Origin of the sequence: Kitasatospora sp. NPDC058115 (assembly GCF_042884635.1) — a bacterium.
Lineage (GTDB): Bacteria > Actinomycetota > Actinomycetes > Streptomycetales > Streptomycetaceae > Kitasatospora.
Map to the genome: position 1 here is coordinate 111458 of NZ_JBHVTL010000015.1, position 57240 is coordinate 168697.

A 57240-nucleotide genomic window follows, 5' to 3' on the forward strand; every position below is an offset into this window, starting at 1 on the left:
ATCCTCGCCGTCGGCCTGACCGGTCTGGTCATGGCCCTGGCCGTGCCCGGGGCGTACGGCAGCCGGGGCGTGCTGCTGGGCGCCGGGTACTGGGCGGCCCGGGTGGTGCTGCTGCTCCTGCTGGTCCGCGTCCCCGGCGTCTGGCGCGGCCCGTACGGGGTGGGCGTACTGGTCAGCGGGCCGCTGCTGGTGGTGGGCGGACTGCTGCCGGAGGGGCCGCGGGTCTGGCTCTGGGCGCTGGCGGCGCTCTGCGACCTGTCCGCGCCGCTGGTGTTCCGCCGCCGGCTGGCCGACGTCTCCTACCACCCCGCGCACATGCCGGAACGGTTCGCCCTGTTCCTGCTGGTCGCGCTCGGCGAGTCGATCGTCGGGATCGGCGCCACCGCGGCGGCGGCCCGCCTGGACGCGGCCGAACTGCTCGCGGTCACCGCGGCGTTCACCATCTCGGCCGGGCTCTGGTGGCAGTACTTCGTCTACGCGGCCGATGCCATGCACCACGCCGTGGTCGTCGCGGACTCGCGCCGGGACGTCGTGCGCCGGGTCTTCCAGTACGGGCACCTGGCGCTGGTCGCCGGCGTGATCGCGGTGGCGGTCGGCTTCGGCGAGACGGTGGCCGATCCGCGCCGGGCGCTCGGCGCGGGCTCGGTGGCGCTGCTCTACGGGGGCTGCGGGCTGTACCTGCTGACCTTCGGCTACACGCGCTGGATGATGTTCCGGTCGGTCGCGACGACCCGGCTCGGGGCGGCCGCGGTGGTGCTGGCGCTCGCGCCGGTGATGGTGCGCTGGCCGGCGATCACCGCGCTGCTGGCACTCGCGGTGGTGCTGGTGGCGCTGAACGTCGTCGAGCACCTGCGGGTGGCGCGGGCGGCGCGGGTGGAGGCCGGCGGGGCGGGCCGCGGGACGGCGGGTGAGGCGGTCGGTGGGACGGTCGGTGGGACAGCCGGTGGGGCGGTCGGGGACCCGGTTGTCGGTGGGCCTGTGTAGCGTTCGGGGTGAAAGAGGGCGCACGGCGCGAGGGGCGCGATGTGCCCGCAGGTCGGGGCGGTGCCGCGGTGAGCGGCCGTCCGGTGGGAGGTTGAGGTCGTCGTGACGGACACGGTCGAGGCGGGGACGGTCGAGGCGAACGTGGGCGGGGCGGAAGCGGGTGCCGGCCTGGAACTGCCGGAGTCCTGGCGCGAGGTGCTGGGCGCCGAGACGGAGAAGCCGTACTTCGCGGAGCTGGCGGCCTTCGTGGCGGCCCAGCGCGCGGAGCACCAGGTCTTCCCGCCGAGCGGGCAGGAGTTCTCCGCGCTGGAGGCCACGCCGTACGAGAAGGTCCGGGTGCTCGTCCTCGGCCAGGACCCGTACCACGACGACGGCCAGGCGCACGGCATGAGCTTCTCGGTGCTGCCGGGCACCAAGACGCCGCCGTCGCTGCGCAACATCTTCAAGGAGCTGGACGCCGACCTCGGTATCCCGGCGCCGGACAACGGCTACCTGATGCACTGGGCCGAGCAGGGCGTGCTGCTGCTCAACGCGGTGCTCACGGTGCGCGCGCACGAGGCCAACTCGCACAAGGCGAAGGGCTGGGAGAAGTTCACCGACGCGGTGATCAAGGCGGTGAGCGCGCGCGAGGAGCCGGTGGTCTTCGTGCTCTGGGGCAACTACGCCAAGAAGAAGCTCCCGCTGATCGACACCGACCGGCACGTGGTGGTCCAGGGCGCCCACCCGTCGCCGCTGTCCGCCAAGCTGTTCTTCGGCAGCCGGCCGTTCTCGCAGATCAACACCGCGCTGGACGGCTTCGGCGTCGACCCGATCGACTGGCGGATCCCGGACCTCAAGCAGGCCTGAGCCGCCACGCCCCCTCGCTCCGCCTGACGGGGCGTCTCGCGGCCCACCGGCGCCCGCCGTTCACCCGATCGTGAGCGGCGGGCGCGGTCCGGTGTGCGAAGCTTGGGGCCCGCCGGGTCGCCCGGACCGGGCAGGGGGAGGGGCGGCACGTGCGCCGAGTGGGGCGAGGGGCGGGGTTCCGGCCGGCCGTGGGGGCGGCGCTGCTGGGACTGCTGACGGCTGTCGCGGGGTGCGCGGGGGAGGGCTCCGGGAGGAGCGCCGACGCTCCGGGCGGGACCGCAGGCGCCGGGGGTCCGACGGCTGTGCCCTCCGCTCCGGCGGCGTCGTCCGGGGCGGAGGCCGGGGCCGGCTCCGGCACGCTGCCGCAGCTGCCCGGTCAGACCTTCTACGTCTCCGACCAGACCCCCGTGGCCCGTCAGTCGGCCGTCCTGCGCGGCCAGGGCCGGACCGCCGAGGCCGACAGCCTGCTGCGGATCGCCGCCCAGCCGTCCTCGCACTGGCTCGGCGACCAGGCGGCCCGGGACATCGCCGACCAGGTGAGCCGCAGTGCCGCCCGGGCCGACCGCACGCCGGTCTTCGTCGTCTACAACATCCCGCACCGGGACTGCGGCCTCTACTCGGCCGGCGGCGCGTCCGACGCCGCCGCGTACCGGTCCTGGATCACCGGGCTGGCGGAGGCGCTCGGCGACCGCCGGGCCTGGGTGGTGCTGGAGCCTGACGCGATCGCGCACACCCTGGACAACTGCGGGGTCAAGGGTGATGCCGCCGCCGAGCGGTACGGTCTGCTGGCCTTCGCCGTCCAGGAGTTGAAGAAGCGCCCGCAGGTGCGGGTCTACCTGGACGCGGGCAACCCCGGGTGGACGCAGGACCTTCCCGCGCTGGCCGGGGCGCTGCGCAGGTCGGGGATCGCGGCGGCCGACGGCTTCGCGGTGAACGTCTCCAACTTCTTCACCACCGACCGCAACGCGGCGTACGGCGCGCAGCTGTCCGCCCTGCTGGACGGCAAGCACTTCGTCGTCGACACCAGCCGCAACGGCAACGGCCCGCTGGACGCCGAGGCGTGGTGCAACCCGCCCGGCCGTGCGCTCGGCGCGCCGCCCACGACCGAGACCGGGCGGCCCGGCGTCGACGCCTACCTCTGGATCAAGAACCCGGGGGAGTCGGACGGCGAGTGCGGCCGCGGGGAGCCGCCGGCCGGCGAGTTCTGGCTCCCGTACGCGCTGGGACTGACGGGGGCCGTCGCCGGTACGGCGCGGTAGCGGCCCGGCTGCGTGGGCGGCTCTACGGCGTCACGGCTCTTCGGCTCTACGGTTCGGCGGTTTGTCAGCTTGTCGGCTCGGGGTCTTCCTCGGCCCAGGGCGTGACCTGTCAGGGCGTGACCTGGATCCAGCGGGCCTGCGACGGGGTTCCGGCGGCGTCCGTGACGAACAGCATGTACCAGCCGGGCGGCAGCAGGTTCGGGTTGGCGGGCAGGGACAGCGTCACACCGTCCGCCGTGCGCGCCGTGACGTCCAGGGCCACCGAGCGCTGCTCGACGTCGGTGGCGTGGGTGACCGAACTCGGCCGGACCAGCTTGGCGGTGACGACGCCCTCCGGCGCCGGGGTGGTCACCCGGATGCTGCCGCCGAGCACGGCGGCGGCCGGGGCGCCGGTCAGCCGGGGCCGCTCGCCGTGGAACAGGTAGGGCGGGCTGTAGATCTCGATCCGCTGCTCGAAGGTGCCCGGTTCGGTGCCCGCCTTGTCGTTGAAGAGCGGGTCGGAGCCGAGCACCGCCACCCGGCCGTCGGGCAGCAGCAGGGCCTCGGCGTGGTAGTTGCGGCCGATGGCGGGCTCGGCGGCGGTGCTGAAGGTGTTGGTGTCCGGGTGGTAGGTCTGCGCCTTGAGCAGGTCGCTGCGGTGCTTGCCCCGGTAGTCGCTCGATCCGCCGGTGGTGAAGACGGTGTCGTCGGGCAGGATCACGCTGTTGAGGTACCGGGTGCCGCCGGCCGGCAGGTCGGGGCCCGGGGTGAACGCGGGCCGGGCGGCGGCGAGGTCGGCGATGTCCGTGCGGGCGGTGGACAGCGGGGACTCGCCGACGCCCCCGCCGCCGAGCACCATCACCTTCTGCGCCTGCGCGGGCGGCAGCAGGACGGAGGAGGACGTCTCGGTGAGCTGTGGGTCGCGCAGGCCGGGGACGGGGTGGAAGCTGTTGTCGGCGAGGTCCCAGAGGCCGGGCTCGCGGCCCTTGTCGGCGGGCCCGTAGCCGGCGTTCGAACCGGAGTAGAAGAGCTTGCCGGACGCGGTGAGGAAGATCGACGGGTACGTCGGGAAGTAGCGGTCGGGCGCCTTGGACCAGGTCCGGCTCGCCGGGTCGTAGATCTCGTTGTCGTTGCCGCTGAGGATCTGGCCGGTGTCGTCCAGCCCGGAGACGGTGACCACCCGGCCGTCGCCCAGCCCGGTCAGCGTCGGGTACCAGCGGGCGTAGGCCATGTCGGTGACCTGCTCGTACATCTCGGTGTCCGGGTTGAACTCGAAGGCGGCGCGGATGCCCTGGTAGTCCTGCTTCTCCAGGGTCATCCGGTCGGCCGTGCCGTAGAGGTTCCGGGCGTCGGCGCCGGTCAGGCCCTTGATCGTGTACTGGGCCGGGGAGTCCAGCACCGAGTCCCGGCCGGGTGCCACCGCCTCGGCGAACACCTTGACCTCGGAGGCCTTGACGACGGTCGCGGCGCCGGCGCCGGTCTTGGTCGCGGCGGGGACGGTGAGGTCGGCGGTGGAGACGTACTCGCGGCCGTTCGGCGCGCGGAAGACGGTGCCCCGGGGGAGGCTGCGGGCGGCGTCCGGGTCCTCGTTGCGGACCCGCATGGTGCCGGCCGCCTTCTTGACCGCGCTGTCCAGCGCCTCGTAGCGGCGGGTGCCGCCGGCGACCAGCATCCTGCCGTCGGGCAGCGCGGTGTGGCCGCCGCAGAACATGTCGGCGGGGGTCGGGACCGCCTTGTAGGTGTTGGCGGCCGGGTCCCAGAGCAGGCTCTTGAAGGTGCCGGCGTCGAAGTCCTTCTGGTTGTTGCCGGACCCGGCGATGATCAGGACCTTGCCGGTGCGCAGCAGGGCGGCGTGGATGGCGTTGATCCGGAACTCGGCGGGGAGCACCAGGGTCTGCCAGTGGCCGTACTCCGCCTTGTAGGCGGGGCGGTTGACGACGTAGTGGTGGTACTGGCCGGTGGCGAAGCCGAGCACGGCGGGTGCGTTCATCCCGGCCACGGTCAGGGCGACGGTGCTGCCGAGGGCGAAGCGCCGGGTGCGGCCGGTGTGGCGGATCTTCACGGTGGTTCGTCATCCCCTCGTGGCGGGTGCGGGCTCTGCGGTGTCCGTGTCCGTGTCCGTGGCTGGTGCTGGTGCTGTGGCGGTTGCTGGTGCGTGGGCGGGGCCGGCGGCTGCTCCGGCCGGGGTGAGGGCGAGGGTGGAGACGGGCCGGGCCCGGCGGCGGCGCACGGCGTCCGCGGCGAGCAGCAGCACCGGCAGTACGCTGAGGAGGAGGGCCAGGCAGGCCCAGGCCCGCATGGCGACGTGGTCGTGGCCGGTCCGGAAGGAGGCCGCGACGGCGCCGCCGAACACCACGGCCCAGAACAGGTGGAGGCGGAAGGTGGCCGGCCGGTCGGGGCTGGTCGAGGTGCCCTTCGGCGTCACCACGAACCGGCTGCGGATCCGCAACAGGGTCTGCAGGAGCGAGGCCGCGTAGACCGGGCCGCACAGGGCCGACATCACCATGCCCGCCACCCCCGACGAACCCGCCGGCTCGTGCGGGCTCACGTTGTGCTTGCGGTTCCAGGTGTAGAGCAGCATCTGCAGGGCGGCCGCGTCGCTGTAGAGCGCCATCCAGACCTCGGAGGACACGTGGACGCCCGAGGCGCCGAAGCCCAGGTAGAGCACGCTGGAGACCCCGCCGAGCAGCCAGGTCAGCGCGGCCATCGGGTAGAAGGAGACCAGCAGCGTGTAGTTCAGCAGCCGGCCCGGCGACAGCCCCCACGCCGCCCGCCAGTACTGGGTCAGCAGCGTCTCGTACGTCCCCCGGCTCCAGCGCAGTTGCTGGGAGAAGAAGTCCGTCCAGGAGGACGGTCCCTCGCCGATCGCCAGCACGTCCGGCGTGTAGACCGACTTCCAGCGCGCGCCGGTGGCCGGGTTGCGCCGCCGGTGGAACTCCAGGCCGGTGGCCATGTCCTCGGTGACCGAGTCGTAGAGCCCGCCGATCGAGCGCAGCGCCTCCAGCCGCACGGCGTTGTTGGTGCCGACGAACATCGGTGCGCCGTAACGGTTCCCGGCCCGCTGGACCAGGGCGTGGAACAGGTACTGCTGGCTCTCCGAGAACTTGGTGACCAGCGAACCCGAGCTGCGGTAGTTCCCGTAGACCTGCGGGCCGACGACGAACGCGACGTCGGGGTCGCGGAAGTAGCCGAGCATGCGCTCGCAGAACTCGGGCAGCGGCACGTGGTCGGTGTCCACCGAGATCCAGAAGTCGTAGTCGGCGCCGTACGCCTGGAGCCAGCTGTTGTAGTTGCCGTGCTTGGTCCTGGCGCGGAACCGGCCCTTGGGCGTGTTCCACTGCGGGATTTCGTCCCGGCTGAAGTGGCGCACGCCCAGCTGCTCGCAGAGCTCGCGCATGGCGGGATCGTTCCCCTCGTCCAACAGCCAGACCTGGTAGGGCCCGTCGTGCCGGACGGCCAGGGCGGCGGTGAGCGTGGCGCGCACCATCTCGGGCGGTTCCTTGCCCGGGACGAAGGTGGTGAGGAACGCCACCCGGGTGCCGCGTTCGGGCGTCACCGGGACCGGATCGCGGGCGGCCAGCGTCGCATGGGCGTTGGAGACGACGTTGACCAGCCGGAACGCCTCGACCACCGCGATGATCCCGATCATCACCTTGTCGCCGACCAGCAGCCAGGTGTCGGTCTCGCCGGGCCGGACCGGCCAGTTGCCCGGCTGGAGCAGCCAGACCAGCAGCACGGTCTCGACCAGGGGCGCGGCCAGCAGGAGCAGCGCGGCCCGGATGCGGTGCGGCTCGCGGCTCAGCAGGCTGCGGTACCGCACCCGGTACGGCTCCCCGGCCGCGCCGGCCTCGGTGGCGCCGGCCTCGGCCGGGGTGACGTCGGTGGCGGTGATGTCGGTGGCGGGGCCGGCGAGGTGGCTGAAGTAGGCGTAGTCGTACGGGGCTTCGGGCACGGCGACCGGCTCCGGCGGGGCGGGCGGAGCGGACGGGCCCGCGTCCTGCACCCGACGCGAGAACGGCCCGGCCATGTGCGCTCCCCCTCGTGGCCGGCCGTGCGGACCTGCCTCTGGTGCGTACTCCGACCGGGGGTGTGCGACCCGGTGCGCCGCGCGGTCGCACGGCGGCGGACGACCGGTTCCCCCGGAGCCCCGCGCCGATGCCGGGCCGGCGTCCGGCGAACCGCTCCGCTTCCGGGATTCCTGCGGTTCCGGCGGCCCCGGACTCCCTTCCGGGGATGCCGGGATCCCCGGGCTTCCTCAACTGTCGCGGAGGGGCCGCCCGATTGCAACCGGTCCGGGGAATGATCGATGTGCGGGCATGTGGACATGGCGATTCCCGGCCAATCGCAGGTGGGCCCGTGCTAGGCGGGGGCCGAACCACCCGGTGGCAGCAGGGCGGCCCCGGTGGCCGCCCGCACCTCGTCGAAGGTCACCCCGGGTGCCGTCTCGACCAGCCGCAGGCCCTGGGGCGTCACGTCGATCACCGCGAGGTCGGTGACGATCCGGTCCACAACCCCGAGGCCGGTGACGGGAAGTGACAGTCGTTCGACGATCTTCGGCGAGCCGTCCCGCGCCGTGTGCTCCATCACGACGATCAGCCGCCGGGCGCCGTGCACCAGGTCCATCGCGCCGCCCATGCCCTTGACCGTGCTGCCGGGGATCATCCAGTTGGCGAGGTCCCCGGCGGCCGAGACCTGCATCGCGCCGAGCACGGACACGTCGATCCGGCCCGACCGGACCATGCCGAAGGAGGACGCGGAGTCGAAGGACGAGGCCCCGGCGGCGAGCGTCACGGTCTCCTTCCCCGCGTTGATCAGATCCGGGTGCTCGTCGCCCTCCACCGGGTACCCGCCGACGCCCAGGACGCCGTTCTCGGAGTGCACCACCACGTCTACGCCGGGCGGGAGGTGACCGGGGATCAGCGTCGGCAGCCCGATGCCCAGGTTGACGTACTGGCCGTCGCGCAGCTCGCGCGCCGCCCGGGCGGCGAGCGCGTTCCGGGCGTCGGCGGCGGTCGGTGCGGTGGTGGTCGGCGTGGTGGTGGCCGGTGCGGTGGCGGCATGCGTGCTGCCGGCGGCGCGGACGGTGCGCCGCTCGATCCGGCGGTCCTCCGGGTCGGCCGCGACCACCCGGTCGACGTACACCCCCGGCAGGTGGACGGCGTCCGGGTCCAGCTCGCCCGGCTCGACGATCCGGTCCGCCTCGACCACGGTGATCCGCCCGGCCATGGCGCAGAGCGGGTTGAAGTTCCGGGCGGCGGCGTGGAAGACGCAGTTGCCGTGCCGGTCGGCGACCTCGGCCCGGACCAGCGCGAAGTCCGCCGTGATGGCCTCCTCCAGCAGGTGGCGGCGGCCGCCGAACTCCCGGACCTCCTTCGGCGGTGAGGCCACCGCGACCGACCCGTCCGCCGCGTAGCGCCACGGCAGCCCGCCCTCCTCGACCTGGGTGCCGGCCCCGGCGGGGGTGAAGAACGCGGGGATCCCCGCGCCGCCGGCCCGCAACCGCTCGGCGAGCGTGCCCTGGGGTGTCAGCTCGACCTCCAGTTCGCCGGAGAGGTACTGCCGCGCGAACTCCTTGTTCTCCCCGACGTAGGAGGACGTCATCCGGGCGATCCGCCCGGCCCGCAGCAGCAGCCCCAGCCCCCAGTCGTCCACCCCGCAGTTGTTCGACACCACCCGCAGCCCGGTGGTGTCCGTGGCCGCGAGCGCGCCGATCAGGGTGCTGGGGATGCCGCAGAGGCCGAAGCCGCCGACGGCGAGCACCGCGCCGTCGGGGATGTCGCCGACCGCATCGGCGGCGGAGTCCAGGACCTTGTCCAAGGTGTCACCTCGTGGAGGGGGAGTGGGAGTGAAGGGGGAGCGGTGTGCGGTGGGTCCGGGACGAGCCCGCGTCGGGCCTGAGCCGGGCCGGGTTCCGCCGCCACGCCAACCGTCACCTCGGCCGGCCCGGTACGGCCATGTCGGCCGCCGCCACGCCTCGCCGGTGGCTCATGGCGGGCCGTCACACCGGAGCGCCGCCGGGCCGTCGTCCGGCGGGCGGTATGGAGCCGGCCGCCATAGCGGAGCGGGCCGATCCGTAGGCCGGGCACATGTCGCCGCCCGCACACCCCACCTACGGTTCCGGCAACCACCCCCACGCCACCCTCAGGAGCCGGTCACCATGCGCAGCTCGACAGCCCCCACCCGGACCCGCTCCGGCGCCCGCCCCGCGCGCGGGCTCGCCGCCGTCGCGGCCTGCGTCCTCCTCGCGGCCGGCTGCGCCAAGGCCGGCACCGCGGGCACCACCGCGGCGGACGGCGCCGGATCCAGGAGCCCGGTCAAGGTCGGCCTGGTGTACTCGAAGACCGGCCCGCTCGCCGCGTACGGCAAGCAGTACCTGGAGGGCTTCAAGGCGGGGCTGAACTACGCGACCAAGGGCACCGGCGCGGTCGACGGGCACCGGATCGAGGTCGAGGAGCAGGACGACGCGGGCGACCCGGCCAAGGCGGTGTCGGCAGCCAAGGACCTCATCGGCAAGGGCCACAAGATCCTGGCGGGCTCCACCGCCTCCGGCGTCGCCCTCCAGGTCGGCCCGATCGCGGCCCAGAACAAGGTGCTCTTCATCAGCGGCCCGGCCGCCGCCGACAAGGTCACCGGACTCAACACCTACACCTTCCGTTCCGGCCGCCAGTCCTACCAGGACATCCGGACGGCGGCCTCGTTCATCGGGGACGCCAAGGGGCGGAAGGTCACCGTGCTCGCCCAGGACAACGCCTTCGGGCAGGCCAACGTGGCCGCCGTCAAGGGCGTGCTGGGCGCCCAGGGCGCCACGGTCGACGCGGTCCTCGCCCCGCCGAGCGCGACCGACCTGACCCCGTTCGCCACCCAGGCCAGGAGCGCCAAGCCCGACCTGCTGTTCGTGGCCTGGGCCGGTGACACCTCGGCGGCCCTCTGGACGGCGCTCAACCAGCAGGACGTCTTCGCCGACACCAAGGTCGTCACCGGGCTGGACCTCGCCGCCTCCTACCCGCTGTTCGGCCCGGCGGGCGAGAAGATCTCCTTCCTGAACCACTACTTCGGCGGGGCCGCCGGCACCCCGGTGGAGAAGGCCATGGACGAAGCCGTGACCGCCGCCGGCGGCAAGTCCGACATCTTCACCCCGGACGGCTTCACCGCCGCCCAGATGATCGTGCACGCCGTGGAGGCCAACCAGGGCTCGGCCGACGACACCGCCGCGCTGGTGAAGGCCCTCGAAGGCTGGAGCTTCGACGGGGTCAAGGGCCGCACCACGGTGCGCGCCGAGGACCACGCCCTCCTCCAGCCGATGTTCCAGGTCCGGCTCACGGGCTCCGGTGCGGCCGCCAAGCCCTCGGTGGAGAAGACACTGAGCGCCGACGAGGCAGCGCCCCCGGTCAGCCCGATGGCGGGCTGATCATGTCCCGACCTTCCTCCTCCGCTCCGTCCTCCTCTGCTCCTCCCTCCTCCGCGCGGGCCCCTCAGGGCGGTTCTCCGGCCACCGCGGCGGCCCCGGCCGCCCCGGTTCTGCGGGCGACCGGCCTGGGCTGGTCCGTCAGGGGTGTGCCGATCGTCGAGGACGTCTCCTTCACCGTCCCGGAGGGCGAGTTCATCGCCTTCATCGGACCCAACGGCGCAGGAAAGACCTCCCTGTTCAACCTGATCTCCGGCCTCTACCCGGCGAGCCACGGCCGGCTCGAACTCGACGGCACCGACATCACCGCCGAGCCCGTCCACGCCCGTGCCCGCCGAGGCCTCGGCCGGACCTTCCAGACCTCCTCCCTGTGGCCCGGGATGACGGTGGCGGACCACGTCCGCCTCGCCGCGCAGGCCGCCGCCGGCCCCCGGGTCTCGTACCGGCTCTGGCGCCGCGCCGGCCGCTACCCGGAGCAGGTGGCCGAGACCCTGGAGCGCACCGAACTCGCCCACCGCGCCGACACCCTGGCGAGCGCGCTCTCCCACGGTGAGAAGCGCAAGCTCGAACTCGCCGTCCTGCTGGTCTCCGATCCCCGGCTCATCCTGTTGGACGAACCGATGGCCGGGGTCAGCGCGGAGGAGGTGCCGGCCCTCACCGCCCTCATCCGCTCCGTCCACCGCGATCTCGGCCGCACCGTGCTGATGGTGGAACACCACATGGACGTCCTGCTTGGCCTGGCCGACCGGCTCGCCGTGATGCACCACGGCACGCTGCTCGCCCTGGATGCGCCGGACGCCGTGATGGCGGACGCCACCGTCCAGCAGGCCTACCTCGGGGAGGCGTTGTGACCGACGGCCACGACTCCACCGCCCCCGACCGCTCCCTCCTCTCCGTCCGCGATCTGCGCGTGGTCATCGACGGCCTGCACATCCTGCACGGCGTCGACTTCGACGTCGCGCCGACCGGCGTGACGGCCCTGCTGGGCCGCAACGGCGCCGGCAAGACCACCACGGTCAAGGCCGTGATGGGCCTGGTGCCGCGGACCGGCAGCATGCGCTTCGCCGGTGCCGAACTCTCCTCCCTTCCGACGCATCTGGTGGCCCGCCAGGGCATCGGCTATGCCCCGGAGGACCGCGGGATCTTCGCGGGCCTGACGGTCGCCGAGAACCTCCGCCTCGCCGAGCGGGGCGGGGGCTCCGAGCCCGACTACCGGCTGGTCCACGAGCTGTTCCCCGAACTCGAACAGCGGGCCGGTCAGTTGGCCGGGACGCTCTCCGGCGGGCAGCAGCAGATGGTGGCCATCGGCCGGACCCTGCTCAACCGGAACCGGCTGATCATCGCCGACGAGCCCACCAAGGGCCTGGCGCCGAAGATCGTCGCCGAGGTGGCGGACGTCCTGGCCCGGGCGGCGCAGGCCGTCCCGGTCCTGCTCGTCGAGCAGAACCTCGCCCTGGTCCGCCGGCTGGCCGGGACCTGCGCCGTCCTGGCCGACGGCCGCACCGCCCACCGGGGCGACACCGCCGCGCTGTTGGCCGACGAGGACGCCGCCCGCCGACTGCTCGGTGTCGGCGGCCGCCGCCCCGGCGGCGCCACCGCCCGCGTCACTACGGAGGTGAACCCCTGATGGACACCGTCGTCCTCCTTTCCTGTACCGGTCTGGGTCTGGGTGCGCTGTACTTCCTGGTCGCCTCCGGACTGTCGCTGATCTTCGGTCTGATGGACGTGCTCAACTTCGCGCACGGCGCCCTGCTCTCGGTCGGCGCCTACGCCACCTGGTGGGCCGGTGCCGAGGCCGGACTCTCCTTCTGGCTCGCCGTGCCCTTCGGCACGCTGGTCGGAACGGCCGCCGCCGTCCTGCTGGAACTCGCCCTGATCCGCCCGCTCTACAGCCGCCCGCGCGACCAGATCCTCGCCACCGTCGGCGTCGGGCTGGCCGTGCCCGCGCTGCTGATGGGGATCTGGGGCGCCGACGCCCGCCCCTTCCCCCAGCCGGCACTGCTCTCCGGCACCTGGCACGTGCTCGGTGCGACCGTCCCGGTGAACCGCTTCGTGCTGGTGGCAGCCGCCGTGCTGCTCCTGCTCGCTCTGAAGGTGTTCCTCGCCCGTACCCGCTACGGGCTGATCGTCCGGGCCGGCGTCGAGGACCGGGCGATGGTCACCGCGCTCGGCATCGACGTCCGCAAGGCGTTCACGCTCGTCTTCGCCATCGGGGGCGCCGCCGCCTCGCTCGGTGGCGCCCTCGGCGGCCTCTACTTCGGTTCGGTCAATCCCGGCCAGGGCAACGGCCTGCTCGTCTTCGCCTTCGTCGTCGTCGTGATGGGCGGCATGGGCTCCGTCACCGGAGCCGCCGTCGCCTCGGTGTGCGTGGGCCTGGTGCAGCAGTTCGCCAACTACTACACCGCCGCCGGCCTCGGCGACCTCTCGGTCGTCGTCCTGCTGGCCGTCCTGCTCCTGGTACGGCCCCGCGGACTCACCGGGAGGCTCGCGTGAGTGCGAAGACCCCCGCCGCGAGCACCGGTGGCACCGCCGCCGACCGCACTGCCGTGACCGTACGACCCGGCACCGACAACAACGCCGCCGAAAGCCGTCCAGGAGGCCCCGAACGGGCCGGAATCACTCGAACAGGTGAATCGATCACAAATCGCTCGACAATTCTGCGCCGAGGGCTACGATCGTGGCCGATCGCTCTGCTGATCCTGCTCCTTGTCGCCCCATACAGTGCGCTTCCCGTTCCGGGTCTGCTCGACGGTCCGCTCGGCAGCCCCGGGAGTCTCCAACTCATCGCCCTGTGCCTGCTCTACGGGGCCCTCGCCTCCGGCTACGACCTCCTGCTCGGCCGTACCGGACTGCTCTCCTTTGGCCACGCGCTCTACTTCGCGACCGGCCTCTACACCACCGACCTCGCCATGCTGGAGCTCCGGCTGCCGTTCGCGGCGGCGGCCGTCTTCGGCATCGGCTGCACCGTCGCGCTGGCCCTGCTGCTCGGCTCGGTCAGCCTCCGCGTCACCGGCATCGGCTTCTCCATGGTCACCCTGGCCTTCGCCCAGGCCGGTTCGATCCTCGTCCAGCGCAACCCCGGCGGGCTGACCGGCGGGGAGGAGGGCCGGTCGGCGCCGGCCGACCGACTGCCCGCCGCCCTCCTGGGCATCGAGAACACCGCCAACCTCTACTGGATCGCCCTCGCCTACCTCGTGCTGACCCTCGCCGTCGTCCACTGGGCCGTCGGCTCCCCGGCGGGCCGGGTCTGGGAGGGCATCCGGGAGAACGAGCGCCGGGTCGAGGTGCTCGGACTGCGGCCCTACGGCTACAAGTTGATCGCCTTCGTGCTCGCCGGAGGACTCGCCGGGGCGGGCGGGGTGGTCTACCTGCTGCTCACCGGCGGCGCCACTCCGCAGGCCGCCACGTCGGACGCGACCCTCTCGCTGCTGGTGATGGTCGTGCTCGGCGGGTCCGGTACGCGCTGGGGCCCGCTGCTCGGCGGGGTCATCTACACCTGGGCCGGTCACCGGCTCGGTGACCTCGCCAACTCCGCTGCCGTCGCCGACCTGCCGTCGGTCCTGCGCGTCCCGCTCTCCCAGCCGCTCTTCCTGCTGGGCGGTCTCTTCGTCGCCGTGGTCTACGTCCTGCCGGGCGGCCTGGCCAAGTTGCCCGCCCGGATCCGTGCCGCCAAGTCCCAGTCCACCGGAGGTGGTCCAGCATGAGCCAGTTCGAGAACCCGCCGATACACCCCACGGCCGACCCGTCGGCCGACCCGTCGCCCGGGCCGGCAGCACCGGAAGAGCTGCGCGTCCCGGTCGCCGACGGGGAGCTGTCGGTGCTCCGGTGGTCGGCCACCGCGCCCGACGCCCCGACCGTCGTGGCGGTGCACGGCATCACCGCCAACGGCCTCGCCTGGTTCGAGGTCGCCCGCCGGCTCGACGGCCGGGCCACCCTGATCGCGCCGGACCTGCGCGGGCGCGGTCGCAGCCGCGACCTCGACGGGCCGTACGGACTGACCCGCCACGCCGACGACGTGGCGGCCCTGATCACCGGGCTGGACCTGGGGCCTACCGTCGTGATCGGCCACTCCATGGGCGCGTGGGTGACGGCCCTGACCGCCGTCCGACACCCGGAACTGGTCAGCCGGGTGGTGCTGGTCGACGGTGCCGTCACCTTCCCGCTGCCCGAGGGCGTGGGCGAGGACGACGCCCTGGCCGCCGTGCTCGGGCCGGCGCTGGCCCGGCTGTCGATGACCTTCCCCGACCGGCAGGCGTACCGCGAGTTCTGGCAGCGGCACCCGGCCTTCACCGCCGACTGGTCCGACGGGATCGACGCCTACGTCCAGCGCGATCTCGTCGGCGACGAACCCGAGCTGCGCTCCTCCTGCGTGCTGGCGGCGATCGAGACCGACGGGACGCAGGTCCTCCTGGACCGGGAGGCGGCGGCCGCGGTGCACCGGCTGCCCTGCCCGGGCGAGCTGATCCGGGCGGAACGCGGCCTGTTCGACGAGCCGCAGGGCCTCTACGACGAGAAGCGGCTCGACGACGCCGGGCTGGACGGCGCCCACCCGGTCCGGACGTCCTGGGTGCCGGACACCAACCACTACTCGATCGTCTGGAACCGCGCCGGCGCCGAGGCGGTGGTCCGTGCCGCGCTCGGCCCGGCCGCCGCCGTCCCGGCCACCGCGTAGCCGTCGCGACGGGTCAGCCGGCCGCGCCCAGGAAGGACTCCCAGCCGCCGGCCGGCGCCTGTCCGACGTTGAGGGTGCGCAGCTTGCGCAGGGTGGACTGGTCCTGGACCTCCAGCCACTCGACGAGCTGCTTGAAGGAGACCAGCCGGACATCGGGCTTGGCGGCGACGGTCTTGAGCGTCTCCTCGACGGCGTCCATGTAGATGCCGCCGTTCCACTGCTCGAAGTGGTTGCCGATGAAGAACGGCGCGCGGTTGCCGTTGTAGGCGCGGTCGAACCCGGCCAGGTAGGCGTCCCGGGCCTGGGTGCGCCAGTCGTTGTACTTGGCCGGGTCCCCCTTGGTGCTGCCGGAGGACTGGTTGGCCAGGATGTTGTAGTCCATGGAGAGCACCTGGTAGGCGTGGCCCGGGAAGGGGATGCTCTGCAGCTGGAGGTCCCAGATCTTGCCGTCCTGCACCTTCTGCGGCCAGATCTGCTGCCCGCCCGAGGAGCTGGCGTCGTACTTCCACCCCAGGTTGGCGATGGTCGGCAGCAGGGCCTTCTGCCCCTCCAGGCAGGGGGTGCGCCCGCCGACCAGTTCCTTCTTGTAGTCGAAGGGGAGCGGCTCGACGTCGGTGAAGCCGGTGTTGGTCCGCCACTGGGTCACGAAGCCGACGGCCTGGTCTATCTCGCTCTGCCAGTCCTCGGGGGTCCACTTGTTGACGCCGTTGCCGTCCGAGCGGGTCGAGCAGAAGTGGCCGTTGAAGTGGGTGCCTATCTCATGGCCGGCCAGCCAGGCCTGGCTGATGAGCTTGAGGGTGTTCTTCACCGCACCGTCCGACAGGTAGGGGATGTCGGAGGCGCCGACCGCGTGCTTCGGCGGGTGGTACAGGTCGGCCCTGCCCTTCGGCAGGGCGTAGATGCCGGAGAGGAAGAAGGTCATCGAGGCCTTGTGCTCCTCAGCGAGCTTGAGGAACCGGGGGAACTGCCCGTCCTCGGTGGCGCCGGCGCCGTCCCAGGAGAAGACCACGAACTGCGGCGGGCGCTCGCCCGGCTTGAGCTTCTCCGGCTTGGGCTGGTTCGGCTGTGCTCCGGTGTCGGAGGTCGATCCGTCCCCGATCGGCGTGCCCTTGGCCGGGGTCCCGGTGGGGGTGCCGGTCGGTGCGGTGCTTCCGGTGCCGGTCGTGGGGGCGGGGGCGGAGCCCGAGGCGGATCCGGTGGGATCGGCCGAGCCCGAGCCGCCCCCGGAACAGGCCGCCACCGCTCCGAGGGCCGCAGTCGCGGCGGTGGCTGTGAGCACGGTCCTGCGCGAGATGCTGGCCATCGTCTCCCCTGGGTGTCCGGGCCGGGTGGCGGCCAGACCGAGGCCGCTCCGGTCATATCGGACAATTGATTGATTATCCGTCGTTAGCATGTCACGCGAACGCAGGGGGCACCAAAGGCCCGAGGTTCGTCGGCACTGAACACGCGTGGCACGCCTGTGCGGGATGCGAAGGAATGTCTTCTGTTGCCGTCCTGTGACGCTTCGCCCGTTTCGCGGAAGGGGAGCCCCGCGGGCGCTGCCGCCGCGGCGTCAGTCGAGGGAGAGCCGGCGGTTGCGGCGCACGACGCGCGCGATGGCGGTGCTCACCACGGTGGCCGCCGTGCAGGAGACCGCGAGGCTCAGCCAGGCGGTTTCGAACCAGTGGCTGTTGAGCCAGCCCAGGGTCACGATGTAGGCCGCCCAGACCATCGCGGCCAGCGCCGACCACCGCAGGAAACGGTGGGGATGGGCGGGGGAGTGGCCGATGGCCAGGTCGAGGACGGTCCGCCCGGCCGGCACGAAGCGGGCGATCACCACCATGGCGGCCGCCGCCCGGGTGGTGCGTTCGTCCAGGGCCTGCTGGACCCGCGCCACGCTGGCCGCCAGCTTCGGGCGGTGCTCCAGACGCCGGCTGACCACCGGGGCGCCGCGACGGGCCAGCCGGAGCAGCAGCAGATCACCGAGGAAGGAGGCCGCGGCCACCCCGAGCCCGAGCATCACGGGGGCGCCGTCTATCTGCGCCGTCTTGAGCACCGCGAGGATGACGAGGGTCCCGCTGGGAATGAAGGGGAGGAAGGCGTCACCGAGGACGGCGCAGAGCGCCAGCGCGCAGATCCACGAGGATCCGACCAGCGTCGCGATGTCCATGTCCCTACTTCCTCCAGGCTGCCCGGGGGAGCAGTGGTTGCAAGGGACAACGCTAGCGCCTCGACTTTTCATGCCATGAAGCACCCCGGCTGTGCGATGGGCCACAGCCCGTGGGTTCCGGTGCCGCTCATGGCACGAGCCCCCGGGGCGGGGTGCCGCTCCGGGGGCTCGCGGGGATCGGTCGGCGCTGGTCCAGCCCGACGATCTTGCTGGTGAGTGCGGATCCGGTTGGGTGATCCGCCTGAGCCCTAGCCTGCCGGAAGCCGGCCGCCGACCGCGAGCCCCCAGGCTGGCGACTTCCCGCGCTGGCGTGAAGTCGCCACGGGTGTTCGTCCGCTGGCTCTGTGTCAGCCCCGGTCGGGCGCGGGCCGGGGAACAAGCGGGCCCGGGAGCGGGGTTGACCAGTGTCGGCACCGGCAGCGGCACCGACCGTCACCGGTGCACGGCGCCGGTGGACCGCACCGGCGGACGGGACCGAACACGGCCAGGAGGACGGACGGCATGACGACCGAGGACAGGCAGGAGAACCGGCGGGGGAACGGCACCGGGCCGCAGGCCGCGGACGCGATCCGGGGCACCGCCCGGGGATCGGCGCCCGCCCCGCTGTCGATCCTCGACCTGGCCACCGTCGGGGTCGGCCACACGCCCGCGGAGGCGCTCGCCGCGACCACCACGCTCGCCCGCAGCGCCGAGCAGTGGGGCTACCACCGCTTCTGGGTGGCCGAGCACCACGGCATGCCGGGCGTCGCCAGCTCCACGCCCGCCGTCCTGCTGGCCCACCTCGGGGCCCACACCACCACCCTGCGCCTCGGCTCCGGCGGCGTGATGCTGCCCAACCACGCCCCGCTGGCCATCGCCGAGCAGTTCGGCCTGCTGGAGGCGCTCCACCCCGGCCGGATCGACCTCGGGCTCGGCCGGGCCCCCGGCACCGACCAGGCCACCGCCCGGGCCCTGCGCCGGGGCCTCGGCGAGGGCGCCGACGACTTCCCCCGCCAGCTCTCCGAGCTGACCCACTTCCTCGACGGCAGCTTCCCCGCCGGGCACCCGTACGAGCGGCTCACCGCCGTTCCGAAGGGGGAGGGGCGGCCGCCCGTCTGGCTGCTCGGCTCCTCCGGCTTCAGCGCCCAGCTGGCCGGCCGGCTCGGCCTGCCGTTCGCCTTCGCGCACCACTTCAGCAGCGCGAACACCCTGCCCGCGCTCGATCTCTACCGCTCGGAGTTCCGCCCCTCGGCGGTCCTCGACGAGCCGTACGCGCTGATCGGGGTGAGCGCGGTCGCGGCCGACGACGAGGCCTCCGCCCGCCGCCTCGCCCGCTCCGCGGCGCTCGGCATGCTGCGGTTGCGCCGGGGCAACCCCGGCCCGATCCCCACCCCCGAGGAGGCCGAGTCCTACCCGTACAGCCCGGTGGAGGCGGACTTCATCGACGACTGGCTGGGCAACGTCGTCCTGGGCGCGCCGGGCGAGGTGGCCGACGGTCTGGAGGCGCTGCGCAAGCGGACCGGGGTGGACGAGCTGATGGTCACCTCGCACATCCACGGCCACGAGGCGCGGCTGCGGTCCTACGGCCTGATCGCCGAGGCCTACGGGCTGTCCGGTCCCCGGGCCGCGACCGCCTGAGCGGACCGGCGCGGGCCCCGGCTAGCGCCCGCCCGGGGCGTCGCGCTCCGCCCGCTCCGCTCTCTCCGCCCGCTCCTCCTGGCCGTCCCGGCCGTCGCGGAGTATCGCCGCGACCAGCTCGGCCTCGCCGGGGCGGGCGAAGTACCAGCCCTGGGCGGTGTCGCAGCCGGTGAGGCGCAGCCGCTCGGCCTGGGCGGCGCTCTCGATGCCCTCGGCGGTCACGGTCAGGCCGAGGGTGTGGGCCAGCTGCACCATCGCGCCGACGATCTGCTCGTCGGCGTCGCTCCGCCGCGAGCCGAGCTCGGGGAGCTCCGGCCGCCCGCCGGCCGGAGCCGGGGCCGGGTCGCGGAACCCCTCGATGAAGGTGCCGTCCAGCTTCAGCACGTGCACCGGCAGCCGGGAGAGGTAGGCGAGGTTCGAGTAGCCCGTCCCGAAGTCGTCGATCGCGATCCGCACGCCCATGTCGGCGAGCGCCTGGAGCGCCTGGAGCGGCCGTCCGCCGGGGCCGAGCAGCGCGCTCTCGGTGATCTCCAGCTGCAGCAGCCGGGCCGGCAGGCCGGTGCGGTCGAGGGCCTGGGCGACGTCGGCGACCACGTCGGAGTCCCAGATCTGGCGGGCGGCCAGGTTGACGCTCACGAAGGTCTCGGTCTCGGGGAACTCGGTCAGCCAGCGCCGCGCCTGGCGGCAGGACTCCTCCAGCACCCACTTGCCGAGCGGCACGATCGCCCCGGACTCCTCGGCGAGCGGGATGAAGCGGTCCGGCGAGAGCGTCCCGTAGCGGGGGTGGCGCCACCGGACCAGGGCCTCGGCGCCGTGCACCGCGCCGTCGGCCAGGCCGACCAGCGGCTGGTACTCGATCGTGAACTCGCCGCGTTCCAGCGCCGGGCGCAGCGCGGTGGCGAGCAGCTGGCGGGTCAGCTGGTGGGCACCGCGGTCGGGGTCGTAGAGGGTCCAGCGGGCCCGTCCGTCGGCCTTGGACCAGTAGAGGGTGGCGTCGGCGTCCTTCACCAGGTCGGTCGGGGTGGTCTCGTGCACGGAGCGTTCGACGACGCCGACGCTGGCGGTGACCACCAGCCGGTGGCCGGCCACGTCGAAGGGGCGTTCCAGGGCGTCGAGGATCCGGGCGGCCAGGTCGGTGAGCTGGTCGCTGCCCCGGCTGCCGGTCACCAGGACGGCGAACTCGTCGCCGCCCATCCGCGCGACCAGGTGGGCGCCGTGCGCGGAGAAGCCGCGCCGCAGCCGGGTCGCGACGGCGATCAGCAGTTGGTCGCCGATGTGGTGGCCGAGGGCCTCGTTGATCGCGGCGAACCCGTCGAGGTCGAGGTAGCAGACGCCGACCCGGGGCCCGTCCGCCGTCCTCCCGTCGGTCGTGCTCCACGCGGCCGTCCCGTCGGCCCCGGGGCCTTCGAGGGACCCCGCCCCGGCCCCCTGCCCCGGGCCCGCCGACCGGTCGGGGGTGAGGCAGGCGGCGTCGAGGCGTTCGAAGAAGTACGTCCGGTTGGGCAGCCGGGTCAGCGGGTCGTGCAGGGCCTGGTACTCCAGGCGGTCGCCGAGCCGGCGCTGCTCGGTGATGTCCTCGACCAGGGCGAGCGTGTACAGCGGGCTGCCCTCGGTGTCCCGGATCAGCGAGACGGTCACCTTGGTCCAGACCGTCCGCCCCGCGCGGTGCTTGAGCTGTTTCTCGACCCGAATCCGGTCGTGCTCGCCGTGGGAGAGCGCGCGGAACAGCCGGCGCGGCATGCCCTCGGGGTCGGTGATCTCGTGGATGTGGGTCCGCACCAGCTCGTCGACGGTGCGGCCGGTCAGCGCGGCGAAGGCGGGGTTGACCTCGATGATCCGGTCCTCGGGATCGATCAGGGCCATGCCGATGCCGGCGTCGCAGAAGGCGGCCCGCAGCCGGGACTCGCTGGCCCGCAGCGCGGCGAGCTGGGGGTCGTCGCCCCCGGCCACCGGCCGGCCGTGCGCATCGCCGTGACCCGTATGGTCGTCCGCACCGCTGCTGGCCGTACCCTCGCTGTCCGCTCCCTCGCCCTCCGCACCCTCGCCGTCCGGCGCCCGGTGCACGCCGTCGGTGAGCGGCGCGGAGCAGGCGGGGCAGCGGAGGGCGCCGTCGTCGGCCGGGGCCTGCCGGGGGTCGGCGAGGACGGCCCGGGCCGTGCCGTTGGCCGGGGCGGCGTGGAGGGCGGGCGGCAGGAGGCGGCGTGGCCGCGGGTCCTCGTGCCGCACGCCTGGGTGGTGTGCGTCGGCCCCCTCGTTCTGGCCCGGCACGGCATGCTCCCGTCCGCTGCTGACGCTTGACGCTGGTCCGGCCGGTCACCCGACTTCGGCGGCCGGCCCGCACTCTGCCGCACTCGCGGAGGTGGGACTCCGGTGCGGGACGCTCGGGACGGAGCGGCCGGGTGGGAACCCGCCTGAGGAACCGTGAGGAACAGGGCGCTGCGGCCGATCATAGGACGCGATGGCAACGCGCGGTGACCGCCGCCAGGGTGATTCGTCTGGTTTGGGGGCAAGTGTGGTGATACATGCGGACGCCCCCGGTGCACATCACATGATGTGCACCGGGGGCGTGTGCTCCGGGAGTGCGCCCTCGGGCTCCGGTTCGGCGCCGGACGTGCGCCCGGCCGGGTCCGGGGGCGGGACGCCCGGGAGGTCAGCCGGCCAGGTTGGCCGTGAGGGTGATGGTGGTGCCGGTCAGGGCCTGGCTCACCGGGCAGTTGGCCTTGGCGTCCTCGGCGGCCTTCACGAAACCGGCCTCGTCCAGCCCGGGCACCTGGCCGGTGACCGTCAGGTGGATGCCGGTGATGCCGGTGCCCGGCTGGAAGGTGACGTCGGCCTGGGTGTCGAGCTTGGTGGGCGGGGTGCCCGCGCCGGTCAGGCCGTGCGAGAGGGCCATCGAGAAGCAGGCGGAGTGCGCGGCCGCGATGAGCTCCTCCGGGCTGGTCTTGCCGTTCGGGGCCTCGGCGCGGGCCGGCCAGGAGACCGGGTACTCGCCGATGCCGGACGACGCGAACGTCACCTGGCCCTTGCCGTCGACCAGGTTGCCTTCCCAAGCGGTGCGGGCGGTGCGGGTGGTTGCCACGATCGGTACCTCCGGTAGTTACTGAGGAACTGCTGACTCGTCACGTCCGGTCATGCCGCGCCCAGCCTACGGGCAGGCCTGGGGCGCGCCACAAGTAGCGCACCGGACCGCCGCGTCCGAAAACACCCCGTCCGTCACGGCGGGCCGGAACGGTCCGACGGGCCGTCCGCATCGTGGACGTCGGGCCCGGACGGTGCGGGCCCGCCCCGGGCGCCCTGTTAGATTGGCCCGGGCCCGGGCCCGGCCGCCGCACGGTCGGGCGCACCACCGAGAGAGCCGCGGAGCCGCCCCGATGACGGACCACCCCACGACCCCCGACGCCGGACTGCCCGAGGGGGTCGACGATGCCGTGCGGGCCGAGCTGACCAGCCTGCGCGAGAGCATCGACAACATCGACGCCGCGGTGGTCCACATGCTGGCCGAGCGCTTCAAGGCGACCCAGCGGGTCGGCCGGCTCAAGGCCGAGCACAAGCTCCCGCCGGCCGATCCGGCCCGCGAGCGCACCCAGATCAAGCGCCTGCGCGAGCTGGCCGCCGGCGCGCACCTGGACCCGGTGTTCGCGGAGAAGTTCCTCAACTTCATCATCGCCGAGGTCATCCGCCACCACGAGGCCATCGCGAGCGACGCCGTGACCGGCGGCAACGCCTCCGCCTGACGGCGAGCCCGGCCCGGCGGGATGTCCGGCCCGGCGGGATGTCTGGCGCGGGTAAACGTCCGATTTCGCCTGGATCCCCGGTTGGCGTAGCGTGCAGGTTCCCCCGCAGCCGGAGAGTGGAGCAGCGACGATGGCGGTGAACCTGCCCGATACGCACGGCGGCGACGCCGGGGCCGGGCCCGCCGCCCCGGTCGGGGGCCGGGCCGAGGCGCGGCGGGCCCGTCGCGCCGCCGAGGGCCGTCGGAGCAGGCCGCCGAAGGGCCGCCGGTCCGGCCGCCGGCCGCGGCCGTGGTGGATCGAGATCCCGGCGATGGCGGCGGTCGGCCTGGTGGTCGCGCTGCTGATCAAGACCTGCCTCTTCCAGGTCTTCACCATCCCCTCCGGTTCGATGGAGAACACCCTGCGGGTCGGCGACCGGGTCGGCGTGAACAAGCTCGCCCCGCTGACCGGCTGGGAGCCCGAGCGGGGCCAGCCGGTGGTCTTCAAGGACCCCGGGGACTGGCTGCCGCCGCAGCCGACCGGCGGCAACCCCGTCACCAACGCCCTGGGCTCGGTGCTCTCCTTCGTCGGTCTGGTGCCGCCGAAGGACGACAACTACCTGGTCAAGCGGGTCATCGCGACCGGCGGGCAGACCGTGCAGTGCTCGGGCAGCACGCTGACCGTCGACGGAGCCACGGTCGACGAGCCGTACCTCCACCCCGGGGACGACTCCTGCGCCGGGCTGGACTTCGGCCCGGTGACGGTGCCGCAGGGCTACGTCTGGGTCGAGGGCGACCACCGCAGCGACTCCGCGGACTCGCGCTACCACCAGCGCGGCCCCGGTGGCGGGGCCGTGCCGGTGGACAACGTGGTCGGCCCGGTGTCGGCCGTCGTGTGGCCGCTCGACCACTTCGACTGGTTCGGCTGGGTCGGCCGCTGAACCGGGCCGGGCGGCGGCGCTAGCGCCGTTCCCGCCCCTGCTCCCGAGTCCGGGGGGTCTGCGCCTCGGCGGCCCGGGCGAGCCGTTCGCCGAGGGCGGTCGCCCCGGCCGGTACCGTGTCCGCCCCCGCGGCCCCCGCCGGTGGCGGTGCGGCCGCCGGGAGGTCCTTCCCGGCAGGCGCGGCGGGCTTGCTCGCCTGGGCGGCGAACGCCCCGGCCAGCACCAGCAGGCCGCCGGCCATCTGCGGCAGACCGAGGTGCTCGCCCAGCAGGACCCAGGCCAGCATCGTGGCCACGACGGCCTCCAGGTTGGCCACCACCCCGGCGACCGGCGGCGACAGGTGCTGGACGGCGACCACACCGGTCAGATAGGCGAGCACGGTCGCGACCAGGACCATCCAGGCGGCCGGGATCAGGGCGGGCAGGCTGTGCCCGTTCATCACCACGTCCCCGCCGAGCCTGCCCCAGTCCGCCTCCCAGGGGCGGGTCAGGGCGGTGAGCACGATCGAGCCGATCAGCAGGCCGTACGCGCTGACGGCGATCGGGTCGACCGGGCGCTCGCCCCGGCTGCCGGCGTCGGCGAGCACGAAGTAGCCGACCTGGCAGCAGGCCGCTCCCAGGGCGAACAGGACGCCGAGCGCGTCGAAGCTCAGGCCGTTCCAGACCTCGACGACGCAGGCGAGCCCGGCGACCGCGACGCCCGCGCCGATCGCCGCGCCCCGGCTGATCGGCCGGCGCTGGACGAACCGCACGTAGCCGATGAGCAGCGGTGGGCCGAGGTACTCGATCAGCAGGGCGACGCCGACCGGTATCCGGGAGATCGCCGCGAAGTAGCAGGCCTGGACTCCGGCCACGGCGAGCAGGCCGAAGCCGATCAGCAGGCCGGGCCGGCGCCGGACGGCGTCGCGGTGGCGGTAGGCCAGCGGCAGCAGGACGACGGCGGCGCCGGTGACCCGGAGCCAGACCACGTGGAGGGGGGAGAGCCCGGCCTCGATCAGCGGTTTGGCCGCGGTGCCGGAGCCGCCGAAGGCGAACGCGGAGACGAGGGCGAGGGTGAGACCGAGGGTCCGGCCGGGGGAACGGCCGAGCAGGGGGTCGGAGCTGTGCACCGACGAATTGTGACAGCCGCACCGGCCATCCGGTAAGGGGTCATTCCGTCATTCGGTCCTGCACGGCACCGTCCGCGAGCGCTCGTCACCCACCGGACGCGGCGCCGGCGCCGGCCAGGGCCCCCGCCCCGGCACCCGCGTCCGTCCCCGTGCCGCCGCCGGACCCCGAGCCCGAGCCCGTGCCCGACCCCGTGCCCGACCCCGAACCTGTGCCCGAACCGGAACCCGAGCCCGTGCCCGACCCCGAGCCGCCCGTCCCCCCGGTCGGCTCCGTCGGCTTGGTCGGCTTGCTGCTCGGCTGCGGCGTCGTCGGCTGGGTCGGCGCGGTGCCCGACCCACCGGAACCGGAACCGGACCCGGACCCGGCGCCCGATCCCGACCCCGAACCAGAACCCGAACCGGAACCCGACCCCGAGCCGCCGGCGCCGCCCGAGGGCTGCGGGGCGGTGGTCGGGCCGGTCGACGGCGCGGTGGACGGCGTCGAGCCCGAGTCGCCCGAGGAGCCGGAACCGCCCTGGCCGGACTGCGAGGACGACCCGCCGGACGGCGTCGCCGCCCCGCTCGGGGTGTTCGACGGCGTGCTCGAAGGACCGGACGAGGAGCCCGACCCGGAGCCCGGCCCGGAGGAGCCCGAGCCGCTGCGCGAGGAGTAGTCCGCACCCGAGGGAGCGGGGAAGTCGCTGACCGGCTGCCCCTTCAGGGCGGCCTTCATGTAGGTGGTCCAGATCTTCGCGGGGTACTGGCCGCCCGCCGCGCCGTCGATCCCCCCGGTGCCGCTCAGGCTGACCTGCGCGCCGGTGCCCGGGTCCTGCCCGAACAGCGCGACCGAGGTGACCAGCTCCGGGGTGTACCCGACGAACCAGACCGACTTCTGGTCGTCCGTCGTCCCGGTCTTGCCCGCCGCCGGACGGCTCAGGTCCTTGGCGCGCCAGCCGGTGCCGCCCTGGTCGCTCACCACGCCCTGGAGCATCGAGGTGACCTCGCGCGCGGTCTGCTCGCTGATCGCCTGGGTGGCCTTGTGCGCGGGCAGCTCGATCGGCTCGCCCTCGTGGTCCACCGTCTGCACCAGCCACGGGGTGATCTGCTTGCCGCCGTTGTCCAGCGTGGCGTACACGCCCGCCAGGTCGAGCACGCTCGGCGTGGCGGTGCCCAGCGGGATCGAGGGCACCGGGTCCAGCCCGGGGGTGTTGCTGGGCAGGCCGAGCGCGATCGCGGTGTCCCGCACCTTCGACAGCCCGGTGTCCTGGGCGAGCTGGGCGAAGGCCGAGTTCACCGACCAGTTGGTGGCCTGCTGCAGGGTGATCTGGCCGTAGCTCTTGTCGCCCTCGTTCGGCGGCGCGTACGGGGTGCCCTTCCCGCCGCGGACCTTGCGGCCGCTGGTGCCGTCGTAGACGGTGCGCGGGGTGATGGTCTGGCCGGACTGGGTCTTGGCGTCGTTCTCCAGCGCCGCGGCCAGCGCGATCGCCTTGAAGGTCGAGCCCGCCTGGTAGTCCCGCCGGGTCGCGTTGTCGACGTAGTGCTTCGTGTAGTCGACGCCGCCGTACAGCGCGACCACCGCACCGGTCTTCGGGTCCACCGAGGCGGCGCCGGGCTGGGCGGCGGCGTCCTTCTTCCGCTTCTCCGGGTTCAGGGTGTCGTGCAGCTGGGCCTGCACGGCGCTCTCCAGGGCCTGCTGGCGGTTCGGGTCGATGGTGAGCTTGATCGTGTAGCCGCCCTTGGCCAGCTCCGACTCGCTGATGATCTGGTTGGTGGTGAGGTACTCGGTCGCCGCGTTGACCAGGTAACCGGCCTGACCGGACAGCCCGAGCTGCGCCTGCGGGTCCCTGACCTCGGGGAACGTGGTGGCGGCCCGCTCCTCGGCGGAGAGCCAGCCCTCCTTCACCATGCCGTCGAGCACGTAGTTCCAGCGGTTGACGGCGTTCTGCTTGCCGGCCGGGGTGGCGGTGGCCACGTCGTAGGCGCTCGGGGCGTTCAGCAGCGCGGCCAGGTAGGCGCCCTGGGCGGCGTTGAGCTCGGAGGCGTCGACGCCGAAGTACTGCTGCGCGGCGGCCTGGATGCCGTAGGCGCCGCGTCCGTAGTACGAGGTGTTGAGGTAGCTGGAGAGGATCTCGTCCTTGCTCTCGGTGGCGTCCACCTTGATCGCGATGAAGAGTTCCTTCACCTTGCGGGTGATCGACTGCTTCTGGCTCAGGTACGTGTTCTTCACGTACTGCTGGGTGATCGTGGAGCCGCCCTGGGTGCCCTCGCCCTTGGCGGTGTTGAGGGCGGCCCGGACCAGGCCGGGCACGTTGACGGCGCCCTCGTGGTAGAAGTTGCGGTCCTCGGCGGCCAGCGTGGCGTGCTGCGCGGCGGGGGAGACCTTGTCCAGCCCGACGTTCTGCCGGTTGGTCTCGCCGGTCCGGGCGATCACCGAGCCGTCCTGGTAGAGCCAGGTGTTGCTCTGCGCGGTGGCGGCGGCGTGCGCGTCCGGCACCTTGACCAGCGCGATGCCGAGCGCGAACAGGCCGACCCCGAGCAGCAGCGCGGTCGCGAAGCCGATCAGGCTCATCCGCCAGGTGGGTATCAGTCTGCGCCAGCCCGTGCGCCGGGGCCGGCGCGGCCGGCGGGCCTTCGGCTTGCGGGTGCGGATGCGCGGCGCGCCGCTGGGGGCGGTACGGGACAAAGCGGCGGCCTTTCCTGCGGGCGGGCGGCTGGGCGGGCGGCAGGACGCTGGGGGAGCGTGCCGGCCCGCGCGGCCGGGATCGTCGGCGGTCGGGGACCTTTGCCCCTTTTCCGGTTTACAGCCCAGAACGCGCCGAAGGTACCGGTTGGCTCCACGGCGACCGGAAGCGAGACCGACATCACACACAAATCGGACGTCAATGGGCAGCGAAAAGCCGGAGAGCCCCTCGTTGTGAACGAGAGGCTCCCCGGTGTCGGTGCGCCGCCAGGGACTCGAACCCCGGACCCGCTGATTAAGAGTCAGCTGCTCTAACCAACTGAGCTAGCGGCGCCTGCTGACGGGGAAAACAATACACGCTTCCGGAGGGTGCCTCGAACCACCGGCGGCGTCACCGGGGCCGGCCTGCCCGTTTCCTCCCGGTTGGGGCGGTGTTTACCGCCGGTTAGGGTGGAAACGTGCCCAGCTCCCACCCCGGTCGCCGGAGCGCTCGGCTCAGCTCCGCCCACGCCCGAAGCGGCGCCCGCGCCCGTACCCGCACCCGAACCGGCGCCGTCGCCGCCCTGCTGCTGCTCAGCGCGGTCGCGTACACCGCGTGGGTCCTGGAAGTGGTGCTCAGCACCGGGCTCGACCCGGTGCAGGCGTACCTCAGCGAGCTGGCTGCCGAGGACCAGCCGCTGGGCGGCCTCTTCCGGGCCACCGACCTGGTCGCCGGGCTCGCGGTGCTGGCGGCCGCCGCACTCGCCCTGCCCGGCGGCCGGCGGCCCTGGGCGGTGACCGGGTGGGCGGCGCTCGCCCTGTTCGGCGCGGCCACCGCCGCCGACTCCCGGCTGCCCCTGAGCTGCGCGCCCACCAGTGACGAGATGTGCGCCGCCCGCGAGACGGCCGGCCTCGTCCCCGCCACCCACACCGCCCACGCCGTGACCAGCAGCCTGGCCGTGCTCGGCGCGCTCGGCGGTCTGACCGCGCTCACCGTCGCTGCCCGGCGGTACGGCTGGTGGCCGCCGGTGCGCCGGTACGGACCGTGGCTGCTCGGCGCCGAACTGCTTGCCACCGGGTGGAGCCTCGGCGCGATCGCGGCCTTCGAAGCGGGTCGCGGCACCTGGGCACTGGGCGCCGGCCAACGTCTCCAGGTCCTGCTGGTCGCCCTGTGGCTGGCCCTGCTCGCGGCCGCCCTCCGCCCCGGCGCCGGGGCGGAGGGCGTCGCCGAGGCCCGTGCCGGGGAGCCGGGCGCCGGCGGACTCGGCACCGTCCCCGCGGCCGCCCCCGCCGCCCGCCCCCGGACCGGCCGTCGGCGGGAGCCGGCATGACCGGCGCGCACCCCTCCCGCACACGCCCCTCCGGCGGGCCCGGCGCCGACGCGCTCGTCCTGCGGATCGACGGCATACCCCTGCACGTCCGGGCCGAGGGGCGCGGCCCCGCCTGCCTGCTCACCGGAGGGCTCGGCAGCAGCTGGTTCGACTGGGACCTCGTCGTCCCCTTCCTCACCCCGTACCGCACCGTGGTCCGTTTCGACCGGCCCGGCTACGGCCTCAGCGCGCCCGAGCCGGCCGACCGCCCGCTGCCGACCGCCGCCGGTGAGGCGCACCGGATCCGGGCCGTCCTGGACGCCCTCGCGCTGACCGGGCCGTGCACGGTGGCCGGGCACTCGCTCGCCGCGTTCCACGTCGAGGCCTTCGCCCGGCTGTACCCGGCGCGGACGGCCGGGCTGGTCCTGCTGGACGGCAGCGTCGAGCCCGATCCGCACCCGCGCCCGGCCCCCGGCCTGCGCGATCTCGCGGCGCGCGCCACCGCCCGGGCCGCCACCGCCGCCGCCGTGCCGTACCTGCTCGGGCCCGCCGTGCGCCGGCTGACGGCCCGGGCCACCACCGTGCGGCGCGAGGACCTCGCGCCCGCGCCGCTGGTCCGGCGCTGCTACCGCACCGGGCGCGCCCTGCGGGCGCTGCTCCGGGAGAACACCCGCTACCTGGACGCGGCGGCCGAACTGGCCGCGCTGCGCCGGACGGCCCCGCTGCCGGCGGACCTGCCGGTCACCGTGCTCGCCGCCGACGACGGTCTGCGCGGGCGCCGGACCGGGGAGTGGCTGGCCGCCCAGCGGGAACTGGCCGCACTGCTCGGCGCCGAGTACCGCAGCACCGCCCCGGCCGGGCACCTGCTGATGTTCGACCGCCCGGACGCGGTGGCCTCGGCGGTCCTGGACACCACCCGCTGAAGGGGACGCGGCCCGCCCCGTCCCCGCCGGGTCCGGGTTCCACCGGGCCGGGACGCCGGTGCCCGGGAACGCCGAAGGGCCCCCTCGCTGCTGCGAGAGGACCCTTCGACCGTCTGTGCGCCGCCAGGGACTCGAACCCCGGACCCGCTGATTAAGAGTCAGCTGCTCTAACCAACTGAGCTAGCGGCGCCTGCTGACCTGGACGACATTACACGGCGTCGGGCCGATCCGCCGAATCCACACCATCCGGTGACCCGGAGTGACCGGAGGGCGGGCCGGACGCCGGCCTCAGCGGCTGGCCGGCAGCCGGTTCAGGAACACCTGGAACGCGTCGGGCTGGACGGCGTTCACACCGTCGAAGGGGTAGTTCATCTCCTTGATCACGATCAGCACCACGCAGATCATCGCGGTCATGGTGAGCACCATGGCGAGGTGCAGCCGGATGCTGGAGATGCCGAACACGAAGGCGAAGCCGACGGTCAGCACCGCGCCGGCGATCAGCGGCACCCAGAGCAGCGGCGGCACCGCGTCCTGGACCTGGGTGAGCCGGGCGCGGCGCTCGCTGGCCAGGCCCTCCACGTGCTTGAGGGCGTTGTCGAAGTGCGCCTGCTGGCGGGCGTCGACGGGCTGCAGCGCGTTGGTGGTGTCGCGGATCCGGTACACCAGCTCGGTGGTGTGCGGGTCGGTGCGGTGGTCGGCCATCAGCTGCCACTCCTCGCCGATGACGTTGTGGGCGTACTGGAGGGTGAGGTTGGTCAGCTCGATGCCCGCCGGGCTGTCGAACTGACGGGACGTCCAGTAGAGGCCGGCCAGCTGGTCGGCCTCGCGGAAGGTGGTGGCCCGGGCGTCGTCGGCGGCCTCCCACACCACGATCACCACGAAGGCGAGCAGGACGGCGTAGAGCACGCCGACCATGGCGAAGATGGCCGCCGTCACGTCGTTGTGCGGTTTCCGGGCCTCGGCGGAGACGAAGCGGGGCAGCAGCAGGAGCACCACGGTCGCGAGGGCCAGCGAGCCGACCAGGATCGTCAGGTTGGGCCAGGTCATAGCAGCAGTTGTCGCACGGCCGCCGGGCACCCGCCAGACGGGGTGTCCGCCGTTCGGAGGTGTCCGGCGGACGCTCCCGTCACCCCTGCGGGAAGTGGCAGGCGGCCCGGTGGCCGCCGTCGGCCGGGCGGTCCGCCGGCCCTTCGAACGACCCGCCCCCCGATCCGCTCCCCGATCCGCCCCCGGATCCGTCACCCGGACCGTCGGCCGCCGTGAGCGGCGGAGCCTCGTTCGCGCAGCGCTCGCGCTGCGCCGCGCCGAGCCCCGGATGGACGGGGCAGCGGGCCCGGAACGGGCAGCCGGTGTGCCGGACGGTGGGGGAGGGCGGATCGCCGGCCAGCAGGACCCGGCTGCGGGCGCGTTCGGCGGCCGGGTCCGGCAGCGGGACGGCGGAGAGCAGGGCACGGGTGTAGGGGTGCCGGGGCCGGTCGAAGACCTCGGACACCGCGCCCTGCTCGACCGTCCGCCCGAGGTACATCACGCTGACCCGGTCGGCGAGGTGCCGGATCACCGAGAGGTCGTGCGAGACGAAGAGGTAGGAGAGGCCGAGCTCCGCCTTGAGGGACTGGAGCAGGTTGAGCACCCCGGCCTGGATCGAGACGTCCAGCGCGGAGACCGGCTCGTCGAGCACCAGCAGCCGGGGCCGGACGGCCAGCGCGCGGGCGATCGAGATCCGCTGCCGCTGCCCGCCGGAGAACTGGTGCGGGTAGCGGAGGGCGTGCGCCGGGTCGAGGCCCACCTGGCGCAGCAGTTCGGGCACCCGGTGGGCGATCTCGTCCTTCCCGGCCCGCTGGGCGCGCAGCGGTTCGGCCACGATGTCGCCGACCGGCATCCGGGGATCCAGACTGGCCATGGGGTCCTGGAAGACGATCTGCAGCCGGGACCGCATCCGGTGCGCCTCGGCGCGGGACAGTCCGGCGGTGTCCCGGCCGAGCAGCTCGATCCGGCCCGACTCGGGGGCGGCGAGGCGCAGCAGTTCGAACAGGGTGGTGGACTTGCCGGAGCCGGACTCGCCGACCAGGCCGAGCGTCTCGCCCTCGCGGATCGACAGCTCGACGCCGTCCACCGCGTACACCGAGCCGACCCGGCGCTTGAAGACGGTGCCCTTGACCAGCGGGAAGGTCCTGGTGAGCCCGCGGACCTCCAGGACCGGCGGGCGCCGCTCCCGGGGGACCTCCGCGCCGGCGGGCGCCGGGAGCGGCGGCACGGGGTACACCTCGGTGGGCGCGGGCCGCCGTTCGGCGAGGTCGGCGGCCCGGACGCAGGCGGCCAGATGACCGTCCGCGCCGGTCAGCGGCGGTTCCGCGGTGCGGCAGCGGTCCTCGGCCAGCGGGCAGCGGTCGGCGAACGGGCAGCCGTCCGGCAGGCCGGCCATCGGCGCGGGCGTGCCGGGGATCGGGACCAGCGGTCCGCGCCGCCCGTCCAGCCGGGGGACGGCGCCGATCAGGCCGAGCGTGTACGGGTGGCGCGGTGCGGCGAACAGCTCGTCGACCCCGGCCGTCTCGACGATCCGCCCCGCGTACATCACGGCGACCCGGTCGGCCATCCCGGCGATCACCCCGAGGTCGTGGCTGACCAGGACGAGCGCGGCGCCGGTCTCCCGGCGGGCGGTGCGCAGCACGTCGAGCACCTGGGCCTGGATGGTGACGTCGAGGGCGGTGGTGGGTTCGTCGGCGAGCAGCACGTCGGGGTCGTTGGCGACGGCCATGGCGATCATGGCGCGCTGGCGCATGCCGCCGGAGAACTCGTGCGGGAAGCTGTCCAGGGCGCGGCCGGGGGCCGGGATGCCCACGAGGTCGAGCAGTTCGGCGGCCCGTTTGCGGGCCGCGGGCCGGTCGAGGCCGGGCCGGTGGATGCGCAGGGCCTCGATCAGCTGCTCGCCGATCCGGTAGACGGGGGTGAAGGCGGAGAGCGGGTCCTGGAAGACCATGGCGATCCGCCGGCCCCGGACGGCGGCCAGTTCGCGCCCGGGCAGGCCGAGCAGTTCGCGGCCGTCCAGCCGGACCGAGCCGCGGACCCGGGCGGTGCCGGGCAGCAGGCCGAGGACGGCCAGCGCGGTGACGGACTTGCCGGAGCCGGACTCGCCGACGATGCCGAGGGTCTCGCCGCGGCGCAGGGTGAGGTCGACTCCGCGCACGGCGGGGACGGCGGCGGTGCCGCGCGGGCCGCCGAAGTCGACCCGAAGGTCGCGCACGTGCAGCAGCGGGGTGTCGGCGGTGGTGGCCGGGGTGGCGGGCGTGGCGGTGCCGGTCACGTGCGGTTCCTCTTCCTGGTGGCGCGGTCGTGCCCGCGATCGACGTGGTCGCCGTGGTCGCCGTGGTCCGGGCCGCGCCCGGGCCCGGGCGAGCGCGAGCGGCGGGAGCGCCGGGGCCGGCGGGCGGCCTCGGCGGTGGGGTCGAGGGCGTCGCGCAGCCCGTCGCCGATCAGGTTGACCGCCAGGACGAAGAGCACCAGCAGCCCGGCGGCGAAGTAGAACAGCCAGGGGAAGACCGGGGCCTCGCTGGTGCCCGCCGCGAGCAGGGTGCCGAGCGAGACGTCCGGCGCCTTGACGCCGAAGCCGAAGTAGGAGAGCGCGGTCTCGCTCATCACCGCGCCGCCGACCGCGACGGTGGCGTCGATGATCAGGAAGGAGGCGACGTTCGGCAGCACGTGCCGGGTGATGATCCGCAGCGGGTGGACGCCCATGAACCGCGCGGCGAGGACGAACTCCCGCTCGCGCAGCGAGAGCGTCATCGAGCGGACCACCCGGGCGGTGATCATCCAGTTGAACAGGGCGAGCAGCAGGACGAAGGCGAGCCAGCCGGCGCCCTTCAGCCGGGGCGAGACGATCGTGATGACCAGGAAGCTCGGGAAGACCAGCATCAGGTCGACCAGGAACATCAGCAGCCGGTCGGTCCAGCCGCCGAAGTAGCCGGCGCAGGCGCCCACCAGGGAGGCCAGCACGGTCGAGAACAGTGCCACCAGCAGACCGATGACCAGCGACTTCTGCAGGCCGCGCAGGGTCTGGGCGAAGACGTCCTGGCCGATCCCGTTGGTGCCGAACCAGTGCGCGGCGGACGGCGGTCGGCGCAGCGCGCCGTAGTCGGGGGTGGCGTAGTCCCAGGGCGTCAGATGGGGGCCGACGAAGGCCAGCAGGAACAGCAGCAGGACGACGACGGCGCCGGCCACCGCCCCGCGGGCGGCGAGCAGACGGGCGAGGACGATCCGCCCCCGGCCGGCCGTCCCGGGCACGGACCCGGCGGGGGAGCCGGGCTCGACAGGCTCGGCGGGGGACGTGGGCCCGGCGGGCTCGACGGGTTCGGCGGGTCCGGTGATCGCGGCGGTCACGGCGCTCCTCCTCGGGTCAGGCCCGCACGCGCGGGTCGAGCGCGGCGTGCAGCGTGTCGGCGAGGAGCCCGGAGGCGAGCACCACGACCGCCGCGAACAGATTGACCGCGACGACCGCGTTGACGTCCTGCTCGTTGACGGACTGGATGAACCACTCGCCCATGCCGTGCCAGCCGAAGATGGTCTCGGTGAAGGCGGCGCCGGTGAAGATGCCGAGGAAGCTGTAGGCGAACATCGTCGACATCGGGACGACCGCCGTCCGCAGTCCGTGCCTGATCAGCGCCCGGCCCCGGGTGAGCCCCTTGGCCTCGGCGGTGCGCAGGTAGTCGGAGCCGAGCACGTCGAGCATGGTGCCGCGCTGGTAGCGGCTGTAGGTGGCGAGGCCGCCGAGCGCCAGCGAGAGGGTGGGCAGCAGCAGGTGCAGCGCCCAGTCGGCGAGGTGTGCGCCGAGGCCGCCGGTGAGGCCGGGCGTCTCGTACCCGGTGAAGGGGACGACCTCGTGGCCGACGGCGTCCTTGGCGGCGATGGCGCCGTTCTTGAGGAAGAGCGCGACCAGGAAGACCGGGGTGGAGAGCAGGACGAAGGACAGGACGGTCAGCAGCCGGTCGGAGATCCGGTACTGGCGCACCGCGCTCCACGCCCCCGCGGCGACGCCGAGCACCATGCCGAGCAGGCTGCCGACCAGCAGCAGCCGCAGCGAGACCCAGACCCGGCGGCGGAAGTCGTCTAGCACGGGGGTGTCGTGGATGGTGCGGCCGAGGTCGCCGTGCAGCAGCAGACCGCCGGCCCAGTGGCCGAACCGCTGGACGACCGGGGTGCGGTCGTTCAGGTTGAGGTCGGTGAGCTGGCGCTCGACCGAGGCGGCGGCCGGGCGCGGCACCTTGGCCTCGAAGTAGGCGCGCGGCTGCAGGGCGGCGCCGGCCAGCGCGTACGCCAGGAAGACGGCGGCGACCAGCAGGACGGCGTAGTAGGCGAGCCGCTTGGTCAGGTAGCGGAGCATCAGCGGCCGTCCGGGGTGGGAGCGGGGCCGACGCGTCTGGTGGGCATCGGAGGGTGGCCTTCGGGTCGGGGGCGAGGGTGTGAGGGTGGGGGTGCGAGGGTGCGGAGCTGCGGGTGCCGGGGTGCGGGCGTGAGGGGGGAGCAGGGCCGCCCCGGGGAGCCGCCGGCGGGGGCGGTCGGCCGTGGTTCCCGACCGTGCCCGGGAAAGCGCAGCTCAGAGTGTGGCACCGGCCGGCGGCCGCGGTGTTGCGGTCGTGTTGCGCCCCGTTTCGTTCGGATCAGGTGTCAACCCCGCCCCCTGGTACTCGTTCTGATCGGCTGTTACGTTCGGTCCCCGGCACCGACTTGGCTGCCCACGATCAAGCCTCGCCACACCTCGCGACGCCCACCTCTCACCACGTGCCCGACATCACCGGGGGGACCCTCATGGACGCTTCCGCCACGCCCGCGCGCCGGCTCGGCCGCGCCGCCACTCTCGCCCTCGCCGTCACCCTGGCGGCCACCGCGTGCAGTTCGGACGGCGGCGGTTCGGCGGACACCGCGGTCAGGAGCGAGGCGCCGGGGCAGGCGTCGATCGACATCAACGCCAAGCCGCTGGACCAGGTCCGCGACGGCGGTGAGGTGCGCTTCCCGCTCTACCAGTGGATCACCCAGTGGAACCCGTTCCAGGTGGACGGCCGCTACGGCGACGCGGTCGACATCATGCGCACGCTGGAGCCGAGCCTGTTCAGCACCGACGAGACCGGCACCTTCAAGCCGGTCGCGGACTACCTGGTGGGCGCCGAGGTCACCTCCGCCTCGCCGCAGGTCATCACCTACAAGCTGAACCCGAAGGCCAAGTGGTCGGACGGCAAGCCGCTGAGCTACCTCGACTTCAAGGCCGACTGGGAGGCCACCAACGGGAAGAAGGACGGCTACAACATCGCCGACTCGGCCGGCTACGAGCTGATCTCCGCCGTCGAGCAGGGCGCCGACCCGGCCGAGGTCAAGGTGACCTTCTCCGAGCCCTACGCCGACTGGCAGAACCTCTTCCGCCCGTTGATCCCGGCCGCCGGGATCGCCACCGCCGACGACTTCAACAAGGGCTGGGTGGAGCGGATCCCGATCACCGCCGGCCCGCTGAAGGCCGGTACCTTCGACAAGACCGCGCAGACCCTCACGCTCGTCCCGGACCCGAACTGGTGGGGCGCCAAGCCCAAGACGGAGAAGATCACCTTCCGGGTGATGGCGCAGTCGGCGACCACCCAGGCCTTCCTCAACAACGAGATCGACTTCGCCGCGGCCGGTACCGCCACCGCGTACGGGCAGCTCAAGGACGCCAAGGACGCGGTGATCCGGTCCGCCAGCCCGTGGGACGAGGTGCACATCTCCTTCGGCGGCGGCGGTCCGCTGGCGGACGTGAAGGTCCGCCGGGCGCTCGGCCGGGCGCTGGACCGGAACGCGCTCGTCAAGATCGCCAACAACGGCGTGCCGGTGGAGTTCAAGCCGCTCGGCAACCACATCTTCATGCCCAACCAGAACGGCTACCAGGACAACTCCGGCGACTGGGCGAAGTTCGACCCGGCCGCGGCGAAGAAGCTGCTGGACGAGGCCGGCTGGCAGGACGCCGGCAGTGGCCGGCCCCGGACCAGGGACGGCCAGGCGCTGACCCTGCACTGGGTGCTCAACGAGTCCACCCCGCAGGCCCAGGTCGACCTCGCCACCGCCGCCCAGGCGATGTGGCTGGCGGTCGGCGTCAAGGTGGAGATCGACAAGGTCGCGGCCAACGACTTCTTCACCAAGTACGTCAACCCGGGGAAGTGGGACATCGCCAGCTGGCGCAACACCGACTCGTTCCCGCTCTCCAGCAGCCTGATCAACTTCCGCCTGCCGCAGGGCGACAACGTCTTCGGCAACTACTCCAAGCTGGGCAGCGAGGAGATCGACGCGCTGCTGAAGAAGGCGGCCGGCACGATCGACCCGGTGGAGGCCGCGAAGCTCTACAACCAGGCGGACGCCAGGATCTGGGAGCTCGGCCACACCTACGAGCTGTACCAGCGGCCGACCGTGGTGGCGGCCCGCAAGGGGCTGGCCAACTACGGGGCGTTCGGGCTGGCCAGCTCGGACTACAGCAAGGTCGGCTGGGAGAAGTGACCGGAGCCGGTGCCGGTGTCGGAGTAAGGGCCGGTGCCGGTGTCGGAGTAAGGGCCGGAGCCGGAGTCGGAGTAGGGGCCGGTGCCGGGGCCCGGACCGGTGGAACGGCGCCCGGCGGTCGGGCGGGCGTACGGCGGGCACTGGCGAGCAGCGCGGTGATCACGAGGCCGGTGGCGCGGACACGGGGGGACCGGCGTCGCCGCCCCCGCTCTCCTGCCACCCGCCTTGACCTTCCGCGATGCCCGCAGGCCGCCCGTGCCGCGGGGCCGTCCCCGGGCCGCGCTTCGAACCGGGGACGAATCTAGCGGGCGGTCCGGACCGTCACGTCGTACCGCGCGGGCGCGTCCGGAAACCCGTCGCGCTGTCACCCGGTTCGCGCACCGGGACGTCAACTCTCGCTGACGACACGACATATCGGGACATAATCGGTCAGTTGTGGTGCTCGCCGACACCTTGTGCACTCCCGGACAACAACCGGTGCTCCCCAGTGCCCTCGGGTGCGTGCGCGGGGTGCGGCGCGCTGTCAGGATGCGGCGGGTACCGTCCGCCCGTCCGGAGTCCGGAGCCCCGTTCATGAGCAGTGATTCCTCCGCCGTCCCCCTCCCGCACCCCGTCGATCCGCGCCCGGTGCGCCGGATGGTCCCGCGCAGCCGGGACGAGCCGCACCGGGTCGCCACCCCGCTGGAGCTCTTCTTCGACCTCTGCTTCGTGGTCGCGGTCGGCCAGGCCGGCCGGGAGCTCGCCCACGACCTCGCGGGCGGTCATTGGGGCGACGGCCTGGCCGGCTACCTCTTCGCCTTCTTCGCCATCTGGTGGGCGTGGATGAACTTCACCTGGTTCGCCTCCGCCTACGACTGCGACGACGTGCCGTACCGGATCACCACCCTGGTCCAGATCGCCGGCGTGCTGGTCCTCGCGGCCGGCGTGCCGCGGCTCTTCGCCGACCAGGACATCGTGCTGGTGGTGCTCGGGTACGTGGTGATGCGGCTGGCCATGGTCACCCAGTGGCTGCGCGCGGCGGCCGCCGAGGAGGGGCTGGCCCGTACGGTGGCGCTGCGCTACGCCGCCGGGATCACGCTCTGCCAGATCGGCTGGGGCGTGGTGATGCTGCTGCCGCACGACGTGCGGACGGTGGTGATCCCGATCGGGATCCTGGCCGAGCTGGCGGTGCCGGCGATCGCCGAACTGCGGCTGCAGACGCCCTGGCACCCGCACCACATCGCCGAGCGGTACGGCCTGTTCACGCTGATCGTGCTCGGCGAGACGGTGGCGGCGGCGACCGTGGCGGTGCAGTCCGCGGTGGACGAGCACGAGGGACTGGGCCGGCTGCTGCCGGTTGCGGCCGGCGGTCTGCTGATCTGCTTCTCGGCCTGGTGGATCTACTTCGCCCGGCCGGTCCACGAGCACCTGCGGTCCAGTCGGCAGGCCTTCCTCTGGGGGTACGGCCACTACCTGGTGTTCGGCGCGGCGGCGGCGATCGGCGCCGGTCTGGAGGTGGCGGTCGAATCGGCCGTGCACAAGGCGCACATCTCCGAGACGGCCGCCACCGCGACGGTGACCGTGCCGACCGCGCTCTACCTGTTCACCGTCTGGGCGCTGCACGCCCGGCACGCCAAGACCGGCGCGGTTCAGCTGGCGCTGCTCCCGGTGGCGTCGGTGGCGGTGCTCGCCTGTACGGCGGCGGGCGGCTCCGGCGTCCTCGCGGCGGGCCTGGTGACGGCGGTCACGGTCGCGGCCGGGGTGGCGCTGCACACGAGGGAGCGCTGAACGTGGACCGGACCGCGGCGCTGCGGTGAGCCCTCCCGCGGCTGCCCGTCGCGGGGGTGCTCCCCGGCCCGGCCGGTCGCGCCGTCCGGCGGGCCCGCGCCGTTCAGCACCACGGGGCCGCCCGCCCGGAGCGGGTCCGGCGGCGGCCCCGGCAGGGCGCGCAGCACCTCGTCGTGCCCGGAGAGCCAGGTCCGGTACGCCGGGCTGGCCTGGGCGAGGTCGCAGTAGGCCGCCCGCAGTTCCTCGTACAGCGCGTCGCGGGCGGGCGGGCCGAGCGCGCGCGGCCGCCAGACCAGCAGCAGCCGCACGGCCAGCGGGTCGCCGTGCAGCCGGCGCACGACGCTGCCCGGCCCGGGCAGGGAGGTCGGCTGGCAGGGGCGGACCGCCTCCCCGGAGGCGACCAGTTCGGCGGCGGTGGCGTTGTCCCGCACCTGGACCACCCGGGGGTTGAGCCCGGCGGCGCGGAACACCCGGCGCATCGCGGCGTACTCGTGGTCGGCGGTGGGGTCCACCATCCAGGTGTCCTCGGCGAGTTCGGCCAGCCGCACCACCGGACGGGCGGCCGCCGGGTGGCCGGCCGCGAGCGCGACGAACTGCGGCTCGCGGGCGAGCAGCACCCGGTGCTCGGCGTCCGGGGGCAGCCGCAGCGGGAAGCCCTCGCTCTCGTGCACGAAGGCGACGTCCAGCTGGTCGGCGGCGATCATCCGGAGCAGGGCGTTGGCCGAGATGTCGATCTGGATGGTGGTGTCGGTCTCCGGCAGCCGCTCGTGCAGCCGGCGCAGCCAGGCGGCCACCGCCCGGCTGCCGACGCTGCCGATCCGCAGCCGCCGGGCCCGCTCGCCGCCGGCCGCCTCCCGGGCCTCCTGGCGGGCGGCGGCCACCAGTGCCGCCATCTCGGCGATCACCGGCCTGGCCCGGGACAGCACGGAATGGCCGAGCGCGGTGGGCCGGCTGCCGGTCTGCTCCCGGGTGAACAGCGTGCCGCCGACGGCCCGTTCGATGCGGTGCAGCTGGGTGGTGAGCGACGGCTGGGTCATGCCGAGCTGCAGCGCGGCCTTGCGGAGGCTTCCGGTGTCGGCGATCGCGCACAGCACCCGCAGGTGTCTCACGTCGAGCTCCACACCGGGGAGCGTAACGGCCGAAACGGTCTTGCGCCAGGGACATGACAGGCTGTCCGGCCGGCCAGGCACCGACGGCGGCCCCGCCGCGGCGGCCGCCGGACCGATCCCCGCGCGGATCCCCGGACGGGGCGTCGGACGGGGCGTCGGGCGGGGCGGACGGGGCGGCGGGCGGATCGTCGGGCGGTGCGGTGATTGGCCCGGGCTATCGCCGGTTGACATCATCCGCCGGGCCGCCGGCCTGGCCGAAGCTCTGGGGGCAGCAAAGCATCCATCCGTTGCCCGCGGCCCGGCCCCCACCGGCCGCGGCGCACTCGCGAAGCGGAGCCCCCATGAACCGTGTGCCGCGCACGCTCTCCGTCGCGCTCGGACTGGTCCTGGCCGCGGGAACGGCGGCCGTCCTGCCGACCGCCGCCGGCGCCGCGCCGGCGGCCGCCCCCGGAACCGTCCGGCACTACGCCCCGGGCGCGCCCGCCGGGGGCGCGGGCAGGGCGGACGACCGGGCGTTCTTCGAGGCCGTCATGAAGTCCGCGCGGGCCAAGCAGGCCGCCAACCCGTTCCTCCTGGCCGTCACCGTGACCTACGACGCGAGCAACGCGCCGTCCTTCGCCGCGCAGATAGCCCAGAGCGCGCAGATCTGGAACGGCTCGGTGAGCAACGTCCGGCTCCAGGAGGGGGGCAACGCCGACTTCGCCTACTACGAGGGCGACGACCCGGACAACGGCTCCTACGCCAGCACCGACGGCCACGGCAACGGCTACATCTTCCTCGACTACACCCAGAACCAGCAGTACGCCTCGCTGCGCGTCACCGCGCACGAGACCGGGCACGTGCTGGGGCTGCCGGACCACTACTCCGGCCCGTGCAGCGAGCTGATGTCCGGCGGCGGCCCCGGCCCCTCGTGCACCAACCCGTACCCCAACAGCACGGAGCGCAGTCGCGTCAACTCCCTGTGGCGGTACGGCCTGGCCGGCTGATCCGGCCCCTTCGACGGCCGCCCGCCAGGCGGCCCCCCGGCGTGCGCCGACCGGACGACCCCCTCCGGCCGGTCGGGAGCGTGCCCATGCGCACCACCGCCCCACCGCACCACCTTTCACCCCCACCCCTCGACCCGTGAACGGGAGCCCCCACATGAACCGTGTCTCGCGCACGTTCTCCGCCGCCCTCGGCCTGGCGCTCGCCGCCGGCCTGGCCGCCCTGCCGACCAGCGCCGCCGCCGCGCCGACCCAGGGCTACACGGCGTCCGGCACCGCCTACGCCGGTTCGGCCGCCGAGGACGCCAACAACCAGGCGTTCTTCGAGGCCGTCATGAAGTCCGCGCGGGCCAAGCAGGCCGCCAACCCGTTCCTGCTGGCCGTCACCGTGACCTACGACGCCAGCAGCGCGCCCACGTTCCGCAGCCAGATCACCCAGAGCGCGCAGATCTGGAACAGCTCGGTCACCAACGTGCAGCTCCGCGCCGGCACGGCGGCCGACTTCCGCTACTACGAGGGCAACGACTCGCGCGGCTCCTACGCCAGCACCGACGGCCACGGCCGCGGCTACATCTTCCTCGACTACGCGCAGAACCGGCAGTACAACTCGGTGCGCGTCACCGCCCACGAGACCGGCCACGTGCTCGGCCTGCCGGACCACTACTCGGGCCCGTGCAGCGAGCTGATGTCCGGCGGCGGCCCCGGCACCTCCTGCACCAACCCGTACCCGAACACCACCGAGCGCTCCCGGGTGAACTCCCTCTGGCGGTAACCCCCAGGGCCTCGCCCGCGCACCGCAGTGACGGCCCGGTCGCCGCAACCCCGGCGACCGGGCCGCCCCGCGTGCGTTCCCGCCCCCGTGGCGTACCCGAGCAGGGCCGGCGGTGCGCGCCCCACCGTGTCACCGCCGCGCCCGCTCGCGCCGGACGGCCGCCGCGCCCGTCGGCCCCGGACTGTCGGTGCCCCGTGCGAGCATGCGGACCAGGACCACGACCCGTCCGCCGCCGACCGCGAGGTGCCTCCGTCATGCCCCAGCACGTCCCCGACCGCCTGGAAGACCTGCCCTACGCCGGCCACCTGACCCCGCACACCGGCCCGCTGCGCAGCGACGGGCGCTACGACACCGTGCACTTCGACGGCGGCGAGTACACCGGGCAGGCGGCGGGCGGCGCGACCTTCCTGGAGTGCGCCCTCACCGGCGTCGCGCTGAGCGGCGTCAGGCTCCGCCAGGCCCGGTTCAACGAGGTCTGGGTGCAGGCCGGCCGCTGGGTGGCCTGCGACCTCGCCGACAGCGAGTGGCAGGACAGCGCGGTCACCGGCGGCGTGCTGGCCGGCATCGCCGCCCACGGCTCGGCGCTGCGCCGGGTGGTGTTCCGCGGCTGCAAGCTGGAGGCGGTCAACCTGCGCGCGGCCGTGCTGCGCGACGTGGTCTTCGAGGACTGCCTGCTGCGCGACGTCGACTTCGGCGACGCGAAGCTCACCGACGTCACCTTTCCCGGCTCCACCCTGGAGGAGGTCCGGCTGCGCGGTGCCGCCCTGAGCAAGGTCGACCTGCGCGGCGCCGTCTCCCTCGGCCTGCCCGACGGCCACCAGGGCCTGCGCGGCGCCCTGATCAGCCCCACCCAGCTCTTCGAACTGGCCCCCCAGTTCGCCCAGGCCCTGGGGATCACGGTGCAGGCCTGAGGGCGCCCCGCAGGTCGTCGACGCCGTCCGCCGCCGGTAAGGGGCATGTCCGGCTCCGTTCAGCCGCGCGTCGTTCGGCGACCCCGGGGGGAACAGTGCGCCAACCCTGACGCCCGCCCCTGGTGGGGCGGTTCGGGCGGGTGGAGGATGCTGCGCGGTCGAGTGGGCCCCGACTTGTGTGCACAACCTCCAGTGAAGGGACGGGCTGGGCTGATGGCCGAGCTGAGTCGTAGGAAGTTCGTGACCCTGTCCGGTGCCGCCGCCGCGGGGCTCGCCGTGGCCGGTGCCGGAACCACCGGTGCCGGGGCGGCCCCGGCCGCCGACGCACCGGCGGGCACGCCGGCCGCCGCGCCGGCCGCCGCGCCGTCGGCGGCGCTGTCGCAGACCGGCACCCTCGCCGACGCGCGGCACATCGTGATTCTGATGCAGGAGAACCGCAGCTTCGACCACTACTTCGGCATGCTGCGCGGCGTGCGCGGCTTCGCCGACCGCTCCGCCGTCCAGATCGCCGGCGGCTACTCCGTCTTCAACCAGCCCAACGGCCTGCTGGCCCGCCAGTACCCGTGGCAGTTCAGCCTCACCAAGCCGGCCGGCGGCGCCGACCCGGAGCGCCTGGCCCAGTGCAACGGGGATCTCAGCCACGGCTGGAGCGATCAGCACCGCGCCTGGAACGGCGGGAAGCTGGACTCCTGGGTGGCGGCCAAGGGCAACGTCCGCACCCTGGGCTTCCTCACCCGCCAGGACATCCCGTTCCACTACGCGCTGGCCGAGAACTGGACCATCGCCGACGCCTACTTCTGCTCGGTGCTGAGCGCCACCGGCCCCAACCGCACGTACCACTGGTCCGGCCAGATCGACCCGTCCGGCGCGGCGGGCGGCCCGGCCTACGACGGCGGCGACGAGAAGGGCCTGCGCTGGCAGACCTACGCCGAGGCGCTGGAGAACGCCGGCGTCAGCTGGAAGGTCTACCAGAACGCCGCCGACAACTACGGCGACAACGCCCTGGCCTACTTCACCCAGTTCGCCGGCGCGCCCGCCGGCAGCCCGCTCGCGGTCAAGGGCATGGGCTCCGTGCCCAAGGTCACCGGCCGGACCCCGGACGACATCGTCGCCGCGATCAAGGCCGACGTGCTGGCCGGCAGCCTCCCGCAGGTCTCCTGGATCGTCCCCAACCAGGAGGTCTCCGAGCACCCGTACGCCACCCCGGCCGACGGCGCGCACTTCGTCCACAACGTGATCGACGCGCTCAACGCGGACCCGGACGTCTTCAACTCCACCGTGCTGCTCCTCAACTACGACGAGAACGACGGCTTCTTCGACCACGTCCCGCCGCCCGCCGCGCCGGCCGGCACCCCGGGCGAGTTCTACAACGGCACCGCCATCGGCCTCGGCTTCCGCGTCCCGCTGATCGCCGTCTCGCCGTGGACCCGCGGCGGCTGGGTCTCCTCCGAGGTCTTCGACCACACCTCGGTGCTGCGCTTCCTGGAGAAGTGGACCGCGGCCATCGGCAAGCCCGCCACCTGCGTCAACATCAGCGACTGGCGCCGGCGGGTCTGCGGCGACCTCACCGGCCTGTTCGACTTCGCCAACCCGGTGTACGGCCTGCCCGCGCTGCCCGCCACGGCCGGCGCGGTGGTCGGCATGGCCAACTGCGGGCCGCTGCCCAACCCGGCCCCGGTCGACAACAAGCTGCCCGCCCAGGAGATCGGGACCCGCCCGGCCCGCGCCCTGCCCCACCAGCCGAACGCCGTCCTGGACCACCTGGAGTTCGGCTCCGGCGGCGTGATCAAGGTCTGGCTGACGATGGCCAACCAGGGCGCGGTGGCGACGAAGTCCGCCCACTTCGCCGCGTACGCCAACGCCTACCGCAGCGGCGGTCCCTGGCAGTACACCGTCGACCCGGGCGGCAGCCAGAGCGACTTCTTCAACTGCGGCACCGGCTACGGCAGCGGCCAGTACGACCTGAGCGTGATCGGGCCCAACCGCTTCCTGCGCCGCTTCAGGGGCGACGCCACCAAGGCCGGCAGGAACGCGGCCGTCACCTGCTGGTACGCCGTCGAACCGGGCACCGGCAGGCCGGCGGTGTACTTCGGGCTCGCCAACACCGGCACCACCGCGCTGACCTTCACCATCACGTCCACCAACTACCGCACCGACGGCCCCTGGACGTACCAGGTGCCGGCCGGCGGCAGCGTGAGCGACTTCTTCAACGCCGTCGCCCTGACCAACGGCTGGTACGACTTCACCGTCACGGTGAACGCCGACAGCACCTGGTCGCAGCGGTTCACCGGTCACCTGGAGACCGGCGCCGCCAGCGTCAGCGGCTGAGGCCCGGCGGGCACGTCACCGCCTCACAGGCCCCGGGGGAACCACGGGTCGTGGACCTCCCGGGGCCCGTAGGGCGTGAGCAGGGTCAGGGACAGCGGCGACGCCGCGTACTCGGCCAGCAGCACCGCGCCGTGCCGGGTCTCCAGCTCGGCCTGGACCGGCACCCGCAGCCGGCTGAGCGCCCGCCGCAGCTGCAGCGCGTCGCGCCGGCTCACCGGCTGCGGCGCGCGCAGCACCAGCCGCAGCGGGCTCAGCGGGCCGGCCACCGGTTCGCCGGTGGCCAGCTCGTAGCCGATCGCGCCGATCGGCCCCCAGGCCAGCCGGTGGTCGGCGATCAGCTGTCCGGCGAGCGGCAGCACGGTCAGCGCGGGAACCGCCGCCACCCGTTCGGGCGACAGCAGGGAGAGCCGCCCCGGCAGCTGTTCGGGGCGCAGCGTGCGGGCCACCGCGGCCCGGGGCGCCAGCGCGTCCAGCCGCTGCCCGCGGTGGGGGCCGCGCACGGTCACCGGCAGCCAGGTCTCCGGCGCGGCCGAGACGTCCCGGGTGCAGCGCACGGGGTGCGGGGTGTCGGCGGGGGTGCCCGCCACGGCCGGCGCCCGCCCGACGGTCACCCAGGGGTGCGCCCGCAGCACCTGCCGCGCCCAGTCCGGCAGGGGTCCGCCGCCGAGCGGCCGCAGCGAGCTGGGGCACTGCATCAGCAGCAGGTCGTGGACGCCCGCCTGCCGTCCGTCGAGCGCGGCCAGTGAGCCGACCAGCCGGCGCGGTCCGCCGTGCGGCTCCTCACTCGGGCGGGGGACGCGGGGGCGGGCGGCGACGGTCACGGCGGGCTCCAGGGGTGGGATCGGGACCGGCTGACGGCTCCACCCTCCCCCCGGCCCCGCCGGGAGGGCTACGGCCTTTCGGCGCCCGCGACCAGGGACCAACGGCTCAACGGCCGCCGGCTCCGGTCCGGCCGCCGGGCCCCGGGCAGCGGGTGCGGTCGGCGGGTCCGGGCAGCGGGTGCGGGCCGGGCGCGGCGGTGTGAGAGTGGGGGCAGTCCGGAATTCGCCCGGAGGAGGAGTCATGGGAATCTTCGACAGGTTCCGCCACAAGGCCCCGCAGACCGCCGAGGAGAGCAGGTCCTCGCTCGCGGCGGGCGCCGAGCGGGACACCACCGCGACGACCGACGCCGCGCAGCGCGCCGCGCTGGCCCACGACGAGGCCGTCGACGCCTTCAGCGCCGAGACGGAGAAGGCCCGCGAGGCGCAGGAGGCCTCCGCGGCCGGGGAGCGGGAGGCCGAGGAGCGTGCCCGCCAGGACATGACCTCCGAGGGCGACCCCTGGGGCTGACCGCCCGCCGCGCCCGCTCCACCGCTCCCCGCCGCACCGCTCCCCGCTTCACCGCCGCCCGCCGCTGCCGCCCCCGGGGTCACCGTTCCCGGGGCGGCAGCGGCGGGCGCCGCAGGTCGGGGCGCGGCGTGTCCGCCGGCGGCGGGACGGCGGCCGGCGCGTCGTCCAGCAGCTCCAGCGCCAGCCGCACCGCCGTGACCAGCTCCGGGTACCGCCCCGCGGCCCAGTCCCGGGGGGCCCGCAGCACGTGTACGTCCGGCTCGACCCCCCGGTTCTCCACCGACCAGCCGAGCCCGCCGGTGAACCACGAGGCGTTCTTCGGCACCGAGATCTGCGTCCCGTCGCCGAGCAGGTGCCGCCCCGTCATGCCGACCACCCCGCCCCAGGTCCGGGTGCCGACCACCGGGCCGAGTCCGAGCAGCCGGATGGCGGCGATGATGACGTCGCCGTCCGAGCTGGTGGCCTCGTCGGCGAGCGCCACCACCGGCCCGCGCGGCGCGTCGCGCGGCCAGCGCACCGGTTCCCGGCCGCGGCTGAAGTCCCAGGCCAGGACCCGGCGGGTGAGCTTCTCCAGGACCAGTTCGGAGACGTTGCCGCCGGCGTTGCCGCGCACGTCCAGGACCAGCGCGGGCTTGTCCAGCTCCCGCCGCACGTCCCGGTTGAACTGCGCCCAGCCCGAGCCGCCGAGGTCCGGGATGTGCAGGTAGCCGCACCGGCTGTCGCTGAACTCCCGGACCAGGGCGCGCCGTTTGGCCACCCAGTCCTGGTAGCGGACGGCCCGCTCGTCGGTGAGCGGGGTGACGGTGATCCGGCGCACGGCGCCGTCGGGGCCGCCCCGGCGCAGGGTGAGCTCGACGCTGGTGCCGCCGGTGCCGGCGAGCAGCGGCAGCGGGCCGCGCACCGGGTCGACGGGCCGCCCGGCGACGGCGAGCAGTTCGTCGCCGGCCCGCACGCCGTGGGTGGCGAGCGGGGCGCGGGCGCGCGGGTCGGAGGACTCGCCGGGCAGGATCCGGTCGACCAGCCAGCGCCCGTCGGAGGAGCGGTGGGCGTTGGCGCCGAGCAGGCCGAGCGGCTGCTGGGCGAGCGCGGGGCCCTCGCCGCGCCGGGACGGCGTGACGTAGGCGTGCGAGGTGCCGAGTTCGCCGAGCAGCTCGCGCAGCAGGTCGGCGAAGTCGTCGGGGCCGGCGATCCGTTCCAGCAGGGGTTCGTACTGGGCGGTCAGGGCGGGCCAGTCCAGCCCGCACATGCCCGCGTCCCAGAACTGGTCGCGCACGATCCGGGCGGCCTCCGCGTAGGCCTGGCGCCACTCGGCCGCCGGGTGCACGGTGTGGGTGATCCGCCGCAGGTCGACGGTGGTGCCGGCGGACGGCGCGGCGACCGGGACGATCCGCAGGGTGCCGGCCGAGTAGACGGCCACCGAGCCGCCGTCGCCGGAGACCGCGTAGCCGTCGAGCCGGTCGGCGAGCGTGGAGCGCGAGCCGCGGGCCAGGTCGAAGTACTCCAGGGAGGGGCGGCCGGAGGTGTCGTCGGGGTTGGTGAAGGTCTGCCCGAGGACGCCGGAGATCGGCCAGCGCAGCCAGACCAGCCCGCCCCGGACGGCGTCGGTGGCGGAGTACTTGCCGGCGAGCACCGGGAACGGGATCAGCCGCTCGCCGATGCCCTCGGCGTCCACCTCCACGGTGCCGTCGCCGCCGCCGTCGCCGTGCGGGGCGCCGTCCTCGGGCGGGGCGGCGAACGGTGAGGGCGTCCCGGTGGTGAGCGGCACGACGTAGGGGCGGCAGCCGAGCGGGAAGGAGAGGTCGCCGGTGTGCACGTCGTGCACGGGGTCGAAGCCGCGCCAGGAGAGGAAGACCAAGTAGCGGCCGTCCCGGGTGAAGACCGGCTGCTCGTCCTCGAAGCGGCCGTCGGTGACGTCGGTGACCGGGGCCGGGGCGTCGGCGCGGGTGAGCCGGATGCGGCGCAGCGAGCGGCCGGCGGCCGGCTGGGACCAGGCGATCCAGTGCGAGTCGGGGGAGAAGCGGGCGCTGGTGACCGGGCCGTGGCCGGAGGCGGCGAGTTCGCGCACCCCGCCGTCGGCGGCGGTGACCAGCAGCAGCCGGCCGTCGGAGGTGGTGGCCGCGAGGCGGGCGCCGTCGGGGGCGGCGGTGAGTTCCAGGACGCGGCCGATCCGACCGGCGGCGAGCACCCGGCGGCCGTGCTGCGCGGGGGCGTGCTCGTGGCCGGGCAGCGGCACGATCTCGACCGCGTCCTCGCCCTCGGCGTCGGTGATCCAGGCGGCCTCGCCGGTGCGGCCGAGCACCACCGGCAGCCGGGTGCGCACGCCGGGGGTGTCGGCGAGCGCCCGGGCCGGGCCGTCGCGGTGGGTCAGCCAGTACTGGCTGCCGCGCACGGTGATCACTCCGGCCCGCCCGGTGGCGTCGCAGGCGAGGTCCTTGACGTGCGAGGCGGCGCTCACCTGGTACGGGCGCCGGCCGGCCCGGGCGCCGCCGAGCGGGACGCGCAGCCGGCGCGGTGCGGGCGCGTCCAGGCCGTCGAGCAGCCAGAGGTCGCCGGCGTGCTGGTAGACGATCCGCACGCCGTCGGTGGCGGCCTCGCGGGCGTAGTAGGAGGCGTGGTCGGTGTGCCGGCGCAGGTCGGTGCCGTCGGGGCGGCAGGAGTAGAGGTTGCCGACGCCCTCGTGGTCGCAGAGGAAGGCGATCCGGTCGCCGTCGGCGGCGGTGACCGGCATGGGGGAGGCGAGGTGCCCGGGCAGGTCGGGGAGGATCTGCTCGCCGTCCACCCAGAGCCGGCCGGTGGCGCCGCCCCGGTAGCGCTTCCAGGCGGCGGGCTCGTGCGGGGCGGCGCCGGTGAGCAGCACGGTGTGGGCCCGGCCGACCTGGGCGTCGCCGACCGGTCCCCAGGGCATCCGGCGCGGCGGGCGGCCGTCGGGGGGCAGGGCGTGCGCCCAGGTGTAGTGGCCGAAGGGCTCGTGGTACGAGGTGACGGCGAGCAGTTCGCCGTCCGGCAGCCAGCCGCGCAGCCGGGTGTCCTGGCTGCCCCAGTGGCTGAGCCGCAGGGCCTCGCCGCCGTCGGCGGGGGCGGCCCAGATCTCGGGGGCGAGGCTCTGCCAGGCGGTCCAGGCGAGGGTGCGGCCGTCGGGGGACAGCCGGGGGTGGCTGACCCGGGTGCGGTCGCAGCTGACCCGCCAGGCCCGGCCGGTGGCGGCGGCGCCGGGGTCGAGCGGGGCGATCCAGACGTCGTCCTCGGCGGTGAACGCCAGCAGGCCCCCGCGCAGGTGGGGGTAGCGGAGGTAGCCGGGCGACGTCACCCCTCCATGCTTCGACGGGGTGTCACGCGCGGCAACCGGAAGGGCCCCGGCGCCCGCGCGACCGGGGCCGGAACCGGTCTGGACCATTGACACCGTACGGCCGGATCCACTTCAGTGGTCTAGTCCAACTCGTCTGCCCGGCCGCGCCGTTCCCCCACCACCGGTGCGCGCCCAGGCATGCCCGGACACCCCCACGCCCGCGCCCTCCGCAAGGAGTCCCCCACATGCGCAGAACCCCCGTCACCCCCGCCCCGGCCCCCCGCCGCCGCACCCGCACCGCGCTCGCCGCCGGCACCGCCTCGGCCGTCGCCGCGGCCACCATGATCGGCCTCACCCTGGGCCTCGCGCCCAGCGCCTCGGCCGGCGAGTTCCTGGTCAACGGCGGCTTCGAGAGCGGCTCCCTCGGCCCGTGGAGCTGCGCCGCCGGCGCCGGCAGCGTCGTCACCGGCCAGGCCCACGGCGGCAGCTACGCGCTGGCCGCCGCCGCCACGGCGGGCGACACCGCCCGCTGCGCGCAGACCGTCACGGTCGCGCCCAACACCACCTACACGCTCAGCGCCTACCTCAAGGGCTCGTACGTCTACCTCGGCGTGGACGGCGGCACCTCGACCTGGACGCCCGGCACCGGCGGCGGCTACCAGAAGCTGACCACCACCTTCACCACCGGCGCCACCCAGACCAGCGCCACCGTCTACACCCACGGCTGGTACGGCCAGGGCACCTACTACGCGGACGACGTCTCGCTGGACGGCCCCGGCGCGCCCAGCCCGACCATCACGCCCACTCCCACGGTCACCCCCACCGTGACGCCCACGGTCACTCCCACCGTGACGCCCACGGTCACCCCGACCGTGACGCCCACCGTGACCCCGACCGTGACGCCCACCGGCACGCCCACCACGCCGCCGCCCGGCTCCAAGAGCCTGGTCGGCTACCTGCACGCCAGCTTCGCCAACGGCGCGGGCTACACCAAGATGGCCGACGTCCCCGACTCCTGGGACTTCATCAACCTCTCCTTCGGCGAGCCGACCTCGGTCACCTCCGGCGACATCCGGTTCAACCGCTGCCCGGTCACCGAGTGCCCGGGCGTCGAGTCCGACGCCGACTTCAAGGCCGCCATCGCCGCCAAGCGCGCCAAGGGCAAGAAGGTGCTGATCTCGATCGGCGGCCAGAACGGCCAGGTCCAGCTCACCACCACCGCCGCCCGGGACGCCTTCGTCAGCTCCGTGTCGGCGATCATCGACAAGTGGGGCCTGGACGGCCTGGACATCGACTTCGAGGGCCACTCGCTGTCGCTCCAGACCGGCGACACCGACTTCAAGAACCCGACCAGCCCGGTCATCGTCAACCTGATCTCCGCGATCAAGACGCTCAAGGCCAAGTACGGCCCGAACTTCGTGCTGACCATGGCGCCGGAGACCTTCTTCGTCCAGCTCGGCTACCAGTACTACGGCTCCGGCCCCTGGGGCGGCCAGGACCCGCGGGCCGGCGCCTACCTGCCGGTCATCCACGCCCTGCGCGACGACCTCACCCTGCTGCACGTCCAGGACTACAACTCCGGCTCCATCATGGGCCTGGACAACCAGTACCACTCGATGGGCGGCGCCGACTTCCACGTCGCGATGACCGACATGCTGCTCAAGGGCTTCCCGGTGGCGGGCAACGCCAACAACGTCTTCCCGGCGCTGCCCGCGTCCAAGGTCGCCATCGGCATGCCGGCCACCACCAACGCGGGCAACGGCTACGTCGCCCCGGCCGAGGTCAACAAGGCCCTGGACTGCCTCACCAAGCTGGCCAACTGCGGCAGCTACGTCCCGAAGGCGGGCGCCCAGCCCGGCCTGCGCGGCCTGATGACCTGGTCGATCAACTGGGACCAGTTCGGCGGCCGGGAGTTCTCGAAGAACTTCGACAGCTACTTCCGCCGCTGACGGCCCGCCGGCCGGCCCGGCCCGCCGGCCGCTGACCCACGGACCGCTGGGCGACGGGGCTCGAACCCGTCGCTCAGCGGTCCACCCGCACCGCCGCCAGGTACTCGGCGATCGCGTCCCGGTTGCGGGTCAGGCACGCGATCCGCGAGCTCATCCCCGCCAGCTCCTGCTCCAGGGTGGCGATCATCTCCGGTGTGGCGTCCTCGAAGTGGATCGTCCGGGGCTTGCTGAGGCAGGGCAGGATCTGTTTGATGATCCGGGTCGGCAGCCCCGCGTCGAGCAGCCCCCGGATCTGCAGCACCCGGTCCACCGTCGACTCCTCGTACGCGCGGTAGCCGTTCGCGCAGCGCCCGGCCGCGATCAGCCCCTGCTCCTCGTAGTAGCGCAGCAGCCGCCGGGACGCCCCGGTCCGCTCGGACAGCTCCCCGATGCGCATGTGGCCCACCTCACAACCGGTCGCGTTGACCCTCACATCAATGTGAGCGTTTGAGCATAACGGCCATGCCGACCTCCACACCGACCACCGAGCGACCCGCCGCCGACCGGCGGCCGGCCGGGCTGCCCCTGCCCGCCCTCCTCGCCCTCGCCACCGCCGTCTTCGTCACCGCCCTCACCGAGACGCTGCCCGCCGGCGTGCTGCCCGCCATGAGCGCCGACCTCGGCGTCGGCGAGTCCGCCATGGGCCAGTCCGTCACCGTCTACGCCCTCGGCACCGCCCTCACCGCCGTCCCGCTCACCGCCGCCACCGCCGGCTGGGGCCGGCGGCGCCTGCTGCTCACCGCGATGCTCGGCTTCGCCGCCGCCAACACCGTCACCGCGCTGTCCGGGAACTACCCGCTCACCATGGCCGCCCGGTTCGTCGCCGGGGTCGCCGCCGGCCTCGCCTGGGCCCTGCTCGCCGGGTACGCCCGCCGGCTCGCGCCCCCCGAGCTCCAGGGCCGGGCCATCGCCGTCGCGATGGCCGGCGCCCCGCTCGCCCTGTCGCTCGGCGTGCCCGCCGGGACCTTCCTCGGCCAGGTGCTCGGCTGGTGGGTGGCCTTCCTGCTGATGACCGTCGTCGCCCTCGGCGTCACCGGCTGGATCGCCGCCTCCGTCCCCGAGGTGCCCGGCCGGGCCCGCGGCGAGCGGACCCCGGTGCTGCGCGTCCTCACCGTCCCCGGCGTCACCCCGGTGCTCGCCGTCACCTTCGTGTTCGTCCTCGCCCACACCGTCCTCTACACCTACATCGCGCCCTTCCTCGACCGGCGCGGCATGGGCGGCGCCACCGACGCCGTGCTGCTCGCCTTCGGCGTGGCCTCGCTGGCGGGCATCTGGTTCACCGGCGCGCACATCCACCGCCGGCTGCGCGCGCTCACCCTCGCCTCGACCCTGCTGGTCGCCGCCGCGGCCGCGGTCCTCGGGCTCGCGGCCGGCAGCGCCGCCGCCGTGTACGCCGCCGCCGTGCTCTGGGGGCTCGGCTGGGGCGGCGTCCCGACCCTGCTGCAGACCGCCGCCGGGGACGCGGGCGGCGAGCGGGCGGACGCGGCGCAGGCGATGCTGGTCACCCTGTGGAACGCGGCGATGGCCGGCGGCGGCGTGGCCGGCGGCCTGCTGCTGGACGGGCTCGGCACCGGCTCCCTGCCGTGGACCGCGCTGCTCCTGCTGCTGCCGGTCCTCGCCGTCGTCCTCGCCGCCCGCACCCACGGTTTCCCGGCCCGCCGCCCGGGCGGCGGGCGATGACCGGCGGGCTCAGTGGCCGCCGAGCGGGTCCCGGGAGCGCATCAGCCCCCCGCGGTAGGAGATGGCCACCGCCTGGGCCCGGTCACGGGCGTCGATCTTCGCCAGGATCCGCTTCATGTGGGTCTTCACCGTCGACTCGGCGAGCACCAGCAGCGCGGCGATCTCCCGGTTCGAGCGCCCCTCGGCCGCCAGCCGCAGCACCTCCCGCTCGCGCGCCGTCAGCTGGGCCAGCCGGACGTCCTCCGGCTCCGGCGGGGGCCGCTCGCCGTCCCGGCCGACCATCTGGGCGACCAGGTCCCGGGTGACCGCCGGGTCCAGCACGGACTCGCCCCCGGCCAGGGTGTGCACCGCGTCGATCAGCCGCTCGGCCGAGGCCCGCTTCAGCAGGAAGCCGGCCGCCCCGGCCCGCAGCGCCCCCCAGACGTAGTCGTCGTGGTGGAAGGTGGTCAGCACCAGCACCCGGGTGGGCAGCCCGGCGGAGACGATCCGCCGGGTCGCCTCCACCCCGTCGATCCCGGGCATCCGGACGTCCATCAGCACCACGTCCGGCAGCAGCTCCCGGCAGCGGGCCACCGCCGCCAGCCCGTCGGCCGCCTCGCCGGCCACCTCGATCCGGTCGTCGGTCTCCAGCACCAGGGAGACCCCGGCGCGCAGCAGCGCGTCGTCGTCGGCCACCACCACCCGCACCCGCCCGGCCCCCGGGCCCGGTCCGGCGGTCACGGGACGGGAAGCTCGGCGCGCAGCCGGAACCCGCCCGGCTCGCCCGGCCCGTGCTCCACCCGCCCGCCGAGGACCGAGACCCGTTCGGCCACCCCCAGCAGCCCGCGGCCCGGCGCGTACCCGGCGGGCACGCCCCGCCCGTCGTCGCACACCTCGACGGCGAGCCGCCCGGCGGCGCACCGGACGGTGACCCCGACGGTCCGGGCGTCCGCGTGCTTCACCGTGTTGGTGAGCCCCTCCTGGACGATCCGGTACGCCGACACGTCCAGGCTGCGCGGCACCCGGCGGGCGGCCGGGTCGATCCGCACCCACACCCGCAGCCCGGCCCCGCCGAGCCGCTCGGCCAGCCGCTCCAGGTCGGCGATCCCGGGCTGCGGCGCCGCGCCGTCCTGCTCCCGGCCCCCGGCGGCCCGGCCCAGCGCGTCCCGGCCGTGCGCCTCGCGCCGCAGCAGGCCGAGCACCCGGTCGAGGTCGTCGAGCGCCTCCCGCCCGGTGTGCTCCAGACCGGTGAGCAGCTCCCGGGTGCGTTCCGGCTCGCGGTCGAGCAGCCGGCGGGCGGCCCCGGCCTGGACCAGCACCACGTTCAGGGTGTGGCCCACCGAGTCGTGCAGCTCCCGGGCCAGCCGGGCCCGCTCCTCGGCGACCACCTCCCGGCGCAGCAGCAGCCGGGCGGCCTCGCGCTGCTCGGCCCGCCGGGCCGTCCCGTAGCCGACCGCCCAGCCCAGCAGCCACAGGAACAGCACCCCGGCCGGGATGACGGGGTAGGCCCGGCCGAGGTCGGCGAAGTAGGCGGCCATCCCCAGCAGGGCGGCGAACGGGCCGAACCAGGCGCGCCGCCGGGGCGCGTAGAGACCGAGCGAGTAGAGGCCGACCAGGTCGGCGTACGGCGAGACGGGGCTCGGCAGCACGAACAGCGCCTCGGCCGAGAGCGCGGCCGCGCCGACCAGGTAGCCGGCCAGCGGCCTGGTCCGGCGCACCGCCAGCGGGGCGGCCACCGCCACGCTCAGGGCGAGGGCGAGCGGCAGTCCGCCGTGCAGCTCGCCCGCCGCGCCGATCCGTTCGACGGCCATCACCAGCAGGAACAGCCCGGCCAGGACGGCGTCCCAGCGGTCGGCGGGCACCGCCCGCAGCGCGGGCAGCAGCGGCCGGGGCGGCGGGGCCGCCGGGGTGTGCGGCGCAGAACTCATGACGGCTCCGGGGTGGGGGAGTGGCCGCCGCGCAGTGGTGCGGGCGCACGGGCCGTACGGTAGCGGCGGCCGTCCGGCCCGCGCATCGCCCTGGTGGGGTATTCCGGACCGGTCCGGGCACCCCGTGGGGGGCAGCCCGCGGGACCCCGCGGGGCGGACGCGGGCGGGCGCCCGCGGTCCGTAGCGTCCGGGGCCATGAACGCTCCCGACCCCCGCGCCCCGGCCGCCGCCCCCCGTCCCTCCCCTCCTGCCGTCGCGCCCGCACCCGTCGCTCCTCCCGGGCCGCCCTCCGGCCGGGCCCGCCGGGCGGGCTGGTGGACGGTCACCGTGCTCGCCTTCGCCACCGCCCTGCTCACCGCCCGCTACCTGACCCTCGACCCCGAGGTCTTCCTCGACCAGCAGCGCGCCGTCTACCTGGCCCATCGCGTCCCGCTCGCGCTGCACGTCGGCGGCGGCGTGCTGGCGGTGCTGCTCGGCCCCTGGCAGTTCCTGCCCCGGCTGCGCGCCCGCCGCCCGGGCCTGCACCGGCTGACCGGCCGGCTCTACCTGCTGGCCGTGCTGGCCACCGGCACCGGCGGCCTGCTGCTGGCCCCCTCGGGCCTGGTCGGCCCCGTCGCGCCGGCCGGCTTCACCGCGCTCGCCGTCCTGCTGCTGCTCTCCTCGGCGCTGGCCTGGCGGGCCGCCCTGCGCCGCGACCTCGTCCGCCACCGGGCCTGGGCCACCCGCTCGTTCGCGCTGATCCTGGCCGCCGCGACGCTGCGGATCTGGCTGCCGGTGGCGGACCTCGCCGGGGTGCCGTTCGAGCAGGCCTACGCCACCGCCGCCTGGACCTGCTGGCTGATCAACCTGGTGGTGGCCGAGCACCTGATCGCCCGGATCCCCGCGCCCGCCGCCGCGCCGCCGGCCGGGTGAAGCGGCATCGTCGCCGGGTGGGTGACGGCCTATCATCCAGCAATGACCACCGCAGAGTTGATCCGCATCGTGTCCCGTTCCTCGCCGATGGCGCTCGCCCAGGTCGAGCGGGTCAGGGCCGAGCTCGCCGCCCTGCACCCGGGGGTGCGCACCGAGGTGGTGCCGGTGACCACCTCCGGCGACCGCTGGATGGGCGACCTCGCCCGGCTCGGCGGCAAGGGCGCGTTCACCAAGGAGGTGGACGCCGCGCTGCTGGCCGGTGAGGCCGACCTCGCCGTGCACTGCCTCAAGGACGTGCCCGCCGACCGCCCGCTGCCGGCCGGCACGGTGTTCGCCGCCTACCTGCGCCGCGACGACATCCGCGACGCCCTCGTCCACCCCGGCGGCCTGACCCTGGACGAACTGGTGCCCGGCACCCGGATCGGCACCTCCTCGGTCCGCCGCCGGGCCCAGCTCGCCGCCTCCCACCCGCACCTGGAGTGCGTCCCGGTGCGCGGCAACGCCAACAGCCGGCTGGCCAAGCTCGCGGCGGGGGACGCGGACGCGCTGCTGCTCGCGCTGTCCGGACTGGAGCGGATCGGCGAGGCCGCGCGGATCAGCGAGGTGCTGCCGGTCGAGTCGATGTGCCCGCCGATCGGCGCCGGGATCCTCGCCCTGCAGTGCCGCGCCGAGGACACCGCCACCATCGACGCGGTCGCCGGCCTCGGCGACCACCCGACCTGGCGCGAGGCGAGCGCCGAGCGGATGTTCCTGCACGTGCTCCAGGGCCACTGCAACTCGCCGATCGCCGGCTACGCCCGGGCCGAGGCGGACGGCCGCCTGTCGCTGCGCGGGCGGGTCTTCACCCCGGACGGCAAGCGGGTCCTGGACGCCCACGAGTGGGCCGGCGCGCTGAGCCCGGAGGACCTCGGCACCGCGACCGCCCTCGCCCTCAAGCGGCAGGGCGCCTCCGAGCTGATCGCCGCCATCCCGCACTGAACCGCGGGGGAGGGCCGGCCGGGAACGCCGGAAGGCCCCTCGTTCTCACGAGGGGCCTTCCGGCTGTCTGTGCGCCGCCAGGGACTCGAACCCCGGACCCGCTGATTAAGAGTCAGCTGCTCTAACCAACTGAGCTAGCGGCGCCTGCTGACGAGGAAGACATTACCTGGTCAGCGGCCGAAACACACAATCGGCCCGGGGGCCCCGCCGCCGCGGGGGGAGCCGTTCAGGGGGTGAGGAC

44 protein-coding genes, 3 tRNA genes and 1 pseudogene (2 of these 48 only partly in view) are annotated in these 57240 nt (G+C 74.4%); 25 read left to right on the top strand and 23 right to left on the bottom strand.

Features of this window, described 5'->3' with window-relative positions; all coding sequences use genetic code 11:
* From ACFVVL_RS17980 to ACFVVL_RS17990, 3 genes are all read left to right on the top strand, one after another.
* Positions 1-984 carry the 3' portion of a low temperature requirement protein A gene (locus ACFVVL_RS17980; protein WP_387676166.1) on the top strand. 243 nt of this gene lie to the left of the window's left edge, so 984 of the gene's 1227 nt are visible here — the last part of the coding sequence; its start codon lies beyond the left edge, outside the window; the stop codon is at positions 982-984.
* A 168-nt stretch (positions 985-1152) separates the two neighbouring features.
* Positions 1153-1830, top strand: a complete 678-nt coding sequence (locus ACFVVL_RS17985; protein ID WP_380290451.1) for a uracil-DNA glycosylase — start codon at positions 1153-1155, stop codon at positions 1828-1830.
* A 149-nt stretch (positions 1831-1979) separates the two neighbouring features.
* A complete protein-coding gene (locus tag ACFVVL_RS17990) occupies positions 1980-3089 on the top strand; it encodes a glycoside hydrolase family 6 protein (protein ID WP_387676169.1) in 1110 nt (369 codons plus the stop codon).
* Between the two features lie 109 nt (positions 3090-3198).
* Here ACFVVL_RS17990 and ACFVVL_RS17995 read toward each other — a convergent pair whose 3' ends face one another.
* The 3 genes from ACFVVL_RS17995 to ACFVVL_RS18005 all read right to left on the bottom strand — a co-directional run bounded on the left by ACFVVL_RS17995 (position 3199) and on the right by ACFVVL_RS18005 (position 8885).
* Positions 3199-5130 carry a galactose oxidase-like domain-containing protein gene (locus ACFVVL_RS17995; RefSeq protein WP_387676172.1) on the bottom strand — a complete coding sequence of 644 codons (1932 nt, stop codon included), beginning with the start codon at positions 5128-5130 and terminating at the stop codon, positions 3199-3201.
* Between the two features lie 9 nt (positions 5131-5139).
* Positions 5140-7095 (bottom strand): glycosyltransferase family 2 protein, encoded by a 1956-nt coding sequence (locus tag ACFVVL_RS18000; protein ID WP_387676175.1) that lies wholly within the window; start codon positions 7093-7095, stop codon positions 5140-5142.
* 332 nt (positions 7096-7427) lie between these two features.
* The gene (locus ACFVVL_RS18005; protein ID WP_387676178.1) at positions 7428-8885 is read right to left on the bottom strand and encodes a 3-oxoacid CoA-transferase; all 1458 of its coding nucleotides are present in this window, start codon (positions 8883-8885) and stop codon (positions 7428-7430) included.
* Positions 8886-9225: 340 nt separating this feature from the next.
* Here ACFVVL_RS18005 and ACFVVL_RS18010 point away from each other — a divergent pair, with 340 nt between their 5' ends.
* From ACFVVL_RS18010 to ACFVVL_RS18035, 6 genes are all read left to right on the top strand, one after another.
* Complete coding sequence (locus tag ACFVVL_RS18010; protein ID WP_387676181.1) at positions 9226-10476, top strand: substrate-binding domain-containing protein; 1251 nt, start codon at positions 9226-9228, stop codon at positions 10474-10476.
* A gap of 146 nt (positions 10477-10622) precedes the next feature.
* Positions 10623-11324 (top strand): ABC transporter ATP-binding protein, encoded by a 702-nt coding sequence (locus ACFVVL_RS18015; protein ID WP_380290402.1) that lies wholly within the window; start codon positions 10623-10625, stop codon positions 11322-11324.
* Complete coding sequence (locus tag ACFVVL_RS18020) at positions 11321-12100, top strand: ABC transporter ATP-binding protein (protein WP_387676184.1); 780 nt, start codon at positions 11321-11323, stop codon at positions 12098-12100. Before ACFVVL_RS18015 ends, ACFVVL_RS18020 begins: the two co-directional genes overlap by 4 nt.
* Positions 12100-12966 (top strand): branched-chain amino acid ABC transporter permease, encoded by an 867-nt coding sequence (locus ACFVVL_RS18025; RefSeq protein WP_387676187.1) that lies wholly within the window; start codon positions 12100-12102, stop codon positions 12964-12966. The genes ACFVVL_RS18020 and ACFVVL_RS18025 overlap by 1 nt, the downstream gene beginning before the upstream one ends.
* Positions 12967-13127: 161 nt before the next feature.
* Entirely contained in the window at positions 13128-14177 is a 1050-nt protein-coding gene (locus ACFVVL_RS18030; protein ID WP_387676336.1) for a branched-chain amino acid ABC transporter permease, read from the top strand.
* Positions 14174-15145: an alpha/beta fold hydrolase gene (locus ACFVVL_RS18035; protein ID WP_387676190.1), complete on the top strand. Its 972-nt coding sequence runs from the start codon at positions 14174-14176 to the stop codon at positions 15143-15145. The genes ACFVVL_RS18030 and ACFVVL_RS18035 overlap by 4 nt, the downstream gene beginning before the upstream one ends.
* A gap of 13 nt (positions 15146-15158) precedes the next feature.
* On the opposite strand, the gene ACFVVL_RS18040 is transcribed toward ACFVVL_RS18035, so the two are convergent.
* Positions 15159-16448: a hypothetical protein gene (locus ACFVVL_RS18040; RefSeq protein WP_387676193.1), complete on the bottom strand. Its 1290-nt coding sequence runs from the start codon at positions 16446-16448 to the stop codon at positions 15159-15161.
* Positions 16449-16697: 249 nt separating this feature from the next.
* Complete coding sequence (locus tag ACFVVL_RS18045) at positions 16698-17294, bottom strand: DedA family protein (protein ID WP_380290412.1); 597 nt, start codon at positions 17292-17294, stop codon at positions 16698-16700.
* 501 nt (positions 17295-17795) lie between these two features.
* On the opposite strand from ACFVVL_RS18045, the gene ACFVVL_RS18050 reads away from it, so the two are divergent.
* Complete coding sequence (locus tag ACFVVL_RS18050) at positions 17796-18911, top strand: LLM class flavin-dependent oxidoreductase (RefSeq protein WP_387676198.1); 1116 nt, start codon at positions 17796-17798, stop codon at positions 18909-18911.
* Between the two features lie 21 nt (positions 18912-18932).
* Here the strand turns inward: ACFVVL_RS18050 and ACFVVL_RS18055 are convergent, their stop codons facing one another.
* Both ACFVVL_RS18055 and ACFVVL_RS18060 read right to left on the bottom strand, forming a co-directional pair.
* Positions 18933-21137 carry a putative bifunctional diguanylate cyclase/phosphodiesterase gene (locus ACFVVL_RS18055; RefSeq protein WP_387676201.1) on the bottom strand — a complete coding sequence of 735 codons (2205 nt, stop codon included), beginning with the start codon at positions 21135-21137 and terminating at the stop codon, positions 18933-18935.
* A 424-nt stretch (positions 21138-21561) separates the two neighbouring features.
* Positions 21562-21990 carry an OsmC family protein gene (locus ACFVVL_RS18060; RefSeq protein WP_387676204.1) on the bottom strand — a complete coding sequence of 143 codons (429 nt, stop codon included), beginning with the start codon at positions 21988-21990 and terminating at the stop codon, positions 21562-21564.
* Positions 21991-22282: 292 nt separating this feature from the next.
* On the opposite strand from ACFVVL_RS18060, the gene ACFVVL_RS18065 reads away from it, so the two are divergent.
* A complete protein-coding gene (locus ACFVVL_RS18065; RefSeq protein WP_380290420.1) occupies positions 22283-22645 on the top strand; it encodes a chorismate mutase in 363 nt (120 codons plus the stop codon).
* Between the two features lie 130 nt (positions 22646-22775).
* Positions 22776-23564 (top strand): signal peptidase I, encoded by a 789-nt coding sequence (gene lepB / locus ACFVVL_RS18070; protein WP_380290422.1) that lies wholly within the window; start codon positions 22776-22778, stop codon positions 23562-23564.
* 19 nt (positions 23565-23583) lie between these two features.
* Here the strand turns inward: lepB and ACFVVL_RS18075 are convergent, their stop codons facing one another.
* The 3 genes from ACFVVL_RS18075 to ACFVVL_RS18085 form a co-directional block, all read right to left on the bottom strand.
* On the bottom strand, positions 23584-24654 hold the full coding sequence (locus ACFVVL_RS18075; RefSeq protein ID WP_387676339.1) for a DMT family transporter: 1071 nt from the start codon (positions 24652-24654) through the stop codon (positions 23584-23586).
* Positions 24655-24757: 103 nt separating this feature from the next.
* The gene (locus ACFVVL_RS18080) at positions 24758-27334 is read right to left on the bottom strand and encodes a transglycosylase domain-containing protein (protein WP_387676208.1); all 2577 of its coding nucleotides are present in this window, start codon (positions 27332-27334) and stop codon (positions 24758-24760) included.
* Between the two features lie 257 nt (positions 27335-27591).
* Positions 27592-27665, bottom strand: a tRNA-Lys gene (locus ACFVVL_RS18085).
* Positions 27666-27894: 229 nt separating this feature from the next.
* Between ACFVVL_RS18085 and ACFVVL_RS18090 the strand changes: the two genes are divergently transcribed.
* Entirely contained in the window at positions 27895-28641 is a 747-nt protein-coding gene (locus ACFVVL_RS18090) for a DUF998 domain-containing protein (protein ID WP_387676341.1), read from the top strand.
* The gene (locus ACFVVL_RS18095) at positions 28638-29543 is read left to right on the top strand and encodes an alpha/beta fold hydrolase (protein WP_387676211.1); all 906 of its coding nucleotides are present in this window, start codon (positions 28638-28640) and stop codon (positions 29541-29543) included. The genes ACFVVL_RS18090 and ACFVVL_RS18095 overlap by 4 nt, the downstream gene beginning before the upstream one ends.
* Before the next feature lie 116 nt (positions 29544-29659).
* On the opposite strand, the gene ACFVVL_RS18100 is transcribed toward ACFVVL_RS18095, so the two are convergent.
* The 5 genes from ACFVVL_RS18100 to ACFVVL_RS18120 all read right to left on the bottom strand — a co-directional run bounded on the left by ACFVVL_RS18100 (position 29660) and on the right by ACFVVL_RS18120 (position 34917).
* Positions 29660-29733: transfer RNA gene (locus ACFVVL_RS18100), tRNA-Lys, on the bottom strand.
* A 98-nt stretch (positions 29734-29831) separates the two neighbouring features.
* On the bottom strand, positions 29832-30590 hold the full coding sequence (locus tag ACFVVL_RS18105; RefSeq protein WP_387676214.1) for a DUF4239 domain-containing protein: 759 nt from the start codon (positions 30588-30590) through the stop codon (positions 29832-29834).
* A gap of 79 nt (positions 30591-30669) precedes the next feature.
* Positions 30670-32844 (bottom strand): dipeptide ABC transporter ATP-binding protein, encoded by a 2175-nt coding sequence (locus ACFVVL_RS18110; protein WP_387676217.1) that lies wholly within the window; start codon positions 32842-32844, stop codon positions 30670-30672.
* The gene (locus ACFVVL_RS18115; protein WP_387676344.1) at positions 32841-33821 is read right to left on the bottom strand and encodes an ABC transporter permease; all 981 of its coding nucleotides are present in this window, start codon (positions 33819-33821) and stop codon (positions 32841-32843) included. Before ACFVVL_RS18115 ends, ACFVVL_RS18110 begins: the two co-directional genes overlap by 4 nt.
* A gap of 112 nt (positions 33822-33933) precedes the next feature.
* Positions 33934-34917 carry an ABC transporter permease gene (locus tag ACFVVL_RS18120; protein ID WP_387676220.1) on the bottom strand — a complete coding sequence of 328 codons (984 nt, stop codon included), beginning with the start codon at positions 34915-34917 and terminating at the stop codon, positions 33934-33936.
* A gap of 425 nt (positions 34918-35342) precedes the next feature.
* Between ACFVVL_RS18120 and ACFVVL_RS18125 the strand changes: the two genes are divergently transcribed.
* Both ACFVVL_RS18125 and ACFVVL_RS18130 read left to right on the top strand, forming a co-directional pair.
* On the top strand, positions 35343-37049 hold the full coding sequence (locus tag ACFVVL_RS18125) for an ABC transporter family substrate-binding protein (protein ID WP_387676223.1): 1707 nt from the start codon (positions 35343-35345) through the stop codon (positions 37047-37049).
* 573 nt (positions 37050-37622) lie between these two features.
* The gene (locus ACFVVL_RS18130; RefSeq protein WP_387676226.1) at positions 37623-38816 is read left to right on the top strand and encodes a low temperature requirement protein A; all 1194 of its coding nucleotides are present in this window, start codon (positions 37623-37625) and stop codon (positions 38814-38816) included.
* A 170-nt stretch (positions 38817-38986) separates the two neighbouring features.
* Here the strand turns inward: ACFVVL_RS18130 and ACFVVL_RS18135 are convergent.
* Positions 38987-39925 (bottom strand): annotated as a pseudogene (locus ACFVVL_RS18135) (LysR family transcriptional regulator); the annotation flags it as partial.
* Between the two features lie 341 nt (positions 39926-40266).
* On the opposite strand from ACFVVL_RS18135, the gene snpA (ACFVVL_RS18140) reads away from it, so the two are divergent.
* The 4 genes from snpA (ACFVVL_RS18140) (at position 40267) to ACFVVL_RS18155 (ending at position 44919) form a co-directional block, all read left to right on the top strand.
* A complete protein-coding gene (snpA, locus tag ACFVVL_RS18140) occupies positions 40267-40911 on the top strand; it encodes a snapalysin (protein WP_387676229.1) in 645 nt (214 codons plus the stop codon).
* Between the two features lie 154 nt (positions 40912-41065).
* A complete protein-coding gene (gene snpA / locus ACFVVL_RS18145; protein WP_380290441.1) occupies positions 41066-41680 on the top strand; it encodes a snapalysin in 615 nt (204 codons plus the stop codon).
* A gap of 254 nt (positions 41681-41934) precedes the next feature.
* Positions 41935-42591, top strand: coding sequence for a pentapeptide repeat-containing protein (locus ACFVVL_RS18150; RefSeq protein ID WP_387676232.1), 657 nt, complete (start codon positions 41935-41937; stop codon positions 42589-42591).
* A gap of 213 nt (positions 42592-42804) precedes the next feature.
* Entirely contained in the window at positions 42805-44919 is a 2115-nt protein-coding gene (locus ACFVVL_RS18155; RefSeq protein ID WP_387676235.1) for a phosphocholine-specific phospholipase C, read from the top strand.
* Between the two features lie 23 nt (positions 44920-44942).
* Here ACFVVL_RS18155 and ACFVVL_RS18160 read toward each other — a convergent pair whose 3' ends face one another.
* Positions 44943-45740, bottom strand: a complete 798-nt coding sequence (locus ACFVVL_RS18160) for a phosphoribosyl-dephospho-CoA transferase MdcG domain-containing protein (RefSeq protein WP_380290447.1) — start codon at positions 45738-45740, stop codon at positions 44943-44945.
* Positions 45741-45981: 241 nt separating this feature from the next.
* Here ACFVVL_RS18160 and ACFVVL_RS18165 point away from each other — a divergent pair, with 241 nt between their 5' ends.
* The gene (locus tag ACFVVL_RS18165) at positions 45982-46248 is read left to right on the top strand and encodes a hypothetical protein (protein ID WP_380290449.1); all 267 of its coding nucleotides are present in this window, start codon (positions 45982-45984) and stop codon (positions 46246-46248) included.
* 79 nt (positions 46249-46327) lie between these two features.
* Here ACFVVL_RS18165 and ACFVVL_RS18170 read toward each other — a convergent pair whose 3' ends face one another.
* Positions 46328-49555: a S41 family peptidase gene (locus ACFVVL_RS18170; protein WP_387676239.1), complete on the bottom strand. Its 3228-nt coding sequence runs from the start codon at positions 49553-49555 to the stop codon at positions 46328-46330.
* A 224-nt stretch (positions 49556-49779) separates the two neighbouring features.
* Between ACFVVL_RS18170 and ACFVVL_RS18175 the strand changes: the two genes are divergently transcribed.
* Positions 49780-51483 carry a chitinase gene (locus ACFVVL_RS18175; RefSeq protein WP_380296503.1) on the top strand — a complete coding sequence of 568 codons (1704 nt, stop codon included), beginning with the start codon at positions 49780-49782 and terminating at the stop codon, positions 51481-51483.
* A 73-nt stretch (positions 51484-51556) separates the two neighbouring features.
* On the opposite strand, the gene ACFVVL_RS18180 is transcribed toward ACFVVL_RS18175, so the two are convergent.
* Complete coding sequence (locus ACFVVL_RS18180) at positions 51557-51919, bottom strand: MerR family transcriptional regulator (protein ID WP_380296505.1); 363 nt, start codon at positions 51917-51919, stop codon at positions 51557-51559.
* Positions 51920-51984: 65 nt separating this feature from the next.
* On the opposite strand from ACFVVL_RS18180, the gene ACFVVL_RS18185 reads away from it, so the two are divergent.
* Positions 51985-53202 carry an MFS transporter gene (locus ACFVVL_RS18185; RefSeq protein ID WP_387676243.1) on the top strand — a complete coding sequence of 406 codons (1218 nt, stop codon included), beginning with the start codon at positions 51985-51987 and terminating at the stop codon, positions 53200-53202.
* Between the two features lie 9 nt (positions 53203-53211).
* Here ACFVVL_RS18185 and ACFVVL_RS18190 read toward each other — a convergent pair whose 3' ends face one another.
* Both ACFVVL_RS18190 and ACFVVL_RS18195 read right to left on the bottom strand, forming a co-directional pair.
* Entirely contained in the window at positions 53212-53922 is a 711-nt protein-coding gene (locus ACFVVL_RS18190) for a response regulator (protein ID WP_380296507.1), read from the bottom strand.
* Positions 53919-55109, bottom strand: a complete 1191-nt coding sequence (locus ACFVVL_RS18195) for a sensor histidine kinase (protein ID WP_387676247.1) — start codon at positions 55107-55109, stop codon at positions 53919-53921. Before ACFVVL_RS18195 ends, ACFVVL_RS18190 begins: the two co-directional genes overlap by 4 nt.
* Before the next feature lie 195 nt (positions 55110-55304).
* Between ACFVVL_RS18195 and ACFVVL_RS18200 the strand changes: the two genes are divergently transcribed.
* A complete protein-coding gene (locus tag ACFVVL_RS18200) occupies positions 55305-56021 on the top strand; it encodes a DUF2306 domain-containing protein (RefSeq protein ID WP_387676249.1) in 717 nt (238 codons plus the stop codon).
* 42 nt (positions 56022-56063) lie between these two features.
* The gene (gene hemC / locus ACFVVL_RS18205) at positions 56064-56999 is read left to right on the top strand and encodes a hydroxymethylbilane synthase (RefSeq protein WP_387676252.1); all 936 of its coding nucleotides are present in this window, start codon (positions 56064-56066) and stop codon (positions 56997-56999) included.
* A 70-nt stretch (positions 57000-57069) separates the two neighbouring features.
* Here the strand turns inward: hemC and ACFVVL_RS18210 are convergent.
* Both ACFVVL_RS18210 and ACFVVL_RS18215 read right to left on the bottom strand, forming a co-directional pair.
* Positions 57070-57143: transfer RNA gene (locus tag ACFVVL_RS18210), tRNA-Lys, on the bottom strand.
* 82 nt (positions 57144-57225) lie between these two features.
* On the bottom strand, positions 57226-57240 hold the end of the coding sequence (locus ACFVVL_RS18215; RefSeq protein WP_387676255.1) for an NADP-dependent oxidoreductase. It continues 894 nt past the right edge of the window; 15 of the gene's 909 nt are visible here — the last part of the coding sequence; its start codon lies off the right edge, out of view; its stop codon occupies positions 57226-57228.

Coding starts and splice junctions, on each gene's coding strand:
- ACFVVL_RS18125 (WP_387676223.1), top strand. CDS start 35,343: ATGGACGCTTCCGCCACGCCCGCGCGCCGGCTCGGCCGCGCCGCCACT.
- ACFVVL_RS18045 (WP_380290412.1), bottom strand. CDS start 17,294: ATGGACATCGCGACGCTGGTCGGATCCTCGTGGATCTGCGCGCTGGCG.
- ACFVVL_RS18050 (WP_387676198.1), top strand. CDS start 17,796: ATGACGACCGAGGACAGGCAGGAGAACCGGCGGGGGAACGGCACCGGG.
- ACFVVL_RS18035 (WP_387676190.1), top strand. CDS start 14,174: ATGAGCCAGTTCGAGAACCCGCCGATACACCCCACGGCCGACCCGTCG.
- ACFVVL_RS18200 (WP_387676249.1), top strand. CDS start 55,305: ATGAACGCTCCCGACCCCCGCGCCCCGGCCGCCGCCCCCCGTCCCTCC.
- ACFVVL_RS18155 (WP_387676235.1), top strand. CDS start 42,805: ATGGCCGAGCTGAGTCGTAGGAAGTTCGTGACCCTGTCCGGTGCCGCC.
- ACFVVL_RS18120 (WP_387676220.1), bottom strand. CDS start 34,917: ATGCTCCGCTACCTGACCAAGCGGCTCGCCTACTACGCCGTCCTGCTG.
- snpA (WP_380290441.1), top strand. CDS start 41,066: ATGAACCGTGTCTCGCGCACGTTCTCCGCCGCCCTCGGCCTGGCGCTC.
- ACFVVL_RS18130 (WP_387676226.1), top strand. CDS start 37,623: ATGAGCAGTGATTCCTCCGCCGTCCCCCTCCCGCACCCCGTCGATCCG.
- ACFVVL_RS18065 (WP_380290420.1), top strand. CDS start 22,283: ATGACGGACCACCCCACGACCCCCGACGCCGGACTGCCCGAGGGGGTC.
- ACFVVL_RS18185 (WP_387676243.1), top strand. CDS start 51,985: ATGCCGACCTCCACACCGACCACCGAGCGACCCGCCGCCGACCGGCGG.
- ACFVVL_RS18105 (WP_387676214.1), bottom strand. CDS start 30,590: ATGACCTGGCCCAACCTGACGATCCTGGTCGGCTCGCTGGCCCTCGCG.
- ACFVVL_RS18000 (WP_387676175.1), bottom strand. CDS start 7,095: ATGGCCGGGCCGTTCTCGCGTCGGGTGCAGGACGCGGGCCCGTCCGCT.
- ACFVVL_RS18095 (WP_387676211.1), top strand. CDS start 28,638: ATGACCGGCGCGCACCCCTCCCGCACACGCCCCTCCGGCGGGCCCGGC.
- ACFVVL_RS18165 (WP_380290449.1), top strand. CDS start 45,982: ATGGGAATCTTCGACAGGTTCCGCCACAAGGCCCCGCAGACCGCCGAG.
- lepB (WP_380290422.1), top strand. CDS start 22,776: ATGGCGGTGAACCTGCCCGATACGCACGGCGGCGACGCCGGGGCCGGG.
- ACFVVL_RS18040 (WP_387676193.1), bottom strand. CDS start 16,448: ATGGCCAGCATCTCGCGCAGGACCGTGCTCACAGCCACCGCCGCGACT.
- ACFVVL_RS18175 (WP_380296503.1), top strand. CDS start 49,780: ATGCGCAGAACCCCCGTCACCCCCGCCCCGGCCCCCCGCCGCCGCACC.
- snpA (WP_387676229.1), top strand. CDS start 40,267: ATGAACCGTGTGCCGCGCACGCTCTCCGTCGCGCTCGGACTGGTCCTG.
- ACFVVL_RS18180 (WP_380296505.1), bottom strand. CDS start 51,919: ATGCGCATCGGGGAGCTGTCCGAGCGGACCGGGGCGTCCCGGCGGCTG.
- ACFVVL_RS18025 (WP_387676187.1), top strand. CDS start 12,100: ATGGACACCGTCGTCCTCCTTTCCTGTACCGGTCTGGGTCTGGGTGCG.
- hemC (WP_387676252.1), top strand. CDS start 56,064: ATGACCACCGCAGAGTTGATCCGCATCGTGTCCCGTTCCTCGCCGATG.
- ACFVVL_RS18150 (WP_387676232.1), top strand. CDS start 41,935: ATGCCCCAGCACGTCCCCGACCGCCTGGAAGACCTGCCCTACGCCGGC.
- ACFVVL_RS18195 (WP_387676247.1), bottom strand. CDS start 55,109: ATGAGTTCTGCGCCGCACACCCCGGCGGCCCCGCCGCCCCGGCCGCTG.
- ACFVVL_RS18010 (WP_387676181.1), top strand. CDS start 9,226: ATGCGCAGCTCGACAGCCCCCACCCGGACCCGCTCCGGCGCCCGCCCC.